This window comes from Pedococcus sp. P2_D9 (assembly GCF_056404275.1).
In genome coordinates this window covers 115343-172049 of sequence record NZ_JBFUEI010000001.1, presented here as the reverse complement: position 1 = coordinate 172049, position 56707 = coordinate 115343, and the positions used below count along the sequence as shown (strand labels likewise).

General features: G+C 70.9%; 56 protein-coding genes and 1 riboswitch (2 of these 57 cut by a window edge). Of the genes, 10 read left to right on the top strand and 46 right to left on the bottom strand.

Annotated features, from left to right (window positions below):
• Window positions 1-1409, bottom strand: partial view of an ABC transporter ATP-binding protein gene (locus tag AC1DXJ_RS00820; RefSeq protein WP_477613414.1) — the 5' portion only. It extends 334 nt beyond the left edge of the window; 1409 of the gene's 1743 nt are visible here — the first part of the coding sequence; the start codon lies at window positions 1407-1409; its stop codon lies off the left edge, out of view.
• A 35-nt stretch (window positions 1410-1444) separates the two neighbouring features.
• Window positions 1445-3274: an ABC transporter ATP-binding protein gene (locus AC1DXJ_RS00815; RefSeq protein WP_477632068.1), complete on the bottom strand. Its 1830-nt coding sequence runs from the start codon at window positions 3272-3274 to the stop codon at window positions 1445-1447.
• A 69-nt stretch (window positions 3275-3343) separates the two neighbouring features.
• On the opposite strand from AC1DXJ_RS00815, the gene AC1DXJ_RS00810 reads away from it, so the two are divergent.
• The gene (locus AC1DXJ_RS00810; protein WP_477636174.1) at window positions 3344-3988 is read left to right on the top strand and encodes a TIGR03085 family metal-binding protein; all 645 of its coding nucleotides are present in this window, start codon (window positions 3344-3346) and stop codon (window positions 3986-3988) included.
• Between the two features lie 23 nt (window positions 3989-4011).
• Here the strand turns inward: AC1DXJ_RS00810 and hisF are convergent, their stop codons facing one another.
• Complete coding sequence (gene hisF, locus AC1DXJ_RS00805; RefSeq protein WP_477632067.1) at window positions 4012-4785, bottom strand: imidazole glycerol phosphate synthase subunit HisF; 774 nt, start codon at window positions 4783-4785, stop codon at window positions 4012-4014.
• 31 nt (window positions 4786-4816) lie between these two features.
• On the opposite strand from hisF, the gene AC1DXJ_RS00800 reads away from it, so the two are divergent.
• The 4 genes from AC1DXJ_RS00800 (at window position 4817) to AC1DXJ_RS00785 (ending at window position 8377) form a co-directional block, all read left to right on the top strand.
• Complete coding sequence (locus tag AC1DXJ_RS00800) at window positions 4817-5398, top strand: nucleoside/nucleotide kinase family protein (protein WP_477632066.1); 582 nt, start codon at window positions 4817-4819, stop codon at window positions 5396-5398.
• Window positions 5399-5461: 63 nt separating this feature from the next.
• A complete protein-coding gene (locus AC1DXJ_RS00795) occupies window positions 5462-6037 on the top strand; it encodes a DUF5655 domain-containing protein (RefSeq protein ID WP_477612736.1) in 576 nt (191 codons plus the stop codon).
• A gap of 1 nt (window position 6038) precedes the next feature.
• Window positions 6039-7157 carry an FUSC family protein gene (locus AC1DXJ_RS00790; RefSeq protein ID WP_477612735.1) on the top strand — a complete coding sequence of 373 codons (1119 nt, stop codon included), beginning with the start codon at window positions 6039-6041 and terminating at the stop codon, window positions 7155-7157.
• Between the two features lie 23 nt (window positions 7158-7180).
• Window positions 7181-8377 carry an MFS transporter gene (locus tag AC1DXJ_RS00785; protein WP_477612734.1) on the top strand — a complete coding sequence of 399 codons (1197 nt, stop codon included), beginning with the start codon at window positions 7181-7183 and terminating at the stop codon, window positions 8375-8377.
• A gap of 5 nt (window positions 8378-8382) precedes the next feature.
• Here the strand turns inward: AC1DXJ_RS00785 and AC1DXJ_RS00780 are convergent, their stop codons facing one another.
• Genes AC1DXJ_RS00780 through ribD form a run of 8 tightly spaced genes read right to left on the bottom strand, consistent with a single transcriptional unit; the run spans window position 8383 to window position 14042 of the window.
• A complete protein-coding gene (locus tag AC1DXJ_RS00780) occupies window positions 8383-8892 on the bottom strand; it encodes a PH domain-containing protein (RefSeq protein WP_477612733.1) in 510 nt (169 codons plus the stop codon).
• The gene (gene hisG / locus AC1DXJ_RS00775; protein ID WP_477612732.1) at window positions 8889-9734 is read right to left on the bottom strand and encodes an ATP phosphoribosyltransferase; all 846 of its coding nucleotides are present in this window, start codon (window positions 9732-9734) and stop codon (window positions 8889-8891) included. The genes AC1DXJ_RS00780 and hisG overlap by 4 nt, the downstream gene beginning before the upstream one ends.
• A 14-nt stretch (window positions 9735-9748) precedes the next feature.
• Complete coding sequence (locus tag AC1DXJ_RS00770; protein WP_477636173.1) at window positions 9749-10012, bottom strand: phosphoribosyl-ATP diphosphatase; 264 nt, start codon at window positions 10010-10012, stop codon at window positions 9749-9751.
• Complete coding sequence (gene ribH / locus AC1DXJ_RS00765) at window positions 10009-10494, bottom strand: 6,7-dimethyl-8-ribityllumazine synthase (protein ID WP_477612730.1); 486 nt, start codon at window positions 10492-10494, stop codon at window positions 10009-10011. Before ribH ends, AC1DXJ_RS00770 begins: the two co-directional genes overlap by 4 nt.
• The gene (gene ribB, locus AC1DXJ_RS00760) at window positions 10491-11717 is read right to left on the bottom strand and encodes a 3,4-dihydroxy-2-butanone-4-phosphate synthase (protein WP_477636172.1); all 1227 of its coding nucleotides are present in this window, start codon (window positions 11715-11717) and stop codon (window positions 10491-10493) included. Before ribB ends, ribH begins: the two co-directional genes overlap by 4 nt.
• Window positions 11714-12418 carry a nicotinamide mononucleotide transporter family protein gene (locus AC1DXJ_RS00755; protein WP_477636171.1) on the bottom strand — a complete coding sequence of 235 codons (705 nt, stop codon included), beginning with the start codon at window positions 12416-12418 and terminating at the stop codon, window positions 11714-11716. Before AC1DXJ_RS00755 ends, ribB begins: the two co-directional genes overlap by 4 nt.
• Window positions 12415-13017, bottom strand: a complete 603-nt coding sequence (locus tag AC1DXJ_RS00750) for a riboflavin synthase (RefSeq protein ID WP_477636170.1) — start codon at window positions 13015-13017, stop codon at window positions 12415-12417. The genes AC1DXJ_RS00755 and AC1DXJ_RS00750 overlap by 4 nt, the downstream gene beginning before the upstream one ends.
• Window positions 13017-14042 (bottom strand): bifunctional diaminohydroxyphosphoribosylaminopyrimidine deaminase/5-amino-6-(5-phosphoribosylamino)uracil reductase RibD, encoded by a 1026-nt coding sequence (gene ribD, locus AC1DXJ_RS00745; RefSeq protein WP_477636169.1) that lies wholly within the window; start codon window positions 14040-14042, stop codon window positions 13017-13019. The genes AC1DXJ_RS00750 and ribD overlap by 1 nt, the downstream gene beginning before the upstream one ends.
• A gap of 121 nt (window positions 14043-14163) precedes the next feature.
• Window positions 14164-14292, bottom strand: a riboswitch (FMN riboswitch).
• 214 nt (window positions 14293-14506) lie between these two features.
• Here ribD and AC1DXJ_RS00740 point away from each other — a divergent pair.
• Window positions 14507-15919, top strand: coding sequence for an HNH endonuclease signature motif containing protein (locus AC1DXJ_RS00740; RefSeq protein ID WP_477636168.1), 1413 nt, complete (start codon window positions 14507-14509; stop codon window positions 15917-15919).
• Between the two features lie 43 nt (window positions 15920-15962).
• Here AC1DXJ_RS00740 and rpe read toward each other — a convergent pair whose 3' ends face one another.
• The 23 genes from rpe to efp form a co-directional block, all read right to left on the bottom strand.
• Window positions 15963-16619: a ribulose-phosphate 3-epimerase gene (rpe, locus tag AC1DXJ_RS00735; RefSeq protein WP_477636167.1), complete on the bottom strand. Its 657-nt coding sequence runs from the start codon at window positions 16617-16619 to the stop codon at window positions 15963-15965.
• Between the two features lie 82 nt (window positions 16620-16701).
• On the bottom strand, window positions 16702-17754 hold the full coding sequence (locus AC1DXJ_RS00730; protein ID WP_477636166.1) for an LLM class flavin-dependent oxidoreductase: 1053 nt from the start codon (window positions 17752-17754) through the stop codon (window positions 16702-16704).
• 42 nt (window positions 17755-17796) lie between these two features.
• Entirely contained in the window at window positions 17797-18357 is a 561-nt protein-coding gene (locus AC1DXJ_RS00725; RefSeq protein ID WP_477636165.1) for an N-acetyltransferase family protein, read from the bottom strand.
• A gap of 5 nt (window positions 18358-18362) precedes the next feature.
• On the bottom strand, window positions 18363-19901 hold the full coding sequence (locus tag AC1DXJ_RS00720) for an RsmB/NOP family class I SAM-dependent RNA methyltransferase (RefSeq protein WP_477636164.1): 1539 nt from the start codon (window positions 19899-19901) through the stop codon (window positions 18363-18365).
• Window positions 19894-20832, bottom strand: coding sequence for a methionyl-tRNA formyltransferase (gene fmt / locus AC1DXJ_RS00715; protein ID WP_477636163.1), 939 nt, complete (start codon window positions 20830-20832; stop codon window positions 19894-19896). Before fmt ends, AC1DXJ_RS00720 begins: the two co-directional genes overlap by 8 nt.
• Window positions 20832-21377 carry a peptide deformylase gene (gene def, locus AC1DXJ_RS00710; protein WP_477636162.1) on the bottom strand — a complete coding sequence of 182 codons (546 nt, stop codon included), beginning with the start codon at window positions 21375-21377 and terminating at the stop codon, window positions 20832-20834. Before def ends, fmt begins: the two co-directional genes overlap by 1 nt.
• Window positions 21378-21466: 89 nt before the next feature.
• Window positions 21467-23515: a primosomal protein N' gene (locus AC1DXJ_RS00705; protein ID WP_477636161.1), complete on the bottom strand. Its 2049-nt coding sequence runs from the start codon at window positions 23513-23515 to the stop codon at window positions 21467-21469.
• A gap of 26 nt (window positions 23516-23541) precedes the next feature.
• Window positions 23542-24762, bottom strand: a complete 1221-nt coding sequence (gene metK / locus AC1DXJ_RS00700) for a methionine adenosyltransferase (protein ID WP_477612717.1) — start codon at window positions 24760-24762, stop codon at window positions 23542-23544.
• An 82-nt stretch (window positions 24763-24844) separates the two neighbouring features.
• Entirely contained in the window at window positions 24845-26131 is a 1287-nt protein-coding gene (gene coaBC, locus AC1DXJ_RS00695) for a bifunctional phosphopantothenoylcysteine decarboxylase/phosphopantothenate--cysteine ligase CoaBC (protein ID WP_477636160.1), read from the bottom strand.
• Between the two features lie 41 nt (window positions 26132-26172).
• A complete protein-coding gene (rpoZ, locus tag AC1DXJ_RS00690; RefSeq protein ID WP_140737392.1) occupies window positions 26173-26436 on the bottom strand; it encodes a DNA-directed RNA polymerase subunit omega in 264 nt (87 codons plus the stop codon).
• 63 nt (window positions 26437-26499) lie between these two features.
• A complete protein-coding gene (gene gmk, locus AC1DXJ_RS00685) occupies window positions 26500-27084 on the bottom strand; it encodes a guanylate kinase (RefSeq protein WP_477636159.1) in 585 nt (194 codons plus the stop codon).
• Window positions 27081-27398: an integration host factor, actinobacterial type gene (mihF, locus tag AC1DXJ_RS00680; protein WP_179420118.1), complete on the bottom strand. Its 318-nt coding sequence runs from the start codon at window positions 27396-27398 to the stop codon at window positions 27081-27083. The genes gmk and mihF overlap by 4 nt, the downstream gene beginning before the upstream one ends.
• Window positions 27399-27638: 240 nt before the next feature.
• Entirely contained in the window at window positions 27639-28493 is an 855-nt protein-coding gene (pyrF, locus tag AC1DXJ_RS00675; RefSeq protein ID WP_477612714.1) for an orotidine-5'-phosphate decarboxylase, read from the bottom strand.
• A 2-nt stretch (window positions 28494-28495) separates the two neighbouring features.
• A complete protein-coding gene (locus tag AC1DXJ_RS00670) occupies window positions 28496-29452 on the bottom strand; it encodes a dihydroorotate dehydrogenase (protein WP_477636158.1) in 957 nt (318 codons plus the stop codon).
• The gene (locus AC1DXJ_RS00665) at window positions 29452-30357 is read right to left on the bottom strand and encodes a dihydroorotate dehydrogenase electron transfer subunit (RefSeq protein ID WP_477636157.1); all 906 of its coding nucleotides are present in this window, start codon (window positions 30355-30357) and stop codon (window positions 29452-29454) included. Before AC1DXJ_RS00665 ends, AC1DXJ_RS00670 begins: the two co-directional genes overlap by 1 nt.
• Entirely contained in the window at window positions 30354-33719 is a 3366-nt protein-coding gene (carB, locus tag AC1DXJ_RS00660; RefSeq protein ID WP_477636156.1) for a carbamoyl-phosphate synthase large subunit, read from the bottom strand. The genes AC1DXJ_RS00665 and carB overlap by 4 nt, the downstream gene beginning before the upstream one ends.
• Complete coding sequence (gene carA, locus AC1DXJ_RS00655) at window positions 33719-34987, bottom strand: glutamine-hydrolyzing carbamoyl-phosphate synthase small subunit (RefSeq protein WP_477636155.1); 1269 nt, start codon at window positions 34985-34987, stop codon at window positions 33719-33721. Before carA ends, carB begins: the two co-directional genes overlap by 1 nt.
• Complete coding sequence (locus AC1DXJ_RS00650; protein WP_477636154.1) at window positions 34984-35643, bottom strand: PH-like domain-containing protein; 660 nt, start codon at window positions 35641-35643, stop codon at window positions 34984-34986. Before AC1DXJ_RS00650 ends, carA begins: the two co-directional genes overlap by 4 nt.
• Window positions 35640-36929, bottom strand: a complete 1290-nt coding sequence (locus AC1DXJ_RS00645; RefSeq protein ID WP_477636153.1) for a dihydroorotase — start codon at window positions 36927-36929, stop codon at window positions 35640-35642. The genes AC1DXJ_RS00650 and AC1DXJ_RS00645 overlap by 4 nt, the downstream gene beginning before the upstream one ends.
• The gene (locus AC1DXJ_RS00640) at window positions 36929-37969 is read right to left on the bottom strand and encodes an aspartate carbamoyltransferase catalytic subunit (protein ID WP_477636152.1); all 1041 of its coding nucleotides are present in this window, start codon (window positions 37967-37969) and stop codon (window positions 36929-36931) included. The genes AC1DXJ_RS00645 and AC1DXJ_RS00640 overlap by 1 nt, the downstream gene beginning before the upstream one ends.
• The gene (gene pyrR / locus AC1DXJ_RS00635; protein WP_477636151.1) at window positions 37966-38607 is read right to left on the bottom strand and encodes a bifunctional pyr operon transcriptional regulator/uracil phosphoribosyltransferase PyrR; all 642 of its coding nucleotides are present in this window, start codon (window positions 38605-38607) and stop codon (window positions 37966-37968) included. Before pyrR ends, AC1DXJ_RS00640 begins: the two co-directional genes overlap by 4 nt.
• Window positions 38608-38741: 134 nt before the next feature.
• Window positions 38742-39155: a transcription antitermination factor NusB gene (nusB, locus tag AC1DXJ_RS00630; RefSeq protein ID WP_477612706.1), complete on the bottom strand. Its 414-nt coding sequence runs from the start codon at window positions 39153-39155 to the stop codon at window positions 38742-38744.
• Entirely contained in the window at window positions 39156-39716 is a 561-nt protein-coding gene (gene efp, locus AC1DXJ_RS00625) for an elongation factor P (protein ID WP_477636150.1), read from the bottom strand.
• A gap of 250 nt (window positions 39717-39966) precedes the next feature.
• On the opposite strand from efp, the gene AC1DXJ_RS00620 reads away from it, so the two are divergent.
• A complete protein-coding gene (locus tag AC1DXJ_RS00620; protein ID WP_477636149.1) occupies window positions 39967-40935 on the top strand; it encodes an aldo/keto reductase in 969 nt (322 codons plus the stop codon).
• Window positions 40936-41009: 74 nt separating this feature from the next.
• Here the strand turns inward: AC1DXJ_RS00620 and AC1DXJ_RS00615 are convergent, their stop codons facing one another.
• The 12 genes from AC1DXJ_RS00615 to AC1DXJ_RS00560 form a co-directional block, all read right to left on the bottom strand.
• Window positions 41010-41882 carry an intradiol ring-cleavage dioxygenase gene (locus tag AC1DXJ_RS00615; protein ID WP_477636148.1) on the bottom strand — a complete coding sequence of 291 codons (873 nt, stop codon included), beginning with the start codon at window positions 41880-41882 and terminating at the stop codon, window positions 41010-41012.
• Window positions 41883-41965: 83 nt separating this feature from the next.
• Window positions 41966-43039 carry a 3-dehydroquinate synthase gene (gene aroB / locus AC1DXJ_RS00610; protein ID WP_477636147.1) on the bottom strand — a complete coding sequence of 358 codons (1074 nt, stop codon included), beginning with the start codon at window positions 43037-43039 and terminating at the stop codon, window positions 41966-41968.
• Complete coding sequence (locus AC1DXJ_RS00605; RefSeq protein WP_477636146.1) at window positions 43036-43572, bottom strand: shikimate kinase; 537 nt, start codon at window positions 43570-43572, stop codon at window positions 43036-43038. Before AC1DXJ_RS00605 ends, aroB begins: the two co-directional genes overlap by 4 nt.
• Window positions 43566-44789, bottom strand: a complete 1224-nt coding sequence (gene aroC / locus AC1DXJ_RS00600) for a chorismate synthase (protein ID WP_477636145.1) — start codon at window positions 44787-44789, stop codon at window positions 43566-43568. The genes AC1DXJ_RS00605 and aroC overlap by 7 nt, the downstream gene beginning before the upstream one ends.
• Before the next feature lie 37 nt (window positions 44790-44826).
• Window positions 44827-45522 (bottom strand): prepilin peptidase, encoded by a 696-nt coding sequence (locus tag AC1DXJ_RS00595; RefSeq protein ID WP_477636144.1) that lies wholly within the window; start codon window positions 45520-45522, stop codon window positions 44827-44829.
• Window positions 45519-46337: a shikimate dehydrogenase gene (locus AC1DXJ_RS00590; protein WP_477636143.1), complete on the bottom strand. Its 819-nt coding sequence runs from the start codon at window positions 46335-46337 to the stop codon at window positions 45519-45521. Before AC1DXJ_RS00590 ends, AC1DXJ_RS00595 begins: the two co-directional genes overlap by 4 nt.
• Window positions 46330-47511, bottom strand: a complete 1182-nt coding sequence (mltG, locus tag AC1DXJ_RS00585) for an endolytic transglycosylase MltG (RefSeq protein ID WP_477636142.1) — start codon at window positions 47509-47511, stop codon at window positions 46330-46332. The genes AC1DXJ_RS00590 and mltG overlap by 8 nt, the downstream gene beginning before the upstream one ends.
• Window positions 47508-48023 (bottom strand): Holliday junction resolvase RuvX, encoded by a 516-nt coding sequence (gene ruvX / locus AC1DXJ_RS00580; RefSeq protein WP_477613412.1) that lies wholly within the window; start codon window positions 48021-48023, stop codon window positions 47508-47510. The genes mltG and ruvX overlap by 4 nt, the downstream gene beginning before the upstream one ends.
• Before the next feature lie 20 nt (window positions 48024-48043).
• Complete coding sequence (alaS, locus tag AC1DXJ_RS00575; protein ID WP_477636302.1) at window positions 48044-50746, bottom strand: alanine--tRNA ligase; 2703 nt, start codon at window positions 50744-50746, stop codon at window positions 48044-48046.
• A 111-nt stretch (window positions 50747-50857) separates the two neighbouring features.
• Window positions 50858-51172: a DUF6167 family protein gene (locus AC1DXJ_RS00570; RefSeq protein ID WP_477612695.1), complete on the bottom strand. Its 315-nt coding sequence runs from the start codon at window positions 51170-51172 to the stop codon at window positions 50858-50860.
• Between the two features lie 5 nt (window positions 51173-51177).
• Window positions 51178-51561, bottom strand: coding sequence for a DUF948 domain-containing protein (locus AC1DXJ_RS00565; RefSeq protein ID WP_477613411.1), 384 nt, complete (start codon window positions 51559-51561; stop codon window positions 51178-51180).
• Window positions 51562-51599: 38 nt separating this feature from the next.
• Window positions 51600-52934 carry a replication-associated recombination protein A gene (locus tag AC1DXJ_RS00560; protein WP_477636301.1) on the bottom strand — a complete coding sequence of 445 codons (1335 nt, stop codon included), beginning with the start codon at window positions 52932-52934 and terminating at the stop codon, window positions 51600-51602.
• Window positions 52935-53016: 82 nt separating this feature from the next.
• Here AC1DXJ_RS00560 and AC1DXJ_RS00555 point away from each other — a divergent pair, with 82 nt between their 5' ends.
• From AC1DXJ_RS00555 to AC1DXJ_RS00545, 3 genes are all read left to right on the top strand, one after another.
• Complete coding sequence (locus AC1DXJ_RS00555) at window positions 53017-55242, top strand: MMPL family transporter (protein ID WP_477636141.1); 2226 nt, start codon at window positions 53017-53019, stop codon at window positions 55240-55242.
• The gene (locus tag AC1DXJ_RS00550; RefSeq protein ID WP_477636140.1) at window positions 55239-55988 is read left to right on the top strand and encodes a GNAT family N-acetyltransferase; all 750 of its coding nucleotides are present in this window, start codon (window positions 55239-55241) and stop codon (window positions 55986-55988) included. Before AC1DXJ_RS00555 ends, AC1DXJ_RS00550 begins: the two co-directional genes overlap by 4 nt.
• Window positions 55989-56070: 82 nt before the next feature.
• Window positions 56071-56707, top strand: partial view of an alpha/beta fold hydrolase gene (locus AC1DXJ_RS00545; protein WP_477636139.1) — the 5' portion only. It continues 188 nt past the right edge of the window; only the first 637 of its 825 coding nucleotides appear in the window; its start codon is at window positions 56071-56073; its stop codon lies off the right edge, out of view.

The following is a 56707-nucleotide window of genomic DNA, read 5'->3' as shown; positions in this document are numbered from 1 at the left end:
CCCACCTCGGTGGCCAGGCCCTGCGGCAGGCCGGCCAGCCAGGCGTCGAGGCCGAGCTCGGTGAGGGCCAGCTTCACGTCCTCGTCGGTCGCGTCGGGTCGCCCGAACCGGACGTTCTCACGCAGCGTGGCGTCGAAGAGGAAGCCTTCCTGCGGCACCAGCACGACGCGCTCGCGCAGCGAGGAGAAGCGCACGTCTCGCAGGTCGACGCCGTCGATGCGGACGGTGCCCTCGGTGGGGTCCATCAGGCGGGTGAGCAGCTTGGCGAGGGTCGACTTCCCCGAGCCGGTCTCCCCCACGATGGCCACGCGGCTGCGCGGCCCGATGGCGAGGTTGACGTCGTGCAGGACGGTGTCGGCCCCGGGATAGGCGAAGGACACGGCGTCGAAGTCGACCGCGATCGGTCCCCGCGGCAGCACCTGCCCGTCGTCACCGGGATCGGCGACGTCGGCGGGGGTGTCGATCACGCCGATGACGCGGCGCCACCCGGCCACAGCGTTCTGGAGCTCGTTGAGGATCTCGGTGGCCTGCTGCACCGGCTGGGTGAACAGGTTGACGAGGAAGAGGAAGGCGAGCAGCTGTCCGAGCGTGAGGTGGCCGCCGACGGCCTGGATGGTCCCGACGACGAGCACGACGGCAAGGGTCAGGCCAGCGACGAGCTGCCCCGAGGAGAAGGCCACGACCGAACGCACCTGGGCCCGGATCGACGCGCTGCGGTGCGCCTCGATGGCGCCGTCGATGCGGTGCGCCGTGCGCTCCTCGACGCCGTAGGCCCGGATGGTCGCCGCCCCGACAACGGACTCCGAGACCGCCGCGAGCAGGTCGCCGACCCGCTCGCGCACGACCGTGTAGGCCCGCCCGACGATCTTCTGGAACCGCCGGATGACGAACAGCAGCGGCACGAAGCACAGCCACACGACCCCCGTCAGGAGGGGGCTGTAGAAGAACATCAACCCGGTCGCGACGGCGATCTGTCCCAGGCTGAGCACGAGGATGATGCCGCCGAACTGGACGAACTGGCTGATGGTGTCGACGTCGGAGGTCACGCGGCTGACCATCGACCCCCGGCGCTCGGTGTTCTGCGTGAGCATCGACAGGTCGTGGATGTGGCGGAAAGCCTTGAGCCGCAACGACGCCAGCCCGGCCTCGGAGGCCTTGAAGAGGCGCACGTTCACGGCATACGCGCTCAGGGCGGTGGCCGCGACGGCGATCAGGGCGAGGAGCACGTAACGGGTGACCAGTCCCGGGTCGGGACCGTCCTTGCCGAGCAGCCCGTGGTCGGTCGTCTGCTGGACCACGAACGGCACGACGATCCGCCCGACGGTCGTGATCGCGGCGAGCCCGAGAGTCACCCCGAGTCCGCGCCGGAGCTCGGGCGAGAGGTCCAGCCCGCGACGCAGGGTCGCCATGGTCCCCAGGGACGAGGTCGTGTCGATGGAGGTGCTCACGCGGACGCCCCTTCCTCGTCGGCGGCGAGGGCAGCGCGCTCGGCAGCCTCTCGAGCGTAGGCCGTGACGAGCCGCTGGTAGCCGACGCACCGCTCCTCGAGCTCGCGATGCGTGCCGTGGTCGACCACCCGCCCACCTTCGACGTAGACGATCTGGTCGGCGAGCGTGATCGTCGACATCCGGTAGGCGACGACGAGCACCGAGGTGCCGGCACTGGACCGTCGCAGGCCGGCCAGGATCGCCTGTTCGACCGCCGGGTCCACGGCACTGGTGGCGTCGTCGAGGACGAGCAGCTGAGGCCGGCGGATCACGGCCCGGGCCAACGCGATCCGCTGGCGCTGACCGCCCGACAGGGAGGTGCCGCGCTCGCCCACCCGGGTCTCGATGCCGAGGGGTAGGTCCTTCACGAACCCGGTCGCCTGCGCGATCTCCAGCGCCTCCCACACCTCGGCGTCGGCGTAGTCGCCGCCCAGCGCGACGTTGCCGCTGACCGTGTCGTCGAACATGAACGTCTGCTGTGGCACCAGCGCCGCCGCCGCGGAGACCCCTCCGCGGGCGATCTCCCGAAGGTCGAAACCGTCAATGGTCACGTGCCCGCGATGCGGGTCGACCAGGCGCAGCGTGAGGTTGGTCAGCGTCGTCTTGCCCGAGCCTGTGGGCCCGACCAGGGCGACCGTCGACCCCGCGGGGACCTCGAGCGAGACACCGTGGATGGCCTGGAAGGTGCCCTCCTCGCCTGCCTCGTCGACGATGTCATAGGAGTAGTCGACCCCCCTCAGCTCGGCGTGCGAGGAGCCTCGACGCGGCAGCTGCGTCTCACCGAAGGCCAGCTCACCACGGGCCTTGAGGACCGCATCGACCCGGTCCCAGCCGACGACCGTGCGCGGGAGCTCTCCGAGCACCCAGCCGAGGGCGCGCACGGGGAAGGCGAGCACCGAGATGAGGTAGGCCACCTGGACGACCGCCGCGGGAGTGAGGGCACCGGAGGCGACCTGGTGGGCGCCCACGGCGAGGACGGCGAGCGTGCCGAGCGTCGGGATGGACTCGATGACCGGGTCGAAGGTCCCCCGGGTGCGGCCGACCTCGACGTTGGCCCGCTGCAGCCGTCGGGTGACCTCCTCGAACCGGTCGGACTCCTGCTGCTCGCGCCCCATCGACTTGACGATGAGCGCTGCCTCGAAGCTCTCGTGGGCGACTTCGCTGACCTCGGCGCGGAGCTGCTGCGCCCGGGAGACCCGCGGTGACATGGCCCGCTGGAACACCATGTTCGCGAGGAACAGCAACGGGAAGACGGTCAGGCCGATGATGGCCATCACGGGGTCGACGAGGACCATCTGCACGATGCCGGCCACCAGCATGACGATCACGCCGATCGCCATCGGCAGTGGGGCGAAGACGTTCCACGTCGCCTCGACATCGGCGTTGGCGTTGGACAAGAGCTGCCCGGAGGGGTGCCGGTGGTGCCAGGCGAGCGGGAGCCGGAGGTACTGCCGCGTCACCTCGCGGCGGAACCCGGCAGCGACGTTGTACATCGTGTAGCCGGCGGCGATCCGCCGGATCACGACCCCCACCACGTTGATGACCACGACCCCGGCGATCCATCCGAAGATGGTCCACAGCTGGGTCGCGGTGGCGTGCCCTGCGGCGACAGCCGGCTGGACCTGCTCACGCGTCACCTTGCCGATGGCCCAGGCCGTCAGCACGGTCATCACGCCGTAGAGCGTGCTCCCGGCCACCGCCAGCGCGAACCAGCGTGGCTCGCGCCGGATCCCGACGCCCACGATGCCGAGGCTGCGGCGCAGCGACGGCGCGGCGTCGACGGACACAACGAACCTCCGGATCAGGCACAAGGGTGGGAAGAGCAACCTTCTCATGTGCCGGGCATGATGGCGTCCATGACCCACCTCGCCCGGCTCGAGCGCGACGCCCTGTGTGACACCTTCCTGACCACCGGGCCGGACGCGCCCACCCTGTGCTCCCCGTGGACGACGGCCGACCTCGCGGCCCACCTCGTGGTGCGTGAGCGCCGACCGGACCTGGCGCCGGGCATCTGGGTCCCCGCCCTGGCCTCACGGCTCGAGGACGGCATGGCCGAGTACGCCGCCAAGCCGTGGAACGAGCTCGTCGACCTCGTGCGTTCGGGGCCGCCGGCCTGGTCCCCGACCCAGAACAGCCGGGTCGACAACGCGGTCAACCTCGTGGAGTTCTTCGTCCACCACGAGGACGTCCTGCGTGGTGACGAGCAGGTGGGACCTCGCAGGGAGCTGACCGAGCGAGAGAGCCGCGCCCTCTGGAAGACGTTGTCCCGCATGGGCAAGCTCTTCTTCCGCCGCAGTCCGGTGGGTGTCGTCCTCAGCACCCCGGAGGGCAAGACCCTCCATGCCAAGGACACGACCGACCTCGGCACGGTCGTGATCGAGGGCCACCCGTCCGAGCTGCTCCTGGCTGCCTACGGCCGCCGCCGCGTGGCCGCGCTCGAGGTGACGGGCAGCGACGCCGCCATCGAAGCGCTGTGGGACGCCCCGCTCGGCCTGACCTGACCCGCTGCGGAAAACGACCGCGGTCAACGCACTGGTATGCCGCCCTCCCGCAGGGCCTCCTTGACCTCACCGATGGTGAGCTCGCCGAAGTGGAAGACACTGGCGGCCAGCACGGCGTCCGCCCCAGCACGCACGGCAGGGGCGAAGTGGTCGACTCGTCCGGCTCCCCCACTGGCGATCAGGGGGATCCGCACCGCTCGGCGGACCTGCTCGATGAGCTCGAGGTCGAAACCGTCCTTGGTACCGTCGGCATCCATCGAGTTGAGCAGGATCTCACCGGCGCCGAGCTCGGCCGCGCGGGCGCACCACTCGATCGCGTCCAGCCCCGCACTCTGGCGACCACCATGCGTCGTGACCTCGAACCCCGTGGTCGGCGAGCCGGAGTTGTCGCGGCGACGCCGGACGTCGGCAGACAGCACCAGCACCTGCGAGCCGAACCTGTCGGCCACCTCGGAGATGAGCTCGGGGCGGGCAATCGCGGCCGTGTTCACGCCCACCTTGTCCGCACCGGCCCGCAGCAGCCGGTCGACGTCGTCGACGGTGCGCACTCCCCCGCCGACGGTCAGCGGGATGAAGACCTGCTCCGCGGTGCGACGCACGATGTCGTAGGTCGTCTCGCGGTTGGCACTGCTGGCGGTCACGTCGAGGAAGGTGAGCTCGTCGGCGCCCTGCTCGCCGTAGGCCTTGGCGAGCTCGACGGGGTCGCCCGCATCGCGCAGGTTGGCGAAGTTGACTCCCTTCACCACCCTGCCGGCGTCCACGTCGAGGCACGGGATGACACGGGTCGCAACACTCACTACGCGAGCCTAGCGATCTAGTCTGGAACACATGCCCAGCGACCAGATAACGGAAGCAGTCGCGGTCATCGTCACGCTGGTCGATGCCAGCGAAGCACTCTGTGGCACAACACACCTCATCTGCATCGACGGACCCAGCGGCGCCGGCAAGACGACCCTGGCGAGCGCTGTGGCGGCTGCCCTCGCAGCGCCCACCGTGCACATGGACGACCTCTACCCCGGCTGGGGCGGGCTGCGTGCCGGCACGCAGCGGGTCCAGGAGTGGATCGTCGGGCCGCTCACGCTCGGCCACCCGGCCCGTTACCGGCGGTGGGACTGGGCCACCGACCGGTATGCCGAGTGGGTGCAGCTGCCGTCGTCGGAGGTGGTGGTCCTCGAGGGGTGCGGGGCGGGCGCCCTCCCGGCCGGGAAGGCGGCATCCGTCCTGGTGTGGGTCGAGGCCGAGGAGTCCGTGCGCAAGGCGAGAGGCATCGCCCGCGACGCCGTCTTCGCCCAGTTCTGGGACGGCTGGGCCGTCCAGGAACGCCGCCTCTACGAGGCGGACCGCACCTGGGAGCGGGCCGACCTCTATCTCGACACGACCCTGGACCGGCGGCAGCAGCTCAGTCGCTGACCGTCCCAGCTCCGTCGACCGTCCTCGACGCCGCGGTGAGCACGCGGCATACATAATCGGGGCATGGAACCGGCAGACATGATGGCGGCCGTCACGACCTCCATGGAGGAACGCACTGGTCGTTCGCTGGACGAGTGGGTGGCGTTGGTGCGTGAGTCCGGCCCCGACCCCCTGGACCAGCGGGCCGTCCGCGCCTGGCTCAAGGAGGTGCACGGCGTCCCGCAGAACTCGCAGTGGGCCATCGCGGATGCCGCTGCCACCGGTGCGGGCTGGCAGCGTCCGGACGTCGACGCCTACACGGATGCGCTCTACAGCGGGTCGAAGGCGCACCTGCGTGCGATCCACGACGCTGTCATGACCTTGGCCGAAGCCCTCGGCGAGGACGCCAGGCGCGAGGGGCGAGGCACCTACATCCCGGTCATCCGCAAGACCCAGTTCGTCGCCGTCGCCCCAGGTCCGCGCGGGACCGTGCGTGTGGGGTTCCGCTTCCGCGGGAGCCCCCCTGAGGACGAACGCCTGTCTCCCGCGAGGGGTTTCGCGCAGGCAACCCACTGGCTCCACCTGGCCGCCGATGCCGACGAGGACGACCTCCGCTCGCTGGAGCCCCTGCTCGAGGCGGCCTACCGCCAGAACGGCTGACGTGCCCAGCGCCGACCTCGCCCGCGCCGCCGCCCGCTCCCGAAGGGAGGCGCGCGCCCGCACCGACCGGCTGCTCAGCCGGATGTTCTTCATCGTCCAGTGCGGCCTCGGCGCGGCCACCGCCTGGTGGGTGGCCAGCTCGGTCCTGCACCACACCCGGCCTTTCTTCGCCCCGGTGACGGCAATGATCTCCCTGGGGATGTCGTTCGGCCAGCGACTGCGCCGAGTGACCGAGGTGATGATCGGCGTGGCGGTCGGCGTCTTCGTCGGCGACGTCTTCGTCCACTTCTTCGGGTCCGGGTTCTGGCAGATCGTGGTCGTCGTCGTGCTCGCGATGAGTGTCGCCGCCCTCCTCGGCGCCGGGATGCTGCTCATCACCCAGGCCGGGGTGCAGTCCGTCATCGTCACCACCTTGGTGGCCGGGTCCGGGCAGGCGTTCACCCGCTGGCTCGACGCCGTCGTCGGAGGGGTCGTGGCCCTGCTCTTCACCCTGGTCGCCCCGGCTGCCCCGCTGCGCAAACCGCGACAGCAGGCCGCGCTGGTGGTCCACGAGATCGGCGAGATCCTCGCCGACACGGCGCGTTCGCTGAGGGAGCACGACGCCGACCTCGCCTCGGCCACGCTCGCCCGCGCCCGCGACTCAGAGTCGATGCTCGACGAGGCCAGGACGTTGTCCGCCGAGGGGGTGGCGGTCGTCCGGCTCTCACCGTTCAGGCGGCGCCACCTCCCCGGCGTGCAGGCCATCGCCGACCTGCTCGAACCCCTCGACCGCGCCATCCGCAACCTGCGAGTCCTGGTCCGCCGGGCCGCGATCGCGACCTGGCGTGGGGAAGAGGTCCCCACGGCATACCTGCGGCTGTTGGATGCCCTCGCCGAGACGAGCGAGGACATCGCTCATGAGCTCGGCGAACGTCGACTCCCCACCAACGCGCGGGTCGGGCTGCAACGGATCGGTGAGGCCAGCGCCGTCATCGACGCGTCGGCGGGGCTGTCCGGCGAGGTGATGCGCGCTCAGATCCGGTCGATGGTGGTCGACCTGCTGATGCTCACCGGCATGCCGCTCACGCAGGCTCGTGACCTGGTGCCCGAGTCGATGTCGACCGGACGGCAGGAGGACTGAGCGGGGCTGCGAGACTGACGGCGATGTCTTCCCGTCCCAGCCCCCACCTGCCCCCCGTCTGGCTGATGGCCCTGGCCCTGGTCGCGGTGGCTGCCAACCTGCGCACCGCCATGGCCAGCGTCCCGCCACTCACCGAGTCCATCGCGGGCGACCTCGGCCTGTCCAACACAGCCCTCGGCGCGCTCACCACCCTGCCGGTCCTGTGCATGGGGCTGTTCGCGCCCTTCGCACAACGGATCGCCGCCCGCCTCGGCGCAGCGGCCTCCATCGAGCTGTCCATCGCATCCGTGGCCGTGGGGCTGGCGCTGCGCTTCGCAGGCGGCGCCACGTGGCCACTGTATGCCGGGACCTTCCTCGCGGGCGTAGGCATCGCCATCGGCGGCACCCTCCTCCCGGGCCTGGTCAAGGAGCTGTTCCCCCCTGAGCGGGCCGGGCTCGTCACTGGTCTCTACATGCTGGCGATGATGGGTGGCGCCGGTTCGTCCTCCGCGTTGTCGGTGCCGCTCGAGGGGTGGCTGGGATCGTGGCAGGCCGCGCTGGGATCGTGGTCAGTCCTCGCCCTCGTGGGGGTCCTGGCGTGGGTGCCGGTCCTGACGGGGCACGCCCGGCACCGTGCGGCGAACCCGTCGGTGCTGGCCCCCGTCGGGCTGCCCTGGCGACACGTCACCGCTTGGCTCGTGGCGGGCTACCTCGCGGTGCAGTCCGTCGAGTTCTACTCCACGCTGGCCTGGCTCGCCCCGTCGTACACCGCGCGCGGCTGGGACCCGACCCACGCGGGCTACCTTCTCTCGGTCTTCACAGCCGCCCAGCTCGTGTCCGGGCTCGCGGCACCGGCGCTGACCGACAAGATCACCGACCGCCGGGTGCTGCTCTTGTCGGCGGCCGTGCTCGGGCTCCTGGGACAGTCCGGGCTGTGGCTCGCACCTACGGCAGCCCCGTGGGTCTGGGCCACGGTGTTGGGATTCGGCCAAGGCGCGTCCTTCGCGCTCGGGCTGGTGCTCATGGTCGACTACGCAGGCACTCCTGCTGCCAGCGGGCGGCTGGCGGGGATGGCCTTCTTCGTCAGCTACACGGTCGCCTCGTTCGGGCCGGCGATGATGGGAACGGTCCGGGACGTGTCGGGGTCCTTCACGGCCGTCTGGGGTGCGCTGACCGTCCTCATGCTCGGCCAGGTCGCGTTCTCCTCGCTGCTCCGGCCAGGGCTGCGCAAGGTCGACTGACCGAGTCAGTCCAGGGTCACGTCGGGACTGGTGGCCGAGGGGCCGAGGGCCTGGACGAGGGCGGCGAGGCGGCCGGCCTCCGCGCGCCCGAAGCCCGAGTCCGCCTTCTGGATCGCCATGACGGCCACCGTGTCGGTGTCGGACAGGGCGATGGTCACCCACGGGTCGCCACCCGAGAACCGCACGTCGACGATCTCGCGCCAGGCCACGGTGCGGGTGGTGAAGAGGTTGCGGACGGTCAGGGAGTCGCGCGTCGGGACCGCCCTGATCGAGGCGAACCGCCACAGCAGCACTGCGATCGCGACCCCGACCGCGGCGAAGAAGATCCTGTCACCGGTGCGCCACGTCCCACCCTGCGCCGGCCCGGGCAGCAGCAGCGCGATCACGCCGAAGACCACGAGGGTGGCAGCGGCGAACGCATAGGCGACGGACCGTCCCCGTCGCGCCCGGAAGACCGCAAAGGCTGCCTGCTCGTCCGCGCTGGCGGCCCGACCCGACGGGGTCACGGTGGTCACAACCGGCAGGCAGCGATGTCGGTCACCAGGATCGCCCGCGCCCCGAGGTCGTAGAGCTCGTCCATGATGGCGTTGGTCCGCACTCGCGGGACCATCGCCCGCACGGCGGCCCACTCCTTGTTCTGGAGGGCTGAGACGGTGGGCGACTCCAGTCCTGGGGTGATGGCACAGGCTGCCTCGACGAGGTCGACAGGGACGTCGTAGTCGAGCATCACGTAGTGACGCGCCGTGACCACCCCGGTGAGGCGACGACGCAGCACGTCCACCGCGGCTGTCTCGTGAGAGCCCTCGCGACGGATGAGGACGGCCTCGCTGCGCAGGATCTCCTCACCGAAGACCTCGAGCCCCTGCTGCCGCAACGTCGTGCCGGTCTCGACGACATCCGCGATCACGTCGGCGACGCCCAGGGTGATGGCGGTCTCGACCGCGCCGTCGAGACGGACCACCTCAGCGCTGACTCCCTGGTCGGCGAGGTGCTTCCCCACGAGCCCCGGATAGCTCGTCGCGACCCGGTGACCGGAGATCTCGGCGACGCTCGCGCAGGTGCCGGGCTTCGCGGCATACCGGAAGGTCGAACCCCCGAAGCCGAGCGTCATGACCTCGATCGCCGCACTGCCGGCGTCGAGCAGCAGGTCGCGGCCGGTGACACCGCAGTCCACGGTGCCGGACCCGACGTAGACAGCGATGTCACGGGGACGCAGGTAGAAGAACTCGACCTCGTTGTCCGCGTCGGTGAGGACGAGCTCCTTGGTGTCACGACGCGTGCGGTATCCCGCCTCGCGCAGCATCTCGACCGCGGGCTCGGACAGGGAACCCTTGTTGGGCACAGCAATTCGCAGCATGTCCGTGAAGTCCTTTAGAGGTGTGCGTAGACGTCGTCGAGGGTGATGTCGGAAGCGACCATGAGCACCTGGAGGTGGTAGAGCAGCTGGCTGATCTCCTCCGCCGCGCGGTCCTTGCCCTCGTGCTCGGCAGCCATCCAGACCTCGGCGGCTTCCTCCACGATCTTCTTGCCGATCTCGTGCACGCCGGCGTCCAGCGCGCGCACGGTGCCCGAGCCCTCGGGTCGGTTCACCGCCTTCTCGGCCAGCTCGGCATACAGATCGTCGAAAGTCTTCACGGGCCAAGGGTACGGGGAGCGAGGGTGCCGAGGGTGACCGCGGTCGCCACCGCGGCCATCGCCGCCTCGTGCCCCTTGTCCTCACTGGATCCGGACAGCCCGGCACGGTCGAGTGCCTGGGCGTCGTCGTCGCACGTGAGCACCCCGAACCCGACGGGAACCCCGGTGCGGACACTGACCTGCGCCAGCCCGTGCGTGACCCCCGAGCAGACGTAGTCGAAGTGCGGTGTGCCACCGCGGATCACGACGCCGAGGGCCACGAGTGCGTCGTGTGCGGGCGCGAGACGCGCGCAGGCCACGGTCAGCTCGACCGTGCCCGGCACCCGGACGAGCAGGACGTCCTCGACCCCCGCCTCGGCGAGGGCACGCTGGGCGCCTGCGACCAAGCCGTCCATGACCTCGGTGTGCCACGAGGCCGCCACGATGGCGACTCGCAGGCCCGACCCGTCGGCGGTGAGGGCAGGCGCGCCGTGACCGCTCACGCGCTGGCTCCCTGGTCGCTCGCGTCAACGACGAGGTCGTGCCCCATCCGATCGCGCTTGGTCCGCAGGTAGGCACGGTTGGCGGGGTTGGGCGCGATCGAGAGGCGCTCGACGGCCGCGACCTCGATCCCGTATCCCTGCAACGCCGCGACCTTGGCCGGGTTGTTGGTCAGCAACCGGACCGCACCCAGACCGAGCGCGCTGAGGATGGCCGCGCCGGCGGCATACTCCCTGCCGTCGATCGGCAGGTCGAGCTCCAGCTGGGCGTCGACGGTGTCGAGGCCGGCGTCCTGCAGGGCGTAGGCCTGAAGCTTCGAGACGAGCCCCACGCCACGGCCCTCGTGTCCACGCAGGTAGACGAGCACACCGCCCTCGGCGGCGATCCGCTCCATGGATCGCTCGAGCTGTGGCCCGCAGTCGCACCTCAGGGAGCCGAAGGCGTCACCGGTGAGGCATTCGGAGTGCAGTCGCACCAGCGGGTTCGGCCCGGTGGCACCGCGCGGGCTGATCAGCGCCACGTGCTCGTCACCGGTGAGCTTGTCGCGGAACCCGATCGCCGAGAAGTCGCCGTGCCGGGTGGGCAGGGTCGTCTCGGCGAGGGTCTCGACGCGGTCGTGCAGCTGCCGCCACGCGATCAGCTGCTCGATGGTGACGACGGGGAGGTTGGTGACCGCCCCGGTCGCCAGCACCTCGGGCAGGCGCATCATCGTGCCGTCGTCGTTGACGAGCTCGCCGATCGCGCCGACGGGCGCGAGCCCAGCGAGCCGGCAGAGGTCGACGGCTGCCTCGGTGTGACCGGGCCGCTCCAGCACCCCGCCCGGCTTGGCACGCAACGGGATCACGTGACCGGGACGCACGAAAGACTCGGTCGTCGACGACGGTTCTGCCAGCAGCCGGATGGTCTGCGCCCGATCGGCGGCACTGATGCCCGTGGTCACGCCCGCCGCGGCGTCGATGGTCACGGTGTACGCAGTCCGCAGCGGGTCACGGTTGTCGGCGACCATCAGCGGAAGCCCGAGCCGGTCCGCTGCCTCGCTGGTGATCGGGGCGCAGACGTAGCCACTGGTGTGGCGGATCGTCCAGGCCAGCCACTCGTCCGTCAGGGTCTGGGCGGCGAGGATGACGTCGCCCTCGTTCTCGCGGTCCTCGCTGTCGGTGACCAGCACCGGACGCCCTTCGCGCAGCGCCGCGAGGGCCGCCTCGACGGTGGCCAGACCGATCATGCCGACACCTCACTCAGCTCGGGAGCGGGGTCGCGCTCCTCACGGGAAGCCTTGAGCCAGACGAAGAAGCCGTAGACGACCAAGCCTCCGTAGACGACGAACAGGATGGCCGTCGGGTAGTACTTCGAGTGCCAGAGCAGGGGCACACCGACGAGGTCGACGGCGATCCACGCCAGCCAGAAGTCGTTCCAGCCGCGGGCCATCGCGTAGGTCGCGACCATCGAGCCGACGAAGATCCAGGCGTCGCACCAGAAGTACCAGCGTGGCGCCGGCCAGCCGGCTCCGATCACGGAGAAGACCCACTGGAACACCAGCACGCCCGCGGCGGCCGCGACCAGGTATGCCACCCGCTCCTGGAGCGTGGCCCAGCGCGGCGTGATCGCGGCGGCGGAGAGGTCATGACGTGCCTTGCGCTGCTCGGTCCACCGCCACCACCCGTAGACGCTGGTCAGGATGAAGAAGACCTGCCTGCCGGCCTGGCCGAACAACGGCTGCTGCGCCTGTGCGTCGAAGGTCGCACCGATGAAGACCGTGAACAGGAGGACGTTGCCGACGATGCCGATCGGCCAGGCCCAGACTCGTCGTCGCAACCCGCCGATGGCGGAGGCGAAGCCGAAGGCGTTGCCGACGATCTCGCGCCACGTGATGGGGTGGCCGGCGATCGTCAGGTGCGCCTCGTAGAGCCGACTGAAGATGTTCATGCGGAGGTCTCCTTGGAGGTGAGCAGGCGTTCGACGTACTTGGCGAGGACATCAACCTCGAGGTTGACGGTGTCGCCAACTTCCTTGTGTCCCAACGTGGTGAGGCTGAGCGTGGTGGGGATCAGCGAGACGCTGAACGTCGCGTCGTCGACGGAGGAGACCGTGAGACTGACGCCGTCGACGGTGATCGACCCCTTTTCGACGACGTAGCGGGCAAGGGCGTTCGGCAGGCCGAACTGCACGACCTCCCACCGCTCCCCCGGCGTTCGCGCGAGGATCCGGGTCGTGCCATCGACGTGGCCCTGGACGATGTGGCCGCCGAACCTGCTCGAGGCTGCCATGGCGCGCTCGAGGTTGACGGGGTCGCCGGCGCTGAGGGTGCCGAGGCTGCTGCGGTCGAGGGTCTCGGCCATGACGTCGACGGTGAACTGCTCGGAGTCGTGCTCCACGACGGTCAGGCAGACGCCGTTGACGGCGATGGAGGCGCCGTGCTCGGCGTCGGACGTGACGAGTGGTCCGGCCACCGTCAGTCGGGCCGAGTCGGCACCCGCGTCGAGGGCAACGACCCGGCCGAGCTCCTCGACGATTCCCGTGAACATCAGCGAGCCCCCTTCAGTGATGCCGTGATCCGCACGTCGTCGCCGATCAGGGTGATGTCGGTCGGCTGCAGGCGGAGCGCATGGTCGATCGACGTGATCCCCAGGTCGCTGACCGACGGGCGGCCGCGCCCCAACAGGACGGGCGCGACGTAGGCCACGAGCTCGTCGACCAGGTCGGCCGCCATGAACGCAGCCGCGACGGTGGGACCCCCCTCGAGCCAGAGGTGGTGCACCTCGGCCTCGGCGAGCGCCGACAGGACGTCCTTGGGGTCGCGCGTCCGCAGCTGCCAGGTGGGAGCCGCGTCGTCGAGCACTCGGGCGTCCGGCGGGAGGTCACGCTCGCCCATGACCACCCGGATCGGCTGCTCGGGGTAGAGCGAGCCGTCGAGACGTCGCGCGGTCAACTGTGGGTTGTCGAGCAGCGCCGTGCCGGTCCCCACGAGGATCGCCCCACTGCGGGAGCGCTGCTCGTGGACGTCGGCCCGGGCGGCCTCGCCGGTGATCCACTGGCTGGTCCCGTCAGCCGCCGCACTGCGACCGTCGAGCGTGGTCGCGAGCTTCCAGGTCACCCACGGGCGCCCGGTGGTGACCAGATGGGTCCACGTCGCGTTCAGGGCCTGTGCCTCGTCGGCCAGCAGGCCGCCTTCGACCTTGACACCCCTCCTGCGCAGCCACTTGGCCCCACCCGCGGCGGCCGGGTTGGGGTCGGTCTGGGCATAGACCACCCGAGCCACACCCGCGGCATGCAGGGCCGCCGCGCAGGGTTGGGTCCGCCCGCTGTGGTTGCACGGCTCCAGGGTGACGTAGGCCGTGCACCCCGCCGCGCGCTCCCCTGCGGCGCTCAGGGCGTCGGCCTCGGCGTGGGGCGTCCCCGCGCCGCGGTGCCAGCCGGCGGCCACGACGTCGCCGGCGGCGTCCGCGAGGACGCACCCGACGCGTGGGTTGGGGTTGGCCCGGGGGCCATGGGCAGCCAGCCCCAGGGCACGACGCATCATCGCCGTGTCTGTCGCGGAGTGCTCTGCCACTGTCCTGCCCTTGCTCGAAACCGTGTCGGTTGAGCTCCGGGGGTGTGCAGGCGGGCCTGCTGGCGAGGGTCGGAACGCAGGGTCGGCAACTGCCGCACTGCGAACCCACTGGTCCCGCTGTCGCGTGCTGCCTACCATCCGGACTTTCACCGTCGGTCTGGGAGTTCCACCCAGTCAACCGGCCGCTGGCTGCGGTCGGGTCGCGGACTGTCACCGCCGGTTCGGAATTACACCGACCCCGGAGCACGTCAGTGTCCAGTATGCCGCAGCACGGCTGGGTGCGCGCCGTCCCGTCCGCGTGACGGTCCTCACGAAGGGGGCAGCCAGGAGAACACTTGCCAGCTCTGCCTGAGCCTCTACCACATACCTCTGACATGGGTAGGGCCGCGAAATGGATTGCGCCACAACAGAATTGGTTGTGGATGGTCTTGTCGTTGCCATTCGAACAGGTGTACGATTGAGCCATGTCGGTCAGCGCTATCGCCACGCAGCGGGAGGAGGTCCAGCAGGACCTCTGGACCCGTACGGCAATGGTGGCTGGGCAGCTCAACCGGGCCCACGCCGAGCTGGCCGACATCGTCGCGAAGCTGATTGAGGGTGGGCACTGGGGCGACGGCGGTTTCCGCTCCCCCGAGCACTACCTGATCGTCCGAGCCGGCCTGTCCCCCGCGCACGCCCGCGACGTCGTCGCGGTGGCCCGACGCCGCGCGGAGCTGCCGGATGCAGCCGCGGCGGTGAGCGCTGGTGCGCTGTCGATCGATACCGCAGCCGTGTTGGCCCACCACGTGCCGGCCAGCCACCAGGCATCGATGACCCACCTCGCTCGGCACGCCACGGTGCCGCAGCTAAGGCGAGCCGTGAGTCGACACGCGTTCCACGACTCGGGCTCCGAAACGGAAGCCACCCCTCAGGACGTCAGCCGTCCCAGAGACGCCATCGAGACTGAGCCGGAGCGCCTGGCGTGTGCCAAGCCAGAGCTGTCCATGCACTACGACCGAGATGGCCGGTTCCAGCTCCGCTACAGCGCGCCCGCGACGATCGGGGCGCTCGTCGAACAGGCCGTCAAGGAGGCCAAGGACGCCTTGTTCGTCCAGCAGCGGGACGGCGACCCGCCTGCAGCCCCTCAACCCACCTACGCCGATGGCCTCGCGGAGGTCGCGCAGCGGTCCTTGGCCGGCGTTGCCTCCACGAGCCGCGCCAGCCACTACAAGGTCTACCTCCACCTGGACACGGACGGCGCCTGGATCAACGGCGGGGGCGCCATCCCGACCCGGCTCGTCCAGCGGTTCCTCACGGACGGCGCGCTCCAGCCAGTGTGGGAGACGCAGGGGCGACCGATCAGCGTCGGCCGCACGATGCGCATCCTCCCCCGGCGCTCACGCAGGCTGATCGAGGACCGCGACCGCGGATGCCGGTTTCCAGGATGCACCGCAACCCGGTTCGTCGAGATCCACCACCTCGACGACTGGGCCCACGGTGGCGCCACAGACGACGACAACCAGATCAGCCTCTGTCCGTTCCACCACGACGCCATCGATCGCGGGGACTTCACCGTCACCGGAGACCCGACTCGCCACGATGGGCTCGTCGTCGTGAATCGCTACGGGCACCAGTTGCGACCGCCAGGGCCTGACGAGCTCGCCCCACCGGACGAGGGTTCGCGCGAGTGCGACGACAGGGTCACGACCTACCGACCACCGTCGGGGGAACGAGCTCGCTGGGCTGAGATCGAGATTCCCTCCGATCGCGAGCTCGAGGACACCTTCACGCCGCGCCTGCGCGTTGTCTCAGGCGCAGCCGAGAGATCCGCCGCCGGGCCAGCAGTGATCGAGCGCGACCCCTTCGATGCGATCCACCGCTGGGACGAGTCCGGCTGACGGCCCCAGGACACGGCCGGGACCGACGAGGATGCCGGTCTGCTCAGTGGGCGTGCGTCGCCGCCAGGGCGCGCAGCTCGTCCACCGCGGCGGCCGCGTCCTCGGCACCGTAGACGGCCGATCCCGCGACGAACACGTCGGCACCTGCCTCGGCGCACTCCTCGATGGTCTTGGCCGACACCCCCCCGTCGACCTGCACCCAGACCTCGCCACCGAGGCGCCGCACCGCCTCGCGCACTTGGGCCACCTTCGGCATCTGGTCGGCCATGAAGGACTGTCCCCCGAAACCGGGCTCCACGGTCATGACGAGCACCATGTCCAGGTCGGGCAGGAGGTCCTCGTACGGCGCGAAGGGGGTCCCCGGCTTGATGGCCATGCCCGCCCGGACATCCAGGGCGCGGAGGTTCTTCGCCAGGGCGCGCGGGTCGCGAGCGGCCTCGATGTGGAACGTGACGGACGCGCCGCCCGCCTCGGCATACATGGGGGCCCAGCGGTCGGGGTCGTCGATCATCAGGTGGCAGTCCAGCGGGATCGGGCTCACCTTCGCGAGGGCCTCGACGACAGGGAGTCCCAGGGTGAGGTTCGGCACGAAGTGGCCGTCCATCACGTCGACGTGCGCCCAGTCGGCGTTGGCGATGCGGCCCAGTTCGCTCTCGAGGTTCGCGAAGTCGGCGGAAAGGATGCTCGGCGAGATCTGCACGGCCGACACTGTATCCGCCCGCGAACGCGGCGACGGGGCGGGCGTCGTCGGGGGCGGCGGAGGTGGGGGACGCGTCTGCGACCTACTGACCGAACGCGGCTGCCAGCAGCGCCAACGTCGCCTCACGAGCCGGTGCGAGGGCCGCGGGGGTGCCGCTCATGGCTCCGGCGACAGGGTGGACCATCACCTCGTCGACGTCGTACTCGGCAGTGAGGGCGGTGAGCTGCTCGGCGACGACGTCGGGAGTGCCGACGACCCAACGCCCACGCATCTCGGTGGCGAGATCGCGGTGCCCGTCCGCGATCCCGGCCTCCTCCGCCTGTTCGACGAGCAGTTGCGGGGCAAGTCGACCGCCGGTCCGCAGCGCCACCATCGACGCCAGGTTCGGCAGCGTGAGTCGCTCGGCCTCGACCTGGCTGGGCGCCACCACGACGTTGACCGTGAGGAAGGTGCGTGGCTCCGGATGCGCGGCGGATGGCCTGAAGCCCCTGCGGTAGAGGTCGAGGGCTGCTGCCGTGCCGCGCCCCGAGAAGTGGTGGGCGAAGACGTACGGCAGGCCGCGCTCCGCCGCCAGGCGCGCCGAGTAGTCGGAAGACCCGAGCAGCCAGACGTCGGGTGCCGAGGCGGCCCGGGGAGTGGCGTGCAAGGGGTGGACGTCGCCGCCGACCCTGATGCCGACACCCTCGGGAGACATCAGGGCCATGACGTCGTCGACGTACTGAGGGAACCGCTGGACCGCGTCCTGGTCGACCCCGCCTGCGCCGTGTCGCAAGGCGTAGCTGGTCACCGGGTCGGTGCCGGGGGCACGTCCGATCCCGAGGTCGATGCGCCCCGGGTGCGCTGCTTCCAGCAGGGCGAACTGCTCGGCCACGACCAGTGGTGCATGGTTGGGCAGCATGACCCCGCCGGAGCCGACGCGAATCCGCTCCGTGGCGGCGGCCACCATCGCGATGAGGACCGGCGGGTTCGTCGCCGCCACCGCGGGCATGTTGTGGTGCTCGGCCAGCCAGTAGCGGCGGTAGCCGTGGCGGTCCGCAACCCGCGCCAGCGACCGGGTCGCGGCCAGCGCGTCCCCCGTGGTCTGGTCGCTGCGGACGGGGACGAGGTCGAGGACGGACAGCGCAGGTGTGCTCACCTGTGGGCCAACCGGCTGCCACCGAGCGCTATTCCGGCGGGGTCAGCGGACCATCCTGATCTCGGGGAGGTCGGGGAACCGGTCGTCGACGAACGTGGCACCGTCCGGCGCGAAGCCGTTCCGGACGTAGAAGGCGCGCGCTCGCGGGTTGTCGCGGAAGACCCAGAGCTCCGCGGGATCCTGCCGCTCGAGCACCACGTCGAGGAGCCGCTGGCCCAGACCGGTGCCGTGTCGCGAAGCCTCGACATAGAGCGCCCACAGCTCCGCCGGACGGACGTGGTCGGGTCGCCCGGCCGGGTCCCGGGAGGGCCCGGCTGCGACCAGCCCGCGGATCGCCTCGCCGTTGGTGTGTTGCTCGACCGCCACGAAGCGTCTGGTGCCGGTCGGTGTCGGGGCAGCCAAGAGGCCGCGCCAGCGTTCGACGGCGGCGTCGACGGTCCACGTGGAGAAGTAGTCCTCCGGCAGAACGGCGGCATAGGTGTCGACCCATGCCTGGTGGTGCATGGCCCCCACACCCGGCGCGTCCTCGACGAGCATCGGGCGCAGCGTCACCGGCACCGGGGCGACCCTGGCTCTGCCACCGCGGTCCGCGGGACCGGTCACCCGGCTCACCCCTTCTTGCGCAACAGCGCCAGGAACATGCCGTCCGTGCCGTGCAGGTGTGGCCACAGCTGCACCGTTGCACCCGTGCCTGGGATGTCCACGACGGCGCCGTCGCTGTCGCGGACGAAGTCACGGGTGTCGAGCAGCTCGACATCCGACCGGCGCTTGGTCACGTCTCCCACGACGAACGACGTCTCGGCCAGGTGGGGGCTGCACGTGGCGTACGCGATGACTCCCCCGGGCGCCGTCGCGTCGATGGCAGAGGCGAGCAGCTCGCGCTGGAGCTTGCCGAGGTCGGCGAGGTCGGCCGTGGTGCGTCGCCACCGGGCCTCGGGGCGTCGGCGCAGGGCACCCAGACCGGTGCACGGAGCGTCGACCAGCACTCGGTCGTAGTGGTCCGGCTCGTCCTCGCCGATCGTCCGACCATCTCCCGTCCGCACCGTGACGGTGCGGCCCGCCTCCGTCGCGCGCGCGATCGCGGGACGCAGCGTCTGGCGCACCAGCTCGGTGCGGTGCTCGCTGACCTCGTTGGCGGTGAGGTCGGCGCCCGCCTCGATGGCCAGACCCGCGAGCAGCCCCGCCTTGCCCCCGGGGCCGGCGCACAGGTCGAGCCACTGCTCGGTCCCCTCGGTCTCGACGGGCACCGCCGCCAGTGCCAGCGCGACCAGCTGCGAACCTTCGTCCTGGACCGCTGCACGCCCCTCGCGCACCGCGGGTATGCCGCCCGGGTCACCTGCGTCGAGGACCGCACCGCAGGGTGAGAGCCGCGAGGCAGAGGCGCCGGCGCCCACGAGCTCGGCCACCGTGGCCAGTCCCGGTCGGGCCACGAGAGACACCTTTGCGGCAGCGTTGTCCGCCGTCACCAAGGCGGTCAGCTCCGCGTCCACGGTGTCGGCGGTCGCGGCGCCATGACCGAGCAGGGCGGCACGCAGCGCCTTGACGATCCACTCCGGATGCGACTGCTCGACGGCCAACCGGGCCGTCAGGTCGTCGGCCGGCACCACCTCCGCGAGCCAGGCCTCGAGGTCACGTTCGCTGATCCTGCGCATGACTGCGTTGACGAAACCTGCCGCTCCGGCGCCGTTGACCTTGCGCGCCAGCGCCACCGTCTCGTCGACCGCCGCATGGGTCGGCACCCGCATGCCCAGCAGCTGGTGGGCGCCGAGCCGGAGGGTGTCCAGGACATTGGGGTCGATCTTGGCCACGGGTCGTCCTGCCGCAACGCTGATGATGGGGTCGTAGAGCCCGTGCATCCGCACCGCCCCATAGACGAGCTCGGTCGTGAACGCGGCATCCCGGCCGTTGATCCCCCTGTCGCGCAACACCTTCGGGAGCTCGAGGTTGGCGTAGGCGCCCTCGGCGACGGCTCGCAGGACGGTGTAGGCCGCGAGGCGTTGGGGGTCGCTGCTGCGGTTGCGCTCGCTGGGCCGCTGCGCCGATCGCTGCCTGTCGCCGTGCGTCCGCTCGGGGCGTTGACGACCCTTCGCGTTGCGGCGACCACCATCGTCGTCCCGACGAGGTCCGCGTGGTGCTTGGTCACTCATGGTTGAACCGTTCTCCTGCGTCGATGCGGACCCCTCGCGCCCAGTCGGCCGCGGCCATCTGCTTCTTGCCGTGCGGCCGCACCTGACCGAGGCGGACCGGCCCGCTGGCGGTGCCCACGTGGACCTCGCGCTTCCCGGCGGCGACTTCTCCCGGGGCAAGCTGTGGCCCGACATGACCCTCGTCGGGGTGGACGGGCAGCAGCCTGACCCGTTCGCCACGGAAGGTGGACCACGCGCCCGGCGCGGGGGTGCACCCACGCACCTGGCGATCCACCGCGACGGCCGGTCGGTCCCAGCGCACCCGTGCGTCCTCGACTTCGATCTTGGGCGCGAGCGAGACCCCGTCGACCGCCTGCGGCACGGGAGTCAGGGCACCGTCGGCGATGCCGTCCAACGTCGCGACTAGCAGGCCCGCACCCCCCTCCGCAAGCCTGCCGAGCAGGTCCCCGGCGGTGTCACGCGGGCGGATCCGTTCCGTCATCAGCCCGAAGACCGGCCCGGTGTCGAGGCCGGCCTCGATGAGGAAGGTCGAGGCCCCGGTCACCTCGTCGCCGGCCATCACGGCGTGCTGCACTGGTGCGGCCCCCCGCCACGCGGGCAGCAGGGAGAAGTGCAGGTTGACCCAGCCGTGCAGCGGGATCTCCAGGGCCGCTTGCGGGATCAGGGCGCCGTAGGCCACCACCGGGCACGCATCCGGCGCCAGGGCGCGCAGTCGCTCGAGGAAGTCTGGGTCGCGCGGACGGTCCGGGGTCAGCACCTCGATGCCGAGCTCCTCGGCTCGCTGGCGCACCGGCGACCTCACCACACCTCGGCCGCGGCCGGCTCGGGCGTCGGGCCGGGTCACCACGGCGACGACCTCGTGGGGGGAGGCGATCAGGGCATCGAGCGACGGCACCGCGGGCTCGGGCGTGCCGGCGAAGACCAGCCGCATCACATCCCCCGGCCGAAGGTGGCATGCGGACTGACCTTGACGACGGGGGTGTCGCCACCGGCCCACTCCGCCTCACGGATCGCCTTCATGGCCGCCTTGCGCTGCTCGCGGTCCATCCGGTCGATGAACAGGATCCCGTCGAGGTGGTCGGTCTCGTGCTGCAGACACCGAGCCAGCAGCTCAGAGCCGTCGATCACCACGGGCTCACCGAACTGGTTGAAGCCCTTGGCGACGGTCCGCAGCGCCCGCGGTGTCTCGAACCTCAGGCCGGGGAACGACAGGCAGCCCTCATCGCCCTCCTGGAGCTCGCTCGAGAGGTCGAGGTCAGGGTTGACCAGGTGGCCCAGCTCGCCGTCGACCCAGTACGTGAACACGCGCAGCCCCACCCCGATCTGGGGCGCGGCGAGTCCCGCTCCGGGGGCGTCGATCATCGTCTCGGTCAGGTCCTTGACCAGCTGACGCAGCTCGCGGTCGAAGTCGACGACGGGCTCGGCCGGCGTGCGCAGGACGGGGTCACCGAAGAGGCGGATGTTCTGGATCGACAACGCTGTTCCTGTGGTTGGACGAGCATGGCTGGGCGGGCGAAAAGGGGCTGTCAGTGTATGCCGCGTCCCCACGGCCGTTGGAACGCGGATCAGGTGGCGGGGTCGCGCGGGTCCATCCGGACCTGGATGCTGGCCTTCTCCTTGCGGGCGCTGCGCACCGCCTTCATCGCCACCAGAGCTGCGGCCAGGGCGGGGCGCTGCTCGAGCGGGGCTCGCAGCAGGACGCGCACCGCGTCGTCAGCCACCGGCAGGGGACCGAGCTGGTCCACCTCGGCCGGCAGGTGAGCAAGCCGCAGGGCGGCCTCGAGAGCGCGACGGTCCCCGGTCAGGGCCGCCATCGCCACCGTCGGGGGCAGGGAGAGCTCCTGGCGTTCGGCGAGCTCCCGGGCTGCGAACCAGGCGGGGTCCCAACGCACCAGGGCCTCGACGACCGGCAGCGTCGTGTGGGTGGGTGCCCCACAGAGCACGACCTGACCTCCCGCCGCCGCACCGCGTGTGAGGGCGCCAGCGGCCACCCAGCGACGCAACGCCTCCTCCCCCGAGTCCAGGGTGGGGCGGTCGAGACTGGCCCACGCGTCGAGGAGCAGGCATGCGGCATACCCCCCCTCGGCCACGGGTTCGGCACCCGGTGTGGCGATGACGAGGGCAGGGACCGCAGCGACGCGGTCGAGCACGGCGCCGGCTCCAGAGGTGTGCACGGGCACGCCGGGGAAGGCTCTGCCCAGCTCCTCGGCCGTCCGCCGTGCTCCGATCACCGACGAGCGCAGCTCGCGGCCGCCGCAGTGCCGACACTCGAACCGTCCCACTCCTCGCCCACACCAGCGGCAGGCCGGCTCGGCCTGCCTGGAGCGCAGGGCGACGGGGCCGGCGCAGTGGGCGCAACGGACGGCAGTGCGACAGGTCTGGCAGGACAGCGAGGGGACGTAGCCGCGGCGGGGCACCTGCACGAGGACCGGGCCGGACTCGAGGGCAGCCTTGGCGGTTCGCCAGGCGATGGAAGGCAGGTGTGCCGAAGCCGCCGCGGCGTCCCGCTCGATCTCGACGCCTTCGCCGGCCACCTGCACGCGGGGGGCAGCTCCGCGGAGGCCACCTCCCGTGATGGTCCGCAGCTCGCCGGTGTCGACGAGTCGCTGGACGGCCACGGTGCGCGTGAACCCTCCCGAGAGGACCGCGGCTCCCTCGACGTCGGCGCGCGTGAGGAGCACGTCACGGACGTGGGGGTAGGGCGACCTGGGCTCGTCCAACAGGTCGTCGCCATCGTCCCACCACGCGACGAGCCCGAGGTCGCGCACGGGCGCGAACGCGGCGGCCCGGGTGCCCACGACCACGGATACGTGCCCACGCAGCACCTTGAGCCACGCGGTGTAGCGCGCCTGCGGTCCCTGGTCGGCCGTCAGCCGCACGTGTCGCCCCGGGCCGAGCGCCTGGGTGAGCGCCGCGTCCACGCGCCCGACATCGCGGTGGTCCGGCACCACGAGGACACTTCCCCGCCCGCCCGCCAGCGTCGCCGCCGCCGCGGCCGCCAGGGCGGACGGCCAGTCCTGCGTCGGGTCGGTGGTGGGCACTGCCAGCCACGACGCCGCTGGCGACTCCCCCGCGGCCAGCCGCGACAGGTATGCCGGCCCCGCGGCATACCTGCCCCACGCGCCTCCCGGACCGCTCACCTGGGGAAGCGGGTCAGGGGTGGGGGGCTCCAGCGCAAGGGCCTTCTCGGCTGCTGCGTGCCGTGGGGGCACCGCGAGCCGGAGCACGTCACCGAGCGAGCCCGCACATCGTGTCGCGACGGCAGTGGCGACTCGGAGCTGGGTGGGGCGCAGCACGGGCTCCGGCGACACGACCCGCCGGATGGGCGCGAGCCGGCCCTCGTGCTCGGCGGCAGCCGCCCGCGCGACGACGAAACCGTCGAGGTCCTGACCGGCGAAGCGCACCTTGACGCGGGTGCCGGGCAGTGCCGTGTCGGCCATCGCCTCGGGCACGAGGTACTCGAAGGGCCGGTCGAGGTGGGCCAGACCCGTGTCGACGACGACCGAAGCCACCGGGTCGATGGACGCGGTGGCTTCGGTGCGAGGCGTGCGGGTCCGTGGCAGCGCGGAGCGGATCAGCTCCAGCTGCTCGGTCTCGCCCTCCTGTCCGCTCACGGGAGCGAACCTAGCGGAGGGTGCCGTCAGTCCTTGACGGCCTTCTGCAGGGCGTCGATGCGGTCGGTGCGCTCCCACGTGAAGGGGTTCTCCACGTGACCTGCCTGCGTGCGGCCGAAGTGGCCGTAGGCAGCCGTCGGCTTGTAGATCGGGCGCAGCAGGTCGAGGTCCTGGACGATCGCGGCCGGGCGCAGGTCGAAGACCTTGGAGATCGCGGCCTGGATCGTGTCGACCGGCACGCTCTCGGTGCCGAACGTCTCGACGTAGAGGCCGACAGGCTGGGCCTTGCCGATGGCGTAGGCGACCTGAACCTCGCAGCGACGGGCCAGCCCTGCGGCGACGACGTTCTTGGCGACCCAGCGCATGGCGTAGGCGGCAGAGCGGTCGACCTTCGACGGGTCCTTGCCGGAGAACGCGCCGCCACCGTGGCGGGACATGCCGCCATAGGTGTCGACGATGATCTTGCGACCGGTGAGGCCGGCGTCACCCATCGGGCCGCCGATGACGAAGTTGCCGGTCGGGTTGATCAAGGTGCGGTAGTCGGAGAGGTCGAGCTCGGTGCCCTCGTCGGCCAGCTCGGCCAGGACGGGCTTGATGACGTGCTCGATGATGTCGGGCTGGAGCAGTCCGTCGAGCGAGATGTCCTCGGCGTGCTGCGTGGACAGGACGACGGTGTCGAGCCGGACGGCCTTGTCGCCGTCGTAGCCGATGGTGACCTGGGTCTTGCCGTCCGGGCGCAGGTAGGCGACCTCGCCGCTCTTGCGCACGGTGGTGAGGCGCTCGGCCAGCCGGTGCGCGAGGTGGATGGGCAGCGGCATCAGCTCGGCGGTGTCCTCGCAGGCGTAGCCGAACATCAGGCCCTGGTCGCCCGCGCCCTGCTTGTCGAGGGGGTCGACGCCACCGGTGCGGTTCTCGTACGCCGTGTCGACGCCCTGGGCGATGTCGGGGCTCTGCTGGCCGATCGAGACCTCGACACCGCAGGAAGCGCCGTCGAAACCCTTGGTCGAGGAGTCGTAGCCGATGCCGAGCACCGTGTCGCGCACGATCTTGGGGATCTCGACGTAGGCCTCCGTGGTGACCTCGCCGGCGACGTGGACCAGCCCGGTCGTCACCATCGTCTCGACCGCGACTCGGCTGCCCGGGTCCTGGTCGAGCATGGCGTCGAGGATCGCGTCGGAGATCTGGTCACAGATCTTGTCCGGGTGGCCCTCGGTGACGGACTCGGACGTGAACAGGCGAGCGGACACTCATTTCTCCTTTGGAGCAGCGAATGCTGACGATGCTGGGCGCGGCGGCAACTGGCCGCGCGACCCCGAGAGTCTACCTAGGTCAGAGGATCTCCTGGACGGCGTCCCACACTACGGCGGCGACCAGCTCCTTGGAGGCCGGTCCCGCCTCGGTGACGTGGCTGGAGCCTTGCCTCAGGATGTGGACGGTGTTGTCGTCCTGACCGAAGGTCTTGTCGGCGCCCACCTCGTTCACGACGAGCAGGTCACAACCCTTGCGGGCCAGCTTGTCGCGGCCGTGCTCGAGGACCCCGGCTTGGTCGTCGCCGGTCTCGGCGGCGAACCCGACGATGACAGGGCTGGCCTCCTCGCCTCGCGACTCCACGAGACCGACGAGGATGTCGGGGTTGCGAACCAGCTCGATGGTCGGCGCCGACTCCGCCTCGGGACCGCCCGGCGCACCGAACGTCTTCTTGATCTTGGCGTCCACGTAGTGCGCCGGTCGGAAGTCGGCCACAGCTGCGGCCATCACCACGACGTCGGCGTCCTTGGCAGCCACCTCCACCGCCGCCTGGAGCTCGAGCGCGGTGGACACCGGCACGACGGTCACTCCCGACGGTGCCGGCAAGAACGTGTTCGCGGCGAGCAGGGTCACCGTGGCTCCGCGGCGGGCCGCCACGGCGGCGAGGGCGTAGCCCTGCTTGCCGGAGCTGCGGTTCCCGAGGAACCGCACCGGGTCGATCGGCTCTCGCGTGCCTCCGGCCGTGATGACGACCCTGCGACCGGCGAGCTCCTGCGTCGAGGCAGGCGTGGAGGCCGGCGCCGTTGCCCCCTGCGTGGACGTGCGGGAGGCGGCGGCGGTGTGGGCGAGGATCCGCCCGCACACGGCATACAAGGTCTCGGGTTCGGGGAGGCGGCCCGGGCCCGTGTCGGCGCCGGTGAGGCGCCCCGACGCGGGCGGGATGATGTGTATGCCGCGTTCGGCCAAGGTGGAGACGTTGGCCTGGGTGGCTGCGTGGTCCCACATCTCGGTGTGCATCGCCGGCGCCATGACCACGGGACAGCGCGCGGTCAGCAGGACGTTCGTGAGCAGGTCGCCGGCCAGACCGTGCGCGGCCTTCGCGAGCAGGTCGGCGGTGGCGGGCGCGACGACGACCAGGTCGGCCGTCTGCCCCAGGCGGACGTGGGGCACCTCGTGCACCGAGTCCCACACCCCGGTGTGCACGGGTTTGCCCGACAGGGCCTCCCACGTGGGGGCTCCGACGAACTGCAGGGCCGACTCGGTCGGCACGACGGTGACGTCGTGCCCCGCCTCCGTGAACAGGCGCAGCAGCGAGCAGGCCTTGTAGGCCGCTATCCCGCCGCTGACCCCCAGGACGATGCGCGCCATGGCGCCCCTGTCCTCTGCTCTCGTCCGGCCCGCGTCCGGGCTCAGCTCTCGATCGGGGTGGAGATGACCAGGCCCTCGTTGATCTCGCGCAGGGCGATCGACATCGGCTTCTCGTGCACCTGGCTGTCGACGAGCGGGCCGACGTTCTCGAGCAGGCCCTCCTGCAGCTGGCTGTAGTACGCGTTGATCTGGCGAGCGCGCTTGGCCGAGTAGATCACCAGGGCGTACTTGGAGTCGGCCTTGGTGAGCAGGTCGTCGATCGGCGGGTTGGTGATGCCGATCGGGTTGGCGACGGTTCCAGACACGGGGGTACTCAATTCTGTTGGACTCAGCTTCTGGACGGTTGGCTCAGCTTCTGACGCCGGGCGTCAGTGCGATCGCATCAATGATACGAGTTCTTCGGCCGCACGACGAACGTCGTCGTTGACGATGGTCACGTCGAACTCGTCCTCGGCGGCCATTTCGACCTTCGCGGTGTCCAGCCGACGGCCCCGCTCCTCCGCGTCCTCGGTGCCGCGACCGACCAGCCGGCGCACGAGCTCGTCCCAGCTGGGTGGGGCGAGGAAGACGAACAAGGCCTCGGGCATGGTGTCCCGGACCTGGCGGGCGCCCTGGAGGTCGATCTCGAGCAGTGCCATCCTGTGCTCGCGCAGCGCCCGCTCCACCGGAGCGCGCGGCGTCCCGTAGTGGTTGCGACCGTGCACGACCGCCGACTCCAGCAGCTCTCCGGCCTGCTCCATCCGCGAGAACTCGGCCTCGTCGACGAAGTGGTAGTGGACGCCCTCGACCTCCCCCGGGCGCGGGCTGCGGGTAGTGGCACTGACCGAGAGCCAGACCTCGGGGAAGTTGTCGCGGACGTGGGCGGACAGGGTGCCCTTGCCCACGGCGGTGGGACCCGCGAGGACGACGAGCCGCCGGGGGCGGTCCTCGCCGACGGAAGCGGGTCGGCTCACGCCTCGTCGAAGCGGGTGAGCAGCGCGGAGATCTGGTTGGCACCCAGGCCACGGACGCGGCGGCTCTCGGAGATGCCGACCTCCTCCATGATCTGGCGCGCACGGACCCGGCCCACCCCGGGCATCGACTCGAGCAGCGCGGAGACCTTCATCTTGCCGACGACCTCGTTGGCCTTGCCGTCGGCGATGACCTCCTTGAGCGAACCCTGGGCGTACTTCAGCCGGTTCTTCACCGCAGCTCGCTCGCGGCGGGCCACGGCAGCCTTCTCGAGGGCCGCCGCACGCTGCTCCGGGGTCAACGGGGGAAGGGCCACGGTGGTACTCCTTGCGCAAGCGGGTCGGCACGGGTTCGTGTCTGGGTGATGTCTTCCGACTCTAGCAACCGCGAGGCCGGGTTTCCCCTCGAGGCTCCATGGCGCCGGTCACAGGGCCTGACCTCAGCGTTCTCGGCGAAGCTCGGTGCGTCCAGCGCCGTGCTCAGCGCGGGCAGCTCAGTGCGGGACTCGGTGCGGGACGCAGTGCGGAAAAGCTCGGAGCGGTGCTCGCGGGAAAGCTCACTGCAGGAGGGCGGCCAAGGAGTCGTTCGTGCCCATGGCGCGGTCACGCAGGGCTGCCACGTCCGGTCCGGCGTTGAGGACGTCGCGGCTGCTGGCGGGCAGCACGTTGGGCAAGGCGTCCCCGAACACGCGCCGCAGGTCCTCGCTCGTGCCGCCCTGGGCGCCGACCCCGGGCGCGAGGAGAGGTGCCGTGGCCCCGGCGAGGTCGAGACCGAGCTCCTGGACGGCAGAGCCGACCGTCGCCCCGACCACGAGCCCCACACTGCCCAGCTCGCCGCGCTCGCGGGCGGCGGCGTTCTCACCGGCCGCACCAGCCACCATCGACTCGGCGACGCTGACGTCCCGCAGCCGGGCGTGCTGCACGGAGCGACCCTCGGGGTTGGACGTCAGGCCCAGGACGAAGACGCCCCTGCCGGTCTGGGCCGCCAGGTCCAGGGCGGGCCGCAGGGACTCGAACCCCAGGTAGGGGCTCACCGTGACGGCATCGGCGGGCGCGACGGCGTCCTTGCCGAGATAGGCCTCGGCGTAGGCCGCCATGGTCGAGCCGATGTCGCCTCGCTTGGCGTCGAGGATCACGAGGGTGCCCGCCTCACGCAGCGCGAGGATGGCGCGCTCCAGGATGGCGACCCCTCGCGACCCGAACACCTCGAAGAAGGCCGACTGCGGCTTCACCACCCCGACGTGTCCGGCAAAGGCTTCCACGCATGTGTCCGTGAAGGCGGCCAGTCCGTCGACGTCGTATCCGAGCCCCCACGACTCGACCAGGGCGCGGTGGGGGTCGATCCCGGCACACAGGGGGCCGCGGGAGTCCATCGCCCCGCGCAGCCGTTGTCCGAACGTCAGCTCCGTCATGGTCACGCCAACCTCCCGTGGGCGACACCGACTGCATCGGTGAGTCGCTCGAATCCCTTGTCCTGCAACAGTTCTGCCAGCTCGCGACCCACTCGCACCGGTGCGCTGGGGTCGTTGAACGTCGCCGTGCCCACCTGCACTGCGCTCGCGCCTGCCGCCACCAGCTCCAGCGCGTCCCGTCCGGTGCGCACCCCGCCGACCCCGATGATCGGCACTGTCGGCAGTCGCCCCTCGAGCATCGCGGCCCGTGTCTGCCAGATGGCGCGGACCGCCACCGGCCGGATCGCCGGCCCAGACAGGCCGCCTGTCACCCCTGCCACCTGCGGCCGCAGCCGGTCGGTGTCGATGACCATCCCCAGCAACGTGTTGATCATGGTGAGCCCGTCGGCACCCGCCTTCACGCAGGCCTGGGCCACTCCCACGATGTCGGTCACATCGGGAGTGAGCTTGGCGAAGATGGGGATGTCCCGCGGCAGCTGCTCGCGCACCAGTGCGACGACCTTGGCACTGGCCATCGGGTCGCACGCGAACACGAGGCCGCGGTTGGCGACGTTGGGACAGGAGATGTTGACCTCCACGCCCACGACCGCGTCGAAGGCGTCGCTCGCTCGCAGGGTCGCAGCAACGTCGGCGAACTCGCCGCTGGTGTTGCCGGCGATGGAGACCAGGGTGCGGGCCCCGGCCTGCTTGAGCCAGGCCAGGTCCTTGTCGACGAACGCGGAGATGCCGGGACCCTGGAGGCCGATCGAGTTGAGCATGCCGGCGGGGGTCTCGGCCATCCGCGGTGTGCCACGTCCCGACCGCGGGTCGGCCATCACCGACTTGGTGACGAAGGCGCCCAGCTCGCGGATGTCGAAGAACCGCGCCAGCTCGCGACCGTTCGCCGCGCAGCCCGAGGCCGTCATCATCGGGCTGGGCAGCGTCGCCGACCCGAGCCGCACCGACATGTCGACCGCCATCAGTGACCACCCACCCGGGGTGCGCCGACCGTGTCGGCGGGCACCCGGCACACCCCGTCGGCGAAGGCGTCCCACCGCACGCGGTCCCCGCGGAACACCGGCCCCTCGACGCAGGACCTCACCATCCGCGTGGCCCCGTCGTTCCCCGTGACGGGCATGACGCAGGTCATGCACACACCCACGCCGCACGCCATCGACTCCTCGACGGCCACCTGGGCGACCGCGCCCTCGGCGGCAGCGACGTCCGTGATCGACTTGAGCATGCCCATGGGTCCGCAGCCGTAGACGACCGAGGCACCGGTGCGCCGGATGACCTCCGGCAGCACGTCGGAGACCCAGCCCTTGGTCCCGGCCGAACCGTCGTCGGTCGTGACCGAGACACCGTCGGCGTAGCGCCGTGCCTCGACGACGCCGAACAGCTTGGCCTCGGTGGCGGCCCCCAGGACCATCTCGACGTGGCAGCCCCGCGCGCGCAGCGCCTCGGCCAGCCAGAACAGCGGGGCGCTGCCGTAGCCGCCGCCGACGAGCACGCAGGCCACCGGCTCCTTGGGCAGCGGGAAGGGGCGACCGAGCGGCCCGACGATGTCGACCTCGTCGTGGGCGCGCAGCGTGCTGAGCCATCGGGTGCCCGGCCCCACGGCCGAGATCACGACGTCGACGGTGCCGCCGTAGGTGCCCGACGGGCTCACCTTGTGGATGGAGAAGCACCGGCGCAGCAGGGTGGCGCTCGTGTCACCACCCACGGCGAGGGCCACGAACTGACCCGGATGGGCCAGCTCGGCCAGCCCGGGGGCCACGAACGTGAGGTGGTGGTAGGCGCCGACCCGTCGGGTCGCGATCAGCTCGCCGGTCACCTGCACCACGCCAGAGCCCTGCGAGGTATGCCGCGTGGTCGCCGCGCTCACGCGACCCCGCCCGCCCCGACGCCGGAGGCAGAAGCCGAGCTGCCCGGCCGGACCGCTCCCTTGCCGGTGCCGGTGCCGTAGAGGTCGAGGTCGCGGGCGTGCTCCTGCAACGGCTTCACGGTGAACACGCCGTGCATCTGCGCCTCGATGCCCTGCACCGCCGCCGCCAGCTCCTGGACCGTGGTGACGATCGGCTTGTCCATCGACGTCGTGGCAGCGCGGATGGCGTAACCGTCGGCCCGTGCGTTGGGGCCGCTCGGGGTGTTGACGACCATGGCGATCTCGCCGGCCAGGATGAGGTCGACGATGCTCTCGTCGCCCTCCGACCGCTCGCTGTGCTTGTGGACGACCTGGGACGGGATCCCGTTGCGCCGCAGGACATCCGCGGTGCCCGTCGTGGCCACGATCGTGAAACCGAGATCGGCGAGCCGCTTGACCGGGAAGATCATCGCGCGCTTGTCGCGGTTGGCGACCGAGACGAAGATCCTGCCTTCGCGGGGCAGCCCCGAGCCGGCCGCGAGCATTCCCTTGGCGAACGCCGTCCCGAAGTCCTGGTCGATGCCCATGACCTCACCGGTCGAGCGCATCTCGGGGCCGAGCAGGCTGTCGACGACCTGGCCGTCGCGCGTGCGGAACCGCTTGAAGGGCAGCACGGCCTCCTTGACAGCCACCGGGGCGTGGGCGGGCATCGAGCCGCCGTCGCCGTGCGGCGGCAGCAGTCCCTCGGCGCGGAGCTCCTTGATGGTGGCCCCGAGCATGACCCTGGCCGCCGCCTTCGCGACGGGGACCCCGGTCGCCTTGGCCACGAACGGGACGGTGCGTGACGCGCGGGGATTGGCCTCCAGGACGTAGAGGATGTCCTGGGCCAGCGCGAACTGGACGTTCATCAGGCCGCGCACGCCGATGCCCTCGGCGAGCTTGAGGGTCGCCTCGCGGACGCGCTCCAGCTCGGCCACACCGAGCGTCACCGGCGGAAGGGTGCAGGCCGAGTCGCCGGAGTGGATGCCGGCCTCCTCGATGTGCTCCATGATCCCGCCGAGGTACATCTCCGTGCCGTCGTAGAGCGCGTCCACGTCGATCTCGATCGCGTCGTCGAGGAACCGGTCGACGAGGACGGGGTGCTCGGGGCTCGCGACGGTGGCCCGGGTGACGTAGGTGGCCAGGGTCTCGTCGTCGTAGACGATCTCCATGCCGCGTCCGCCGAGGACGTAGGAGGGGCGCACGAGGACGGGGTAGCCGATCTCGCGGGCGACCTCCACCGCCTCGGCGGCACTGTAGGCAGTGCCGTGCTTGGGTGCCGGCAACTGCGCCTCGGCCAGGACGCGGCCGAAGGCACCGCGGTCCTCGGCGAGGTCGATGGCCTCCGGGCTGGTGCCGACGATGGGGACGCCGGCCTCCTTGAGAGCCTTGGCCAGACCCAGCGGCGTCTGGCCGCCGAGCTGGACGATGACCCCGGCGACCGGGCCGGCCTGCTGCTCGGCGTGCACGACCTCGAGGACGTCCTCGAGGGTCAGCGGCTCGAAGTAGAGCCGGCTGCTCGTGTCGTAGTCGGTGGAGACGGTCTCGGGGTTGCAGTTGACCATCACGGTGTCGTAGCCCGCCTCGCGCAGGGCGAAGCTGGCGTGGACACACGAGTAGTCGAACTCGACGCCCTGCCCGATCCGGTTGGGACCACTGCCGAGGATGAGGACAGCGGGCTTCGCGCGCGGCGCCACCTCGGTCTCCTCGTCGTAGGTGCTGTAGTGGTACGGCGTCGTGGCAGCGAACTCCGCCGCACACGTGTCGACGGTCTTGTAGACCGGGCGCACCCCGAGGGCGTGCCGCACGCCGCGGACGACCGCCTCCGGCATACCCCGCAGCGAGGCGAGCTGCACGTCGCTGAAGCCGTGCCGCTTGGCCAGCCGCAGGAGGGTCGGCGTGAGCTCGGGCGCGGCGACGACCCGGTCGGCGATGGCGTTGACCAGCGCCATCTGGTCGAGGAACCACGGGTCGATGCCGGTGGCCTCGTGGACCTCCTCGACGGACAGGCCGCCGCGCATCGCCTGCTGGACGGTGACGATGCGCCCGTCCGTGGGCGTCCTGGCGGAGTGCAGGAAGGTGCGGGCCTGCTCCTCGCTGGGGGTCGGGCCGTCCCAGTGGAAGGTGCTGTCCTTGCGCTCCATCGACCGCAGCGCCTTCTGCAGCGCCTCGGTGAAGTTGCGGCCGATCGACATCGCCTCACCCACCGACTTCATCGTGGTGGTCAGGGTCGGGTCGGCGGCCGGGAACTTCTCGAAGGCGAACCGCGGCACCTTGACGACGACGTAGTCGAGGCTGGGCTCGAACGACGCCGGCGTCTCGCGGGTGATGTCGTTGGGCACCTCGTCGAGGGTGTAGCCGATGGCCATCTTCGCGGCGATCTTGGCGATCGGGAACCCGGTCGCCTTGGAGGCCAGCGCGGACGACCGTGACACCCGCGGGTTCATTTCGATGACGATGATCCGGCCGTCGACCGGGTTGACCGCGAACTGGATGTTGCAGCCACCGGTGTCGACACCGACCTCGCGGATGATCGCGATGCCGATGTCGCGCAGCCGCTGGTACTCGCGGTCGGTCAGGGTCAGCGCAGGCGCCACGGTGATCGAGTCACCGGTGTGCACACCCATCGGGTCGAGGTTCTCGATCGAGCAGACCACCACGACGTTGTCGACGTGGTCGCGCATCACCTCGAGCTCGTACTCCTTCCAGCCGGTGATCGACTCCTCGAGGAGCACCTCGGTGACCGGTGAGTACTGCAGGCCGTCTCCGGCGATGCGGCGAAGATCCTTCTCGTCGTAGGCGAAGCCTGAGCCGAGGCCACCCATGGTGAACGACGGGCGGACAACGACCGGATAGCCGAGTTCGGTTGCGGCAGTGAGGCATTCGTCCATCGTGTGGCAGATCAGAGACTTTGCCGACTCCGCGCCGCAGCGCTCTACGACCCCCTTGAACTTCTCGCGGTCCTCGCCGAGCTGGATCGCCTCGACGTTGGCGCCGATGAGGGGGCAGTCGTACTTCTCCAGGACGCCGGACTCGTGCAGGGCGATCGCGCAGTTGAGGGCGGTCTGGCCGCCCAGGGTCGCGAGCACGGCGTCCGGTCGTTCACGGGCGATGATCGCCTCGACGATGTCGGGGGTGATCGGCTCGACGTAGGTCGCGTCGGCGAACTCCGGGTCGGTCATGATGGTGGCCGGGTTGGAGTTGACCAGGATCACCCGGATGCCCTCCTCGCGCAGGACCCGACAGGCCTGCGTGCCGGAGTAGTCGAACTCGCAGGCCTGGCCGATCACGATCGGGCCGGAGCCGATGACGAGAACGCTCTTGATGTCGTCGCGCTTGGGCATCAATTCACCCCACGAAGTTCTGCGCTCGTGCCTCGCTCCGATACTTCACGGGGGCCCCGAATGTCTGGCGAGCTCATACTCCTGCTTTCCATCAGTGTCACGAAACGGTCGAAGAGGTAGCCGGCGTCGTGCGGACCGGCCGCTGCCTCTGGGTGGTACTGGACCGAGTAGGCAGGCACGTCGAGGCATTCCAGCCCCTCGACGACGTCGTCGTTGAGGCACACGTGCGACACCCGGACCCGTCCGTATGCCGTGCCGTCGGCTTCGTCGGCGGGCGCGGGCACCTCACGGTCGGTCGGGGCGTCGACGGCGAAGCCGTGGTTGTGGGCCGTGACCTCGACCTTGCCGGTGCTGCGGTCCATCACCGGTTGGTTGATGCCCCGGTGGCCGTACTTCAGCTTGTACGTGCCGAAACCCAGGGCCCGCCCGAGCAGCTGGTTGCCGAAGCAGATGCCGAAGAACGGGATGCGCGAGTCGAGCACCTGGCGAAGCACAGCCACCTCGGCGTCGGCGGTCGCCGGGTCACCGGGCCCGTTGGAGAAGAACACCCCGTCGGGGCCGTCCTCCCCCACCGCACGGATGTCCTCGATCGTCGAGGAGGCGGGCAGGACGTGGACCTCGATGCCCTGCTGCGCCATCAGGGTCGGGGTCATCGCCTTGATCCCGAGGTCGAGTGCGGCCACGGTGAACCGTCGTTCCCCGACGGCCGGCACGACGTAGGTCTCCTTGGTGCTCACCTCGGCCGCCAGCGCGGCCCCCTTCATCAGCGGAGCCCGCTGGACGGCGTTGACCAGCTCGGTCACCGGCAGCCCTGCCCGCTCCCCCGAGAAGATGCCGACCCGCATCGCACCCCGCTCGCGCAGGTGCCGGGTCAGGGCACGGGTGTCGATCCCGCTGATGCCCACCACTCCCTGCTCGACCAGTGCGTCCTCGAGCGACCGCTGGGAGCGCCAGCTGGACGGGCGCAGCGCGGGGTCGCGCACGACGTAGCCCGCCACCCAGAATCTGCCCGACTCGTTGTCCTCGTCGTTGACGCCGGTGTTACCGACGTGGGGGGCCGTCATGACGACCACCTGCCGGTGGTAGCTCGGGTCGGTCAGGGTCTCCTGGTAGCCGGTCATCCCCGTGGAGAAGACCGCCTCGCCGACCGTCTGGCCCGTGGCGCCGTAGGTGTCCCCCCGGAAGGTGCGACCGTCCTCGAGGACGAGGAGGGCGGGGGGCCTGTCAAGAGCAGTGGCCAGGTCGAACCCGTGTGCAGCGGCGCTCATGGTGTCGTCTTTCGTTCGGTCTCGGGATCGGTGGGCGCCTCGTCGGCCTGGGTCGTCTCGGCGCCGCCGGCACTCACGGCACTCTCGGTGCTCTCGGTACTGTCGGGGCCGTCCGGCGAGTCACCCGTGTGCCACCACAGGGCCGACTCGACTCGTTCGACGTCCGCCTTGAAACGGGGCAGGAAGCCGGTCTCGTAGACGTCCCCGTTCTCGGCCCGCCACTGCAGCGCCACGAGGCGGTTGGCGCCGACGAACTTGCCGACCATGCCGCGCTCCCGGCGGGCGGAGATGAGTCGGGCGGCCGGGATGATGATGGTGGCCTCGCCCTGCCTGTCGATGCGGACCAGCTCGTCGACGTCTCCGCGACTGACGATGAGGGTCGCCTTGGCACGGTTGCCGAGGCCCTCCACCGTCACCCGCTCGAGCCTGCTCTCGGCCGTCGTGGTGCTCACGTAGGTTCCCTCCGCGATGACCTGCGGGGGCTTCTCCTTGAGGGCGGGAGCCTCCAGGGCGTGGTCGCGCGTGGTGCGGTTGCGCTCCAGCGCGATGGCCGCGGACTCGTGCTCGCGCCGCTTGCGCAGCCACGCGGCATACAGCAGGGCATAGATCAGGCCGAGGGCCACGAGCATCACGCCCACGGCTTGCAGTCGGGTCACGCGATGGCTCCCTTCTGGGCCGTCACTCGACCGGCGAAGACCGTGGCGTGCACAGCACCCCGCAGGGTGCGCCCGTGCCAGGGGTTGTTGCGGGACAACGACAGCGACGAGCTGCGGTCGACCGTCACGGTGGCCGTCGGGTCGACCAGCGTCAGGTGCGCCGGCGAGCCCTCGACGAGCGCCTGGCCGTGGGAGGTCAGCCCTGCGATGCGGGCCGGCGCCTGCGACATCACGCGCGCCACACCCGCCCAGTCGAGCAGGCCACCGCCGACCATCACGTCGCTCACCACCGACAGCGCCGTCTCGAGCCCGAGCATGCCGAACGCCGCGTCGACGAAGGCGTGCTCCTTGTCGTGCCGGGCATGTGGTGCGTGGTCGGTGGCCACCGCGTCGATGGTGCCGTCGGCGAGCGCGGCGCGCAGGGCGTCGACGTCCTCCTGCGGGCGCAGTGGCGGGTTCACCTTGTAGGTGGGGTCGTAGCCCGCGAGCAGGTCGGTGGTGAGGACCAGGTGGTGGGGCGTGACCTCGGCGGTGACGGCGATCCCCTGGGCTTTGGCCCACCGGATGACCTCCACGGTGCCCGCGGTGGACACGTGGGCGACGTGCACCCGCGAACCCGTGTGCCGGGCCAGCATGACGTCGCGGGCCACGATCGACTCCTCGGCGATGCCGGGCCACCCGGGCAGACCGAGGCGGCCCGAGAGCTCGCCCTCGTGCGCGCAGGCGTGCGGACCGGCGAGGTGGGGGTCCTGGGCGTGCTGGGAGACGACGCCACCGAAGGCGCGGACGTACTCCAGGGCGCGGCGCATGACTCGAGCGTCATGGACGCAGTGGCCGTCGTCGGAGAAGACCGTCACCCGTGCACGGGAGCGGTGCATGAGCCCGAGCTCGGCGAGCTCCTCGCCGAGCAGGCCCTTGGTGACGGCGCCGACGGGCACGACGTCGACCAGCCCGGCCGCGCGCCCCAGGTCGAGGATGCGCTCGGCCGCCTCGGCAGTGTCGGTCACGGGACTGGTGTTGGCCATCGCGAGGATCGCCGTGAAGCCGCCGACAGCCGCCGCGGCCGAACCCGAGCCGATCGTCTCGGCGTCCTCGCGGCCGGGCTCGCGCAGGTGGGTGTGCAGGTCGACCAGACCCGGGAGCGCGACCAGTCCGTCGGCGTCCAGGACATCGGCGCCCTTGGCCGAGCGGATCGACCCCACCTGGGTGATGAGCCCGTCCTCGATCAGCAGGTCCTGGGCGCCCGACCCGAGAAGGTCGGCCCCCGTGACGAGCAGCGTGGCCATCAGCTGTCCTCTCCCTCGTTGCCGGCAAGCAAGTGGTACAGCACCGACATCCGCACCGCGACGCCCGCGCTGACCTGGTCGAGGATCAGCGACTGGGCTCCGTCGGCGGCGTCGGCCGCGATCTCGAGGCCGCGGTTCATCGGGCCCGGGTGGCAGATGACCGCGTCGGGGTTGGCCGCCATGAGGGCATCGAGCCGCGCGCGCGTGAGGCCGTAGCCGACGGTGTACTCGCGTGCCGTCGGGAAGAACCCGCCGCTCATCCGTTCGCGCTGGACCCGCAGCATCATCACCGCGTCGGCGGTGGGCAGGACCGCGTCGAAGTCGTGCGACAGCGCGAAGCCGTCAGCCTGCGCCCACGTCGTGATGCCGCTGGGCATCAGGGTCGGCGGCGCGACGAGCGTGACCCGTGCGCCGAGCGTCTTGAGCGTGATCAGGTTGGAGCGCACCACCCGTGAGTGGGTCAGGTCGCCGACGATGACGACGTGTCGGCCCTCGAGGTCACCGAGGCGGCGCTCCATCGTGTAGGCGTCGAGCAGGGCCTGGGTCGGGTGCTCGTGCATCCCGTCCCCGGCGTTGATGACGTGCGCGTCGACCCACTGGCTGACCTGGTGGGCGGCGCCGCTCGCGTGGTGGCGGATCACGAGGGCGTCGACCCCCATCGCCGCCACCGTCAGGACGGTGTCGCGCAGCGACTCCCCCTTGGACGTCGACGAACCCTTGCCACTGATGTTGATGACGTCGGCCGACAGCCACTTTCCGGCGATCTCGAAGGAGCTGCGCGTGCGGGTCGAGTCCTCGAAGAACAGGTTCACGACCGTGCGCCCACGCAGCGTCGGGAGCTTCTTGACCTCGCGCTGCTGGACACCGTGCATCTCCGACGCGGTGTCGAGGATGGCTCGGACCTGCTCGCGGGACAGGTCAGCGGACGACAGGAGGTGCCGCTTGGTGTGCCGGGGGCCCCCCTGCTGCTCGCGCGTCGCGGCGGTGGCGCTGGCGGTCGAGGTGGCGGTGGAGGTGGTGGCGGAGGTGGTGGCGGTCATCGGGCCTCCCCTCCGGCGATGGTGACCTGGTCCTGGATGTGGTCGGGTTCGCTCAGGCGGACTCGCACCTTCTCGGTGCTCGAGGTGGGCAGGTTCTTGCCCACGTGGTCGGCGCGGATCGGCAGCTCACGGTGACCCCGGTCGACGAGAACGGCGAGGCGCACGATGCGCGGACGACCGAGGTCGGACAGCGCGTCCAGTGCGGCGCGGACCGTGCGCCCGGAGTAGAGCACGTCGTCGACGAGCACCACGACCTTGTCGTCGATCCCGCTCGCGGGGATGTCGGTGTGCATCGGGCTGCGGGTCGGCTGCCTGCGCAGGTCGTCACGGTGCATCGTGACGTCGAGGGCACCGACCGCCACCGGGACTCCCTCGACCTCCTCGATCAGGGCGGCCAGCCGGCGCGCCAGCGCGACCCCCCGGGTCGGGATGCCCAGCACGACCAGGTCGGCGGCGCCCTTGTTGTGCTCGAGGATCTCGTGCGCGATCCGCCGCAGCACACGGGCCACGTCGGCCTCGGTCATGACCGTACGGGAGTCGCTGTCCGAGTCATTGCCGGCGCTGCCGGAAGCGTCGACGGAGAGGGAGGCGGGAACGGTGGGTTCAACCGCCGAGGGTGCAGCAAAGTCAGGACGCATCAGCGTCAGGACCTCCTTCCCTGCCTCACAGGACAGGTCGTTAAAGGATGTCTTTCGCGGGTGACTCTACCCGGTGCCGGGACCACGCGGCATACCGGCCCGCCGAGGCGCACCACGCGTTCGGTGCGCAGAGCTCAGGCGAGGGTGGGTTTGACCTCGGCGAGGCGACCGAGCAGGCCGTTGACGAACTTCGGCGAGTCGTCGGTGGACAGGCTCTTGGCCAGCTCGACGGCTTCGGCGATCGCGACGTTCTCGGGGACCTCGGTTGCGTACAGCACCTCGTACGCCCCGAGGCGCAGGATCGCGCGGTCGACGCTGGGCATCCGCTCGAGGGTCCAGCCCTGCGAGTAGGTCGAGAGCAGCTCGTTGATGTCGGTCCAGTGGGCGACCACGCCCTCGACCAGGTCGGAGGTGTACTGGCTGAGCGGTGCCTCGGTGACCGGCTTCGCGAGTCGTTCGGCGAGCAGGTCGCGGGCGTTCAGCCCTCGGTTCTCGGCCTCGAACAGGAGGTCGATCGCGCGCTTGCGTGCCTTCGTCCGTGCGCCCACTTAGTTGACGCGCCCCAGATAGGAGCCGTCGCGGGTGTCGACCTTGACCTTGGTGCCCTGCTCGAGGAACAGCGGGACGTTGATCGTCGCGCCGGTCTCGAGGGTGGCGGGCTTGGTGCCACCGGTGGAGCGGTCGCCCTGCAGGCCCGGCTCGGTGTAGGTGATCTCGAGGACGACCGAGGTGGGCAGCTCGACGTAGAGGACGGTGCCCTCGTGCGTCGCGACCTGGGCGCTCTGGTTCTCCAGGAGGTAGTTGGCGACGTCGCCGACGACGCTCTCCGGGATGTGGATCTGGTCGTAGGTCGACCCGTCCATGAAGACGTAGTCGGTACCGTCCTTGTAGAGGTACTGCATGTCACGCCGGTCGACGTTGGCGGTCTCGACCTTCAGCCCCGCGTTGAACGTCTTGTCGACGACCTTGCCGGACAGGACGTGCTTGAGCTTGGTGCGCACGAAGGCCGGGCCCTTGCCGGGCTTGACGTGCTGGAACTCCACGACGGCCCACAGCTGGCCCTCGAGGTTGAGGACCATGCCGTTCTTGAGGTCGTTGGTCGATGCCATGCGGGTGTCACTCTCTGTTTGGGTGCGCAGACTGGTCAGGACTCAGTCCACGAGCCGGTATGCCGCACGGCTGAGCGCGCGCGGCAGTCCCGGAAAGGTTCGGGGTGGGATCGCCGGACAGTCTAGCCGTCGGCCGCACGCTCCCCCGAATCGCTGCGCAGCCCCACCCGACCCCACAGCCCACCCCACGCAGCCAGCCCGGGTCGGTGACCGCCCGAGGTCGGCTGGACCGCACGCCTAGGCTGGGTGGATGACAGCCACGGACACCGCCCAGGACATGAGCTACCGCGCGCTGGGGTCGAGCGGCCTCATGGTCAGTGCCCTCGGCGTGGGGTGCAACGCCTTCGGCCGCAGAGTGGACCAGGTCGGAGTGGGTTCGATCCTGTCCGCCGCCCGCGACGCCGGCGTGACGCTGCTCGACACCGCCGACATCTACGGAGGCGAGCCCGGGCAGAGCGAGTCGATGCTGGGCGAGGCACTGCGGGGTCAGCGGGACGAGTTCGTGCTGGCGACCAAGTTCGGGATGGACATGCAGGGGGCCAACGGCGAGGACTTCGGAGCGCTGGGTTCGCGCCGCTACGTCCGTCGCGCGGTCGAGGCCAGCCTGCGCCGGCTGCAGACCGACCACATCGACCTGTACCAGCTGCACCGGCCGGACCCGCTGACTCCGCTCGAGGAGACCCTGGAAGCGCTCACCGACCTGGTCCGCGAGGGCAAGGTGCTCTACCTCGGCTGCTCGAACTTCGACGGTTGGCAGGTCGCCGACGCCTCCTGGACGTCGTCGACGGCGGGTCTGGCCTCCTTCGTGTCCGTCCAGAACGAGTACTCGCTCCTCGACCGCTCGGTCGAGGACGAGGTGACGCCTGCCTGCCAACGCTTCGGGCTCGGCATCCTGCCGTTCTTCCCCCTGGCCCGTGGCCTGCTCACGGGAAAGTACCGGCGAGGTGCAGTCGCGCCTGAGGGTTCGCGCGCGGCGCTGGAGTCAGACCGGGCCGGGTGGCTCGCGGAAGCGGACTGGGACCGGGTCGAGGCGCTGCAGGGCTTCGCCTCCGAGCGCGACGTCGAGCTGCTGGACGTCGCAATCGGCGGTCTCGCCGCGCAGCCGGCCGTCACGTCGGTCATCGCCGGGGCGACGACCGCGGAGCAGGTGACCCGCAACGCCCGCGCCGTGGGCTGGCAGCCCACCGCCGCTGACCTTGTCGCGCTCGACGAGGTCTGAGCGGCGACGCCTGAGCGAGGGGCACCGGGTGACGACACGGCATACCCCCTGCGTGCTGAGGTGCGACGGCAGGGTCAGACACCGATCGTCAGGTTGGCCACGTAGCCGTCGGTGATGTTTCCGGTGACGGTGGCGAGCTGGTAGATCCCGCCGTCGTTGCCGAACACCATGTCCTGGGTCAAGGAGGTCCTGGCGAGGTTCTGGACGCTGGCCTCGTAGCCCGCGGTCGCGTAGACCTCCGTGCAGGCCGCCTCGGGAAGGGCGATCTGCGAGGTCTTGACGATCTGGCCGCTGCTCGTCGCGTCGTCCACGGACGAGTAGACCTCGAAGTGGATGTGGGGCCAACGCCCGTCGTAGGCCGCGGGGAAGATGCTGGTGTACGTCGCCGTCCCCGCCGCGTCCGTCGCCTGTACGCCGCGCAGGTAGTTCTCGTCCTCGACGCCCTGGGAGTACAGCGAGTACTGACCGTCGCGGTTGCAGTGCCACAGGTAGACCGCCGCGCCCTGCATGGCTGCGTAGCCGTTGCCGCCGTCGGTCACCGTGAGGTTGATCGTGAGCGGGATGCCCTCGGCCCTGGTCGTCGACGAACCGAAGCTGCTGGTGATGTCGGAGCGCACGATGCCGGAGTCGTCGAGGACATTGGGGCCGTTCGAGCCGTCGCCCGGGTAGGGCCCTCCGGTCTCGTCGGGCACCTCGGCCTTCGGCGTCGCGCCTGAGGCGCTGGAACCCGAAGCGCTGCTCGTGGTGGAGGCGGAGGTGCCCGAGCCGGCGGACGTCCCACACGCGGCCAGCGCCGCTCCGGCGCCGAGCCCGCCGAGCAGGCCCAGGACTCGCCGACGGCCCAGCAGCGTCGCCACGTCGAACTCCAGGCCACGGTCGTGTCGGTCGTCGTGGGCGTTGCCGAAGTGGTCGACGCCGTGATCCTCTGGAGTCTGGTTCGCGCTCATGCCCCCACTGTGGGCGATCCGGCCATCCACCTCTTGTGTGGCTGCTGTGCGCTGTCTGTGAGCCCCGAGGTTGGGCTGCTGGGTCAGTCGCGGCTTATCTCGGCGTACGCAGCCTGGAGAAGGGCAGGATCCGGCCCCTCGAGCCGGACCGGTCTGGCCAGCCCGGACAGGATGACGAACCGGAGCAGCGACCCGCGCGACTTCTTGTCGCGCCTCATCGCGTCCAGCAGCTGCGGCCACCTGTCGCCCCGGTAGGACACCGGCAGACCCAGCGAACCCAGGATCGACCGGTGCCGCTCCACCAGGGCGTCGTCCATCTTCCCCGCGAGGCGGGCGAGCTCGGCGACGTAGACCATGCCGATCGACACCGCGGCCCCGTGCCGGAACGCATAGCGCTCGACCTGCTCGACCGCGTGCCCGAAGGTGTGGCCGTAGTTCAGGATCTCTCGCAGGTCGGCCTCCCTGAGATCCTGCGAGACCACGTCCGCCTTGACCTGGACGGCGCGCTCGATGAGGTCGCGGACGTGCGGACCGTCGGCCCGCTTCACTGCGTCGGGGTCGGCCTCGACCAGGTCGAGGATGACGGGGTCGGCGATGAAACCGCACTTGACGACCTCTGCCAGCCCGGCCACGAAGTCATGGGTCGGCAAGGTCTCCAGAGTCGCGAGGTCGCACAGCACCCCGGCCGGGGGGTGGAACGACCCGACGAGGTTCTTGCCCTCGGGCGTGTTGATCCCGGTCTTGCCGCCCACGGCGGCATCGACCATGGCGAGCAGGGTCGTGGGGACGTGCACCACCCTGATGCCGCGCAGCCAGGTCGCCGCGACGAACCCCGCGAGATCGGTCGTCGCCCCTCCCCCGACGCTCACGATGGCGTCGGAGCGGGTGAACCCGGCTTGTCCCAGGACACCCCACAGGAAGGCGGCGACCTGCGCGGTCTTGGCTTCCTCGGCGTCAGGCACTTCCGCGGCAAACGCCTCGAAACCCTTGGCCACCAACGCTTCGCGCACGCCCTCGCCCGTGGCCGCGAGTGCCCGCGGGTGCACCACGAGCACTCGCTGGACTCCCTCGCCGACCAGTCCGGGCAGCTCGTCGAGGAGGCCGGTGCCGATGACGACGTCGTAGTCCCCTCCGACGCTGATGCGGGTGGTGCTCATGCCTGCCCTCCAGTGGGTGCGCCGAGGAACGCCAGGATCTCCTCGACCACGGCTGCGGGCTTGCGGCCCGCCGTGTCGACCCTCAGGGTGGCCAGCCGCTGGTAGGTCGGTCGGCGCTCGTTCATCATCTTGGTCCAGCTCGCCCGGGGGTTGACCATGAGCAGCGGGCGACTGGCGTCGAACCCGATCCGTCGCGCGGCGTCCGCGATGCCCACGTCGAGGAAGACCACGGTGTGCCCGGCCAGGGCGGCCTGCACCTCGGGGTCCATCGGCGCTCCGCCTCCGACCGACACGATCCCGGGCTCCTGCGCCAGGGAGCGCAGCACCTCGGCGCGCTCGAGCTCGCGGAAGTGGGCTTCGCCGTGGTCGACGAACACGTCTGCGATCGACTGCCCCGCGGCTGCCTCGACGGCGCGGTCGGTGTCGTGCCAGACAAGGTCGAGAGCTTTGCCGAGACGGCGRCCGATCGTGCTCTTGCCCACCCCGGGCGGCCCGATCAGGACCACGCGGGGGCCGGCTGTGTCGTTCACCACGTGCGCATCGCCTCGGGGATGGAGGCGAGGTATGCCGCGTGGTTGCGAGCCGTCTCGGCCACCGAGTCCCCACCGAACTTCTCGAGGCAGGCCTGCGCGAGCACGAGGGCCACCATCGCCTCGGCCACCACTCCGGCAGCCGGCACCGCGCACACGTCTGAGCGCTGGTGGATCGCCTTGGCCGCCTCGGCGCCCGTGGTGTCGACGGTGTCGAGGGCGCGGGGCACTGTCGAGATGGGCTTCATCGCGGCACGCACGCGCAGGACGTCACCGGTCGACATGCCACCCTCGGTGCCCCCGGCGCGTCCGGTGCGCCGCTGGATGACTCCGGATGCGTCGCGCTCCATCTCGTCGTGGGCAGCAGACCCACGACGAGCTGCGGTGCGGAAGCCGTCGCCGACCTCCACTCCCTTGATGGCCTGGATGCCCATGAGGGCCGCGGCGAGCTGGGCATCCAGCCGCCGGTCCCAATGGACGTGCGAACCCAGGCCCGGCGGCAGCCCGTAGGCCACGACCTCGACGACGCCGCCGAGGGTGTCGCCGTCCTTCTTGGCCGCCTCGACCTCGGCCACCATCGCCGCCGATCCAGCGGGGTCGAGGGTGCGCACGGGGTCGGCGTCGATCTGCTCGACCTGGTCGGGGGTCGGCAGCGGTGCGTCCTCGGACACTCCCGCAGTGCCGATGGCGACCGTGTGCGAGACGAGCCGGATGCCATAGGCCTGCTCGAGGAAGCGGGACGCCACCTCACCCAGGGCGACCCGGGCGGCCGTCTCGCGGGCGGAGGCCCGCTCGAGCACCGGCCGCGCGTCGTCGAAGCCGTACTTCTGCATGCCGACGAGGTCGGCGTGGCCCGGACGCGGTCGGGTCAGGGGTCGGTTGCGGGCGACCTCCTTCTCGGCGTTCACGTCGTCGGACGCGGCGTAGGCCTCCTCGGACACGGGGTCGGGGGACATCACGGTCTCCCACTTCGGCCACTCGGTGTTGCCGATCCGGATGGCGACAGGGGACCCCATGGTCACGCCGTGGCGCAGTCCTCCGAGGAACTCGACGTCGTCCTGCTCGAACTTCATCCGAGCGCCACGGCCGAAGCCGAGTCGGCGGCGGGCCAGTGCGGCGGCAACGTCCTTGGTCGTCACCTCGACCCCGGCCGGGAGACCCTCGATCGTCGCGAGGAGGGCCGGGCCGTGGGACTCACCTGCGGTCAACCAGCGAAGCATGTCCCGATCCTCCCATGCAGGGCACGGGCCGGTTCGGCTAGGCCAGCACGTGGTACTCGACCGCCAGCGCCACGAAGGCGCCGGCGAGCATCGACGGCCCGAACGCGATGTGCGAGCGCAGCCCGACCCGTTGCCCGACGAGCATGACGAGCGCGACCACCCCGCCCACGATGAAGCCCGCCAGCAGCGCCACGACGGCGTGACCCACCCCGAGCCACCCCAGCAGGAGCCCGATGAGCCCGGACAGCTTGACGTCGCCGAAACCCAGCGAGCTCGGGGAGACGAACGCGAGGACGAAGTACAGGACGTACAGGGCGGCCATGCACACGAGCGCCCGCACCAGGGCCCGCCAGTCGCCCAGGCCGGCGGTGGCGACGACCACCAGCACCAGCAGGGCCGGGTAGGCGGGCAGGACCAGTCCGTCCGGCAGGCGGTGCACGTCCGCGTCGATCCACACCAGCCCGACGGCCAACCACGCGAAGAGCAGGTATGCCGGGGCGGCGGCCCAGCCCGCGAGGTCACCGATCCGCCAGCCCACCAGTGCCCAGAGCAGGGCCAGCGCGACTGCGGGCCACCACCAGTGCCGTGGCTGGGCTCCGGCCTCGTCGGACTCGATGCGGTAGCCGGCTTCGGCCAGCAACCGTCCCGTCACGGCTCCGAGGCCTGCCCCCGCCACGGCCAGCAGGACGACCACCCAGGCCGCGACGCCCGAGCCGGCGGCGAGCTCGATCATCGGCCGAGCGCCTGTCGCCCGGCGGCGTACATCGCCTGGACGGGCGCCTGCTCACCGGTGAACAGGCGGAACTGCTCGGCAGCCTGGTAGACCAGCATGTCGAGGCCGGACACCACGTCCATGCCCACGGCGGCGGCGGCGCGGGCCAACGGGGTCGGCCAGTCGGCGTACACGACGTCCATGAGGGTGCCATGTCGTCTGCCGACGCCCAGTGCCTGGGCAGCCACCTCACCCGCTGCCGGCGGAAGGGTGCTGATCACGAGTCCGCCGCGGTGGCCCCTGCCCCACGACGCCAGTGGGACGACCTCCACCGCGATCCCGGCATGCACCGCGAGCCTCAGGGTCTCGGGCCGGGGTTCACCGCGCACAGCGAGCCTCATCCGCTCCACCCCCAGCGCACCGAGGGCGATGACGGCCGAGCGCGCGGTGGCGCCCCCGCCGAGCATGGTCGCCACACCACCGTGGTCGATGTCCGCCAGCGACGCCTCGATCCCCCGCACGTCGGTGTTGTGGGCGTCCCACCCGCCGTCGTCGCGGCGCACCAGCGTGTTGACCGCACCAGTGACGCGAGCCGTCTCGGTCACGGTCGTGGCCACGGTGAAGGCGACCTCCTTGAGCGGCATGGTGAGGCTGAGCCCCCGCCACGAGTCGTCGAGACCAGCCACCCACCCGGAGAGCTCCGGCTCGCGGACCTCGTGCGCGGCATACGACCAGTCGGCGAGGCCCAACGTGCGGTAGCCGGCACGGTGCAACACCGGTGACAGGGAGTGCGCCACCGGTGATCCGAGGACCGCCGCGCGGCGCGGGTCAGCCACCGCCCTCGCACTTCGGCTTGTTGGCGTCGCACCACTCCTGGCGCTGGGCGTTGTTGCGGTCGTGCTCGGCCTGGGTCACGGCGAAGAGCGTCTCGCCGGTGTCGTAGTTGACGGTCACGAAGTAGAACCACGGTCCCGGGGTGGGGTGGGCGGCTGCTTCGATGGCCTTGGCGCCCGGGCTGCTGATCGGGCCCGGGGGCAGGCCCTTGAAGGCGTAGGTGTCGTAGCGGCTGGACTTCGCGGAGTCGTACTCGGTCTTGGTCAGGTTGCCCCGCTTCTGCAGGGCGAAGTTGACCGTCGAGTCCATCTGCAGCAGCCCGACCGTCGGGCCGTTCGGGTTGTCGAGGCGGTTCTCGACGACGCGGGCGACCTTGCCGCGGTCGGCGACCCCGGCCTCGCCCTCGACGATCGAGGCCACGATGAGGGTCTTCTGGAAGTCGGCTTCGCTGACCCCGGCCTTCTCGAGCTCGGCGACCGCCTGGGCCACCATGATCTTGAGCTGCTGCGTGGCCGTCGCCTTGACGGGGAACTCGTACGTCGCGGGGTACAGGTAGCCCTCGACGTTGCCCTTGGCGCCCGCCGGGAGCCCGAGGGCCTGGGGGTTCTTCGCCGCCGCCGTGTACTCCGCGACGGGTACGCCTGTGCCCTTGGACAAGGCCGCGAACACCTCGCTCTTCCACAGTCCCTCACGCACCGTGACCCGGGGGACGCTGCGGTTCTTGGAGTCCACGAGGATCGCGAGCGCCGCCTTGGCGGACATCTGCTTCTTCATCGTGTAGCTGCCCGGCTGGATCGCGGCCGCCCGGGTGTCGGCCGCAGCGGCGTCGAGGTACGCCTTGGCCGTCTTGACCACGTCGGCCTTCTGCAGGGTCGCGCCGATGGCGCGCCCAGTGTCGCCGTCGTTGACGACGATCTGCACCTCTCCGGTGCCCGGCCCCGGGTAGTCGTTGCTCTCCAGGAACCCCTCGACCATCGGACGCAACACCGTGTATGCCGCGAACGCGGCCACCGCGACGATCGCCAAGGCCACGAACAGGCATCCGGTGCGACGCCCCCTGCGGCGCGGTCGGCGCGTGGCGCGACGACGGTCCGCTCGGCTGCGGACCTCGGGCTGGCTGCCGTGCGCGTCCTCGTGCCCCCCGAAGATCGAGTGCTCCAAGTGGGGGTCGGTCATCGCCGCCTGTCCTTCGTCCTGGGCTTGCGCCCACCTGTCCTGACCAGCTCCCCGGGCGGTCGCCCGGAGTTGCGCTCCGTATCGAGGGCGGCCTGCAGGATGAGGACTGCAGCAGCCTGGTCGACGACCGAGCGCTGCCGCCGACCGTCGACCCCACTCTCGCGGAGGTTGCGGTGGGCATCGACCGTCGTGAGTCGCTCGTCGACCAGACGGACGGGCACGGGGGCGATGCGCACCGACAGCCGCCCAGCATACGTGCGGGCGGTCTCTGCGGCGGCCCCTTCCCCGCCTGCGAGGGTGCGGGGCAGCCCGACCACGACCTCGACGGCCTCCAGCTCGGTCACGATGCCGGCCACTTCCTCGAGGTCGGTCGGGGCGTCAGCGGTGTCGTCGGGATCGCGCGCCACGGTCCGCACCGGCGTCGCCAGCAGGGCGGACGGGTCACTCGCCGCGACGCCGACACGCACGCTGCCGACGTCGATGCCCACCCGCCGGCCGGGGCGGGTGGGCATCGAGGTCGAGGTGGACTGGTTCACCCAGGTCCCTGGGTCGCCGCCTGCACGGCACGGTCGATCTGCCCGAGCGCCTCGCCGGTGCGGCTGGGGTCGGTGCCACCGCCCTGCGCCAGGTCGTCCTTGCCGCCTCCGCCGCCGCCGAGGGTCTGGGCCGCCAGGCGCACGAGCGCTCCCGCCTTGACTCCCCGGTCGCGAGCGCCTGCGTTGGTGGCCACCACGATGGCCGGGCGACCACTGGCCACTCCCGTCAGGGCCACGACTGCCGGGGCTGCGTCGCCGAGGCGGCCCCGCAGGTCCAGCACCATCGTGCGCAGGTCGTCGGCGGTCGTCCCGTCGCCGGCATCGTGCGTCAGCACCCGGACGCCGTCGACGTCGTGGGCGTACCCGACCAGTTTGCCGGTCGCCGCCTGGACCTGTTCCCGGCGCAGCTTCTCCAGCTCGCGCTCGGCGTCGCGGACGCGCGCCACGAGCGCGGCAACCCGCTCCTTGAGCTCGCCCGGCTGCACCTTGACGATGTCCGTGAGCTCGGCGACCAGGGCCCGCTCCTTGGCGAGGTAGTGCAGCGCGTCCATGCCGACGAAGGCCTCGAGACGTCGCACACCCGATCCCACCGACGACTCGCCGGTGACTGTCAGCGCGCCGATCTGGCTCGAGTGCCCGACATGCGTGCCACCGCAGAGCTCGCGCGACCAGGGGCCGCCGATCTCGATCACACGGACCTGCTCGTCGTAGGTCTCGCCGAACAACGCGAGCGCGCCGAACTCCCGCGCCTCCGGCAGGGTCATGTACTGGGCGGAGACGGGGAGGTCCTGGCGGACGGCGAGGTTCGCGACCTCCTCGATCTCGCTGCGGGTCTCGGGCGACAGACCCTGGCCCCACGCGAAGTCGAGGCGCAGGTAGCCGGGCTTGTTGTAGGAGCCGGACTGGAGGGCTGTGGGGCCGAGCACCTGACGCAGGGCCGCGTGCACGACGTGGGTGCCCGAGTGGGCCTGGCAGGCCGAGATGCGCCAGTCGGCGTCCACCTCGGCAGACACGTCCTGACCGGTCCGCAGCGGACCGGTGAGCACCTCGACGGTGTGCGCCACCAGGCCCTTGACGGGGCGCTGGACGTCGACGACCTTGAGGTGCGCGCCGTCGGCGGTGATGACGCCCTCGTCCGCGATCTGGCCACCGGACTCGGCATAGAACGGCGTGCGGTCGAGCACGACCTGACCGCGCTGGCCGGGCTCGAGCTCCTCGACGCGCTCTCCGTCGAGGATGATGCCGAGCACCTTCGCGTCGCTGGTCAGCTCCTGGTAGGCGCGCCAGTCGGTCGCGCCGAGCGCTCGCAGGTCCTTCCAGACCTCGGTGTTGGCGTGGCCACCCTTCTTGGCCCTGGCGTCGGCCTTCGCGCGGTTGCGCTGCTCCTCCATCAGCCGGGTGAAGCCCTCACGGTCGACCTCGAGCCCCTGCTCTGACGCCATCTCGAGCGTGAGGTCGATCGGGAAGCCGTAGGTGTCGTGCAGCGCGAACGCCTGGTCACCGGCGAGCGTGCTGCCGCCGGACGACTTCGTCCTCGCCACCGCGGTGTCGAGGATGGTCGTGCCGGAGGCGAGGGTGCGACGGAAGGCCTCCTCCTCGGCATAGGCGATCTGGGAGATGCGGTCGAAGCCCGCCTCGAGCTCGGGGTAGGAGTTCTTCATCCGCTCGACGGACACCGGCAGCAGCAGCGGCAGGCTGGGCTCGTCATACCCGAGCAGGCGCATCGAACGCACCGCTCGGCGCAGCATGCGGCGCAGCACGTAACCGCGGCCCTCGTTGCCGGGGGTCACGCCGTCACCGATGAGCATCAATGACGACCGAACGTGGTCGGCGACGACGCGCAGCCGGACGTCGTCGGGGTGCGACTCGCTCGCCGCGTGGCCGGAGTGCGCACCGTACTTCTTGCCGGTCAGCTCGGCCGCCCGGTCGAGCACGGGGTAGACCTCGTCGATCTCGTAGAGGTTGTCGACACCCTGGAGCAGGGTCGCCATCCGCTCGAGGCCCATGCCGGTGTCGATGTTCTTCTTCGGCAGCTCACCGGAGATGTCGAAGTCGTCCTTGGCCCGGACCGCGGACAGCTCGTACTGCATGAAGACGAGGTTCCAGAACTCGAGGTAGCGGTCCTCGTCGACAGCCGGGCCACCCTCGCGGCCGTACTCCGGCCCGCGGTCGAGGTAGAGCTCACTGCACGGGCCACCGGGGCCGGGGACGCCCATGTGCCAGTAGTTGTCGAGCTTGCCGCGCCGGGTGATCCGCTCGGCGGGGATGCCGATCATCCGGTGCCACAGGTCGTAGGCCTCGTCGTCGTCCTCGTAGACGGTCGGCCAGATCTTGTCGGGGTCGAGGCCGTAGCCACCCTGCCCCTGGGGCGTCGTGATGAGGTCCCACGCGAACTGGATGGCGCCTTCCTTGAAGTAGTCGCCGAACGAGAAGTTGCCGTTCATCTGGAAGAACGTGCCGTGGCGGGAGGTCTTGCCGACCTCCTCGATGTCACCCGTGCGGACACACTTCTGCACCGACGTGGCGCGGTCCCACTGCGGAGCCTGCTGTCCCAGGAAGTACGGCTTGAACGGCACCATGCCGGCGTTGACGAACAACAGGTTGGGGTCGTCGTAGACGAGCGGCGACGAGGGGACGATCGTGTGGCCCTTGCTCTCGTAGAACGAGAGAAAGCGGCGCCTGATCTCGGCGGTTTCCATGAAGTACTCAGTCCTTAGGCGCATGCGGGGCCACCGACGGGCCGGCATGACGAATCGTACGGGCAAACAACAGGGGTGTGCCGGGGCGACGGCGCGGGTGCGCCAGCGCCCCTATGAAGCTCGTCCGCCCCGGGGGCCCGTGGGGTCGTCCAGCAGGGCCCGCGCCGAGGCTGCGTCGAGACGTGCCGCGCTCGCCTCGGGGTCGTCGGCGGTGCCGGCGTCGATCCCCAGCGCCAGCCGCAGCTCGCCCTCGCGCTCGGCCATGCCCTCGCGCACGGCGGCCGCGAGCTCGCGCAGGCCGTCGCCGAAGTCGGCCAGCCCGTGCGCGACCCCGGTCGGCGTGTAGGCCTCGGCGGCCTTGCTGACCTTGCGCACGGCATACACACCGGCTGCGGCGCCGAGCGCCACCCAGAACAGACGTGCCACGGTGATCAGCCCCTGCGGCGGCGACGGCCGCCTGCGCTGCGGGTGTTCTTGGCACCCAAGGCCGAACGGACCCCGTACGTGAAGGCTGCGACCTTCACGACCGGCGAGCCGAGCGTGGCCGCGAACAGGGCGGTGAGCGCGCTGGCGTTCGTGGTGATCGCCGAGACGTTGGTCGTGATGCCGTCGACCCGGGCCAGCTGCTCGTTGGTCAGGCTGACGGTGTCGGTGAGCTTGAGCAGGGTCGGCTGGACGTTCTCCGTGGTGCTGCGCAGGCTGACCCTCGTCTCGTCGAGGATCTTGCCGGCCTTGCCGATGACGCTGCCCAGTCGGAAGACGAGGAACGCAAAGGCCAGCGCCGCGATGGTGCCCGCGATGTCGCCCAAACTCACTGAATCCATGCGGGCACCCTACCCCGCACCCGACGGCGTCACGAGCGGCGGATGCGGGACTTCAGCCACTCCCACCGGGGGCCGAGGCGCTCCTCGAAACCGCGGTCGGTCGGCCGGTAGTAGTCGGTCCTGCCCTGCAGGTCGTCGGGCAGGTAGTCCTGACGCGCGACCCCGTCGGGCTCGGTGTGGGCGTAGACGTAGCCCTCGCCGTGCCCCAACCGGGTCGCACCGGCATACCCGCTGCCGCACAGCGAGGGCGGCACCGCCCCACCTCGGCCGGCGCGGATGTCGGCGATGGCCTCGTTGATGCCGGTGTAGGCGGCGTTGCTCTTGGGTGCGAGGGCGTTGTGGACCACGGCCTGGGCGAGGATGATCCGCGCCTCCGGCATCCCGATCTGGGCCACGGCGTGCATGGCGGCAACGGCGGTCTGGAGCGCGGTGGGGTCAGCCATCCCGACGTCCTCCGACGCTGCGATGACGATGCGGCGCGCGATGAACCGCGGGTCCTCCCCTGCTTCGAGCATGCGGGCGAGGTAGTGCAGCGCGGCATCCACGTCTGAGCCCCGCATGGACTTGATCAGGGCCGAGGCGACGTCGTAGTGCTGGTCGCCGGTGCGGTCGTACCGCACGCTCGCGAACGCCACCGCCTGCTCGGTGTGCGCGAGCGTGATCTCCACAGGGCCGTCCACCTCGGCGCCAGCGGGTATGCCGTCCTGCGCCACTCCCGCAGCCGCCTCCAGCGCCGTGAGGGCTCGTCGGGCGTCACCGCCGGAGATCCGCACGAGGTGAGCCGTCGCGTCGTCGGCCAGGGCGTACTCCCCCGCCAACCCACGCTCGTCGGCGATCGCGGCCGCGAGGACGTCGGCCACCTCCTCGTCGGACAGGGACGTGAGGGTGATGAGCATCGAGCGGGACAGCAGCGGCGCGATGATCGAGAAGGAGGGGTTCTCCGTGGTGGCCGCGACGAGGATGACCTGCCTGGTCTCGACGCCGGGCAGCAAGGCGTCCTGCTGGGCCTTGGTGAACCGGTGGATCTCATCGAGGAAGAGCACCGTCTGGCGGTCGTACAGGTCGCGCTCCCGCGCGGCCTGGTCCATGACGGCACGGACGTCCTTGACGCCGGCGGTCACGGCCGACAGCTCGACGAACCGGCGGTCTGCGGCCGTCGCGACGAGGTGCGCGAGGGTCGTCTTGCCCGTGCCGGGCGGGCCCCAGATGATCGCGCTGAGCGCCCCCGCCGATCCGCCGGACCCCTCGATCAGCCGACGCAACGGGCTCCCGGGCCGAAGCACGTCGGACTGACCGCGGACCTCATCCAGCGATCGCGGCCGCATGCGGACGGCCAGGGGTGGCAGGGAGGCACCCGACGGCATGCCGTCGCCGTCCCGAACGGACGCGGCCACACCGAACAGGTCGTCGTCGGCACCAGTTCCCACGGGTGGCAGGCTATCCCCCGTGACCGACGCGCCCGACCACGCCAACCCGGCCACCAGTCACCCCGACCGATCCGCGTCCGCCCTCTCCCACCTCGGCGGCCTCGTGGGGCGCCACCCGAAGACCGTCATCGTGGTCTGGCTGCTTGCCGTCGTCGCGGCCTTCGCGGGGGCCACCGGTGCCTTCGGGAACCAGTCGTTGTTCGACCGCCTGCAGTCGGGCGAGCCCTCCGTCGCCGGGGAGAACCTCCAGGGTCGCGACCAGCTCGTGGCCGCGGGCCGGTCGGCCACGTCGACCTACATCCTCCAGGTGACGGGGGCCGATGCCGCCGCGCCCTCGACTGTCGCGGCGGTGCGCTCCGCAGCCGAGGCCATCGGTCGCATCGACGGGGTGGCCTCGGTCGCTGCGCCGCAGCTCGTGCCCACAGGGCTGGACAGCCCCGCCGCCAAGGCACTGCTGCCGACCTCCGGGGACGGGTTCGCCGCGGTGGTCACCCTCGACCGCGGGCTCACGGGCGAGGAGCGAGACCGGACTCAGACCCAGGTCGACAAGCAGTTCCACTCCCTCGTCGCCTCCGTGCCCGGCGCCAAGGGCACGACCGGTGGGCTGTCCGACCTCATCGAGGCGATCACGTCCCAGGTGGAGGTCGACCTGCGGGCCGGCGAGGGGATCGCGCTACCGATCAGCTTCCTGGTGATGGTGCTCGTCTTCGGTGGTTTCGTGGCAGCCGGGATGCCGATCATCGGGGCGATCGCCTCCATCGCCGGCGCGCTAGCGTCGCTGCTCGGGTTCTCGCACGTCATCGACCTCGACGCCACCGTCGTCAACGTCGTCACGGTCCTCGGGCTGGGCCTGTGCATCGACTACGGGCTCCTCACGGTCAGCCGCTTCCGCGAGGAGCTGCGCAGCCGGGTGCAAGGTCGCCCTGCGGCCGAGATCACGCACGACGAGGTTCTCGCGTCCGTGGCCCGCACCGTGGACTCGGCCGGCCGGACCGTCGTCTTCTCCGGCCTGACCGTCGCGATCTCCCTCGGCGGCCTGCTCGTGTTCGAGGCGTCGATCCTCAAGGCCATCGGCTCCGCCGGCCTCTCGGTGGTCCTCGTGGCCATGCTCGTGGCCCTCACCCTGGTCCCTGCGCTCTGCGTCGTCGGCGCGCGACGACTGCTGAGGCGCGGCACCGAGCAGGCCCCCGACGAGGGCGTCTTCTCCCGCCTTGCCACCCGCGTGTTCCGTCATCCGCTGCTCGTCATCGTCGCCGTGCTCGCCGTCCTCGGAACCCTTGCCGCCCCCGCCCTCCACCTCCGCCTGACCTCCTCCGGCAAGGAGCTGCTGCCGGTCAGCGCACCCCAGCGTGAGTTCTTCACGGCGCTCGAACGCCACTACCCCCAGCTGTCCGGTCCCGACGTCCAGGTGGTCGCCGAGGCAGGGCTCCAGCAGACCCAGTCGTATGCCGCCTCGCTCCCCGTCGTCGACGGGCAGCGCCTCACCGGCCGCGTCGAGAGCGTCAACGCCGGTCTGACCGTCATCGAGATCGACACTCCGGGCGGCGCGCTCGACGACGGCGCGCGTGACGCCGTGACCGCGCTGCGGGCCGACCGCCCGGACTTCCCCACCACGGTGATCGGTGAGGCCTCGGGCCTGCGGGACTTCACCGACTCTTTGCGTGAACGCGCGCCCATCGCCTTCGCGCTGGTGGCCCTCGCCACCCTCGTCCTGCTGTTCCTCATGACCGGGTCGGTCGTCATCCCGATCAAGGCCCTGCTCATGAACGTCGTGTCACTCGGCGCCAGCCTGGGCGTCGTCGTGTGGATCTTCCAGCAGGGTCACCTCGAGGGGCTCTTGCACTTCGACTCGGTCGGGGCGATCGAGTCGACGATCCCGATGCTCGTGCTGGCCTTCGGATTCGGCCTGTCGATGGACTACGAGGTCTTCCTGCTGTCGCGCATCGTCGAGCTGCACGAGCGAGGCGTTGACAACGACGAGGCCGTCATCGCGGGCCTGCAGCGGTCGGGACGGATCATCACCTCTGCTGCGGTGCTCGTCGTGATCGTCTTCTCCGGGTTCGTCGCCGGGCAGCTGCTCGTCATCAAGGAGACCGGCGTAGGTCTCGCCGTGGCGGTGCTGCTCGACGCAACCCTCGTCCGGATGCTGCTCGTGCCCGCCACGATGGCGCTGCTCGGAGACTGGAACTGGTGGGCGCCCCTGGGGCTGCGGCGCTGGCACGCCCGCTTCGGGATCACCGAATGACGTTGCGGCAGATCACGTCCCACGGTGCCCTCCTCGACGCCACCGGTGGCAGCGCGTTCATCCGCTACGACATCCCGTCGCCGTTGGAAGGGACCGGCTACTCGCTCGGTGACGCCGTGGCCCTCCCCCGCCGCACCCACACCCGCCGGCTCGGGATGCTGGTCCTGGGACCCACCTCGCACGTCGGGCGACTCGTCGGCGAGATGCTCACCGAGGGGGTCCTTCCCCCAGAGCTGCGGTCCGTCACGGTCCAGAGGGGGTCCCTGGAGGCCGTTGCCCAACACCTGCGGCTCACCGAGGGCAACGAGTGGGAGTGGCTGTGTGCCGCAAGCGCACCGCTGGAGGTCCCCGCCGAGTCCGGTCTGGTCACCCTGGAGGACACAGACCTCGGCGAGATCCGCGACCTCCTCGACGTGGCCAACCCGGGCACCGACGCGCGGCCCTTCGAGTTCCCCGACCAGCACTGGGTCGGGGCCCGCAACGGGTCGGGTCGCCTCGTCGCGTGCGGCGTCAGTGAACCCAACGTCGCGGGCTGGCCCGTCCTCTCCGGCATCACCGTCCACCCCGACCACCGCGGGACCGGGCTGGGACTGGCCGTCACGGCATACCTCACCCGGGAGGCGGTCCGCGAGCGCGGAGTCTGCACCCTCGGGATGTACTCCGACAACGCCGTGGCGCGCCGGCTCTACACCGGGCTCGGCTACGGCGACGTGCACGAGTGGTCGAGCCGCCGGCTGGCCGACTGACGACACCGGGCCTCGACCTGCGCGAACGCTGCTGATGTGCCTACATTCGTCCTGACCCAGCAGCTCTGACGAGAGGACTGACATGGCCACCGTGTCCAACGGCGACGTCGAGATCCACTACGAGGACAGCGGCGGCTCCGGCCGTCCGGTCGTCCTGATCCACGGTTGGCCACTCAGCGGTGCCTCGTGGTCCACGCTGACGCCGGCTCTCCGTGACGAGGGCTACCGCGTGATCACCTATGACCGCCGCGGTTTCGGCCAGTCCGGCAAGCCAGGACCCGCCTCCACCTACGACTACGACACCCTCACCGGCGACCTCGACGTCCTGATGACCGAGCTCGACCTGCAGGACGCCAGCCTCGTGGGGTTCTCGATGGGCGGCGGCGAGGTGGCGCGCTACGTCGGGACGAACGGCGAGGACCGCGTCCACAGCGTCGTGTTCGCGGCGGCCATCCCCCCGTGCCTGCTGAAGGACGACGATCACCCTGACGGCGCCCTCGACCTCGACACGGTCGGCGGCATGCAGGGCCAGCTCCGCGAAGACCCCAGCGGGTTCCTCGACGGGTTCCTGACGAACTTCTTCAGCGCCGACGGCGACCTCAAGGTCACCGAGGAGCAGCGCCAGGAGGCGCTCACCCTCGCCGCCCAGGCCGACGTCCATGCCGCGGCCGAGTGCATCCGCTCATGGGTCACCGACTTCTCGCCCGACCTGTCCAAGG

Bases quoted from the DNA above. Each gene is read 5' to 3' on its own strand.
- AC1DXJ_RS00810 (WP_477636174.1), top strand. From the start codon at position 3,344: ATGACCCACCTCGCCCGGCTCGAGCGCGACGCCCTGTGTGACACCTTC.
- AC1DXJ_RS00800 (WP_477632066.1), top strand. From the start codon at position 4,817: ATGCCCAGCGACCAGATAACGGAAGCAGTCGCGGTCATCGTCACGCTG.
- AC1DXJ_RS00795 (WP_477612736.1), top strand. From the start codon at position 5,462: ATGGAACCGGCAGACATGATGGCGGCCGTCACGACCTCCATGGAGGAA.
- AC1DXJ_RS00785 (WP_477612734.1), top strand. From the start codon at position 7,181: ATGTCTTCCCGTCCCAGCCCCCACCTGCCCCCCGTCTGGCTGATGGCC.
- hisG (WP_477612732.1), bottom strand. From the start codon at position 9,734: ATGCTGCGAATTGCTGTGCCCAACAAGGGTTCCCTGTCCGAGCCCGCG.
- ribB (WP_477636172.1), bottom strand. From the start codon at position 11,717: ATGATCGGTCTGGCCACCGTCGAGGCGGCCCTCGCGGCGCTGCGCGAA.
- AC1DXJ_RS00755 (WP_477636171.1), bottom strand. From the start codon at position 12,418: ATGAACATCTTCAGTCGGCTCTACGAGGCGCACCTGACGATCGCCGGC.
- AC1DXJ_RS00750 (WP_477636170.1), bottom strand. From the start codon at position 13,017: ATGTTCACGGGAATCGTCGAGGAGCTCGGCCGGGTCGTTGCCCTCGAC.
- AC1DXJ_RS00740 (WP_477636168.1), top strand. From the start codon at position 14,507: ATGTCGGTCAGCGCTATCGCCACGCAGCGGGAGGAGGTCCAGCAGGAC.
- AC1DXJ_RS00720 (WP_477636164.1), bottom strand. From the start codon at position 19,901: ATGAGTGACCAAGCACCACGCGGACCTCGTCGGGACGACGATGGTGGT.
- fmt (WP_477636163.1), bottom strand. From the start codon at position 20,832: ATGCGGCTGGTCTTCGCCGGCACGCCCGAGCCCGCGGTGCCGTCGCTC.
- coaBC (WP_477636160.1), bottom strand. From the start codon at position 26,131: ATGGCGCGCATCGTCCTGGGGGTCAGCGGCGGGATAGCGGCCTACAAG.
- pyrF (WP_477612714.1), bottom strand. From the start codon at position 28,493: ATGACGGAGCTGACGTTCGGACAACGGCTGCGCGGGGCGATGGACTCC.
- AC1DXJ_RS00670 (WP_477636158.1), bottom strand. From the start codon at position 29,452: ATGGCGGTCGACATGTCGGTGCGGCTCGGGTCGGCGACGCTGCCCAGC.
- carB (WP_477636156.1), bottom strand. From the start codon at position 33,719: ATGCCCAAGCGCGACGACATCAAGAGCGTTCTCGTCATCGGCTCCGGC.
- carA (WP_477636155.1), bottom strand. From the start codon at position 34,987: ATGAGCGCCGCTGCACACGGGTTCGACCTGGCCACTGCTCTTGACAGG.
- AC1DXJ_RS00645 (WP_477636153.1), bottom strand. From the start codon at position 36,929: ATGGCCACGCTGCTCGTCACGGGGGCCGACCTTCTCGGGTCGGGCGCC.
- AC1DXJ_RS00640 (WP_477636152.1), bottom strand. From the start codon at position 37,969: ATGACCGCCACCACCTCCGCCACCACCTCCACCGCCACCTCGACCGCC.
- pyrR (WP_477636151.1), bottom strand. From the start codon at position 38,607: ATGCGTCCTGACTTTGCTGCACCCTCGGCGGTTGAACCCACCGTTCCC.
- efp (WP_477636150.1), bottom strand. From the start codon at position 39,716: ATGGCATCGACCAACGACCTCAAGAACGGCATGGTCCTCAACCTCGAG.
- AC1DXJ_RS00620 (WP_477636149.1), top strand. From the start codon at position 39,967: ATGACAGCCACGGACACCGCCCAGGACATGAGCTACCGCGCGCTGGGG.
- AC1DXJ_RS00615 (WP_477636148.1), bottom strand. From the start codon at position 41,882: ATGAGCGCGAACCAGACTCCAGAGGATCACGGCGTCGACCACTTCGGC.
- aroB (WP_477636147.1), bottom strand. From the start codon at position 43,039: ATGAGCACCACCCGCATCAGCGTCGGAGGGGACTACGACGTCGTCATC.
- aroC (WP_477636145.1), bottom strand. From the start codon at position 44,789: ATGCTTCGCTGGTTGACCGCAGGTGAGTCCCACGGCCCGGCCCTCCTC.
- AC1DXJ_RS00595 (WP_477636144.1), bottom strand. From the start codon at position 45,522: ATGATCGAGCTCGCCGCCGGCTCGGGCGTCGCGGCCTGGGTGGTCGTC.
- mltG (WP_477636142.1), bottom strand. From the start codon at position 47,511: ATGACCGACCCCCACTTGGAGCACTCGATCTTCGGGGGGCACGAGGAC.
- ruvX (WP_477613412.1), bottom strand. From the start codon at position 48,023: ATGCCCACCCGCCCCGGCCGGCGGGTGGGCATCGACGTCGGCAGCGTG.
- alaS (WP_477636302.1), bottom strand. From the start codon at position 50,746: ATGGAAACCGCCGAGATCAGGCGCCGCTTTCTCTCGTTCTACGAGAGC.
- AC1DXJ_RS00560 (WP_477636301.1), bottom strand. From the start codon at position 52,934: ATGCCGTCGGGTGCCTCCCTGCCACCCCTGGCCGTCCGCATGCGGCCG.
- AC1DXJ_RS00550 (WP_477636140.1), top strand. From the start codon at position 55,239: ATGACGTTGCGGCAGATCACGTCCCACGGTGCCCTCCTCGACGCCACC.